This window comes from Furfurilactobacillus sp. WILCCON 0119 (assembly GCF_053471565.1).
Genome location: NZ_JBPCCV010000001.1, coordinates 83,176 through 139,928 on the forward strand (window position 1 = coordinate 83,176; position 56,753 = coordinate 139,928).

Here is a 56,753-nt window from a genome sequence, read left to right on the forward strand (position 1 = left end):
AGCTTTTGGTGGTCCATCTGTTCAGCCCAACGTTGAGCTTCGATCTTACTAGGGAACGTTTTCGCCTTGGCTTTACGTTCACCGTTGCGGGCATAGTAGAATGCTCGTGCTTGGTATTTACCATTACTGCGTTTTGTAATTGATGCCATTGTTAATCTCCTTGTTTGCCTGGGCAGGTCAAATGTCGGAGAAAGTTAATTTGTGGCTTCACTTCCTTTCAGGTAAACTAGTATATGAAAAGCGCACGTGGATAACGTGTTGTTTAGCTAGCGCACATCATTCTTCTTGGCGGGAGGGGATGTGCGCTTTTTTAGTTTAAGTACGTTACCGCAGCAACATATCCTGCCGCAGCGGATGGTGAATTCGAAATAGATACGTTGCTAATTTCATGCTTTGAACCAAACGCATTGATCTCTCTTTCAAGTCCTTTAAGCGTGAGGGTAGAAAGTAACTTAACCTGAACTCTTTGCCCTGAAGTGTGATTAAACATAGTTTTCTCCTGCTTTCTGTAGAATATAGGTACCGACATCGTCAGAGACGTGCGGTTTTGTGTGGAAACTTCCGCCAAGTGAGTTGCACACCTGATGACGGTCTGTCACGGAAACCTGCTAGTAGCTGTTTCTTAGTGGGGTTGGAGAAAACGAGCGAGATAAAAAAACATAGGGGTGCTACTAGCAATGGACCTAGTTGGACTCGAACCAACGACCGGACGGTTATGAGCCGTCTGCTCTAACCAACTGAGCTATAGGTCCGAAAAGCCCATCGTGGGCTTTTTTATTTCCAAGCGCCGCCAAGGAACGGTGGTAAAAGGAACACGACTACACCAATCAGTAGAAGAAGCCAGCCAAGTAGAGCTAAGGGGCGGTTGGTGGTCACATAATTGACAAACCAACCATTTACCCATTTAGTTGTAATTATTAAAAGAAATAGGCCAACCACGGCAATGCCGAGACCTAAGTACATAATTATTTGCATGTTAATCGCTTCCCTTTATTTGATTTAGCACTTTGAAAACTTCCGCCAAGTGAGTTGCACACCTGATGATGATCTGTCACGGAAACCTGCTAGTAGCTGTTTCTTGGTTTTGTGCAAAACAAACAAGAAAGCATAGGGGTGCTACTAGCAATAACCCCGGTTGGAATCGAACCAACATATCTCAATAGTGGAGTGTTCTACCAGTTAGACTACGGGTTTGCCGACGTAGTTAAAAAGTTATGTTTTTTTATTCGACTTTATCATACGTAATGACATATGATCCTAGCGTACTGGTAGTCTTTTTTACTTTGACAATAATCTTTTGGCCTTTCTTAACGTGGGGATTGTCGTTTGAAACAAAATTCAAATGTTTGCCGGATTCGATGTTATATCCAAAAGCACTATTTGGATCAAGCTTATCAACTTTGATACTGATAGTTTTGCCTTTAATATCTGCACCTTTGTTTAATTTTGTTTCAGCTTGATCAGTGGTGTAATCGGCTTTTACAGTTTTGTTTGAACACCCGGTAACGGTGAAAAAGAGACCGAGAATAGCAATAACGAATAGTACATTTTTGAACGTTTTTTTCATGGTATTAACCTTTCTTGTGTTGTTATTTATTTACCATACAAATTCCATACCGTTGTTTTATCTTGCTGAATTGTTTTTCCAGTATACAGAGGGGGTTGCTGTAAACTACCATCGGAATTTTCTACATAGACAGTAGTAAAGCCCTCTTGATCATCATCACGAACTAACATGGTTCCATCTGTTTTCCAACCATATTGCATGTCGTCCCCGTTTCTTGCAGATGAATAAGCAGAGCCAACGTACTTTTGAACGTGCGCTACGGAAAGTTGACCAAATACCTTAGCCTTTGACTGAAGCGTATCGTGATCCTGTTTTGACTTCTCTGCTGTCTTGCTTTGATCCTTATAGGCCTTAGCAGCCTTATCTTGGAGTGATTTTGGAGAGCCGCCGATCAACTGATCATTACTAAAATCCAGATCATCGTTGCCATAGTATAAGGTACTGTCGTTCCTGTCGGTTGGTTGGCCCATAATTTTGATGACCTGTTCAGAGGACATACCAATTTTGAGATTAGCATATTTGTCGATAGTGGAGGTAGCGTTTTGAGATCTTGATGCATTACTACGAGAACTTGAAGAGGATGAAGTACTTGATTTCAAAGAATAGGTAGAACTTTTACTAAACGATTTCTGCTGAGACTGTTGGTAATTATTTTGTGATTGAAATTTGTTAGCCCATGGAGCGAGATTGATTAATTTAGAGGCCGGTACGGAAAGCAACATCAAACCAATGAGTGCTATCCAATTTAACCTTTTATTTCCAGACCTTTTAACTAGTCTGTACACGATAAAACAAATTCCAATGGTTACCGTTAACCCTAACAGAAAGCCGAATACCCCAATAAGGTTTAAAATAAACTTCATTTTGTTCTTCCTTTCGAATTATCATGGAAAGCTGCGAGCAAATGAATCGGTTAAAACAGAGCTGAGTTTTTCTTGATATGCGCTCTTTATTAATTAAACGCAGAGCCATGAAAAAGGATTACACTTTTTTTAATCCGTCCGCTAGTATTGTAATTGCTAAGTCGGGTCCAGAAGATTGAGGGGTAACACCAAATGTAGAAATTCTGATGTTAGAAATCCCATCGAGTTTGTTTTCTAATGCGCGCTTTTTTAGCTTATGAATTGTTTGATTCAATAATTTATCCAAATCCTTTTCTTTGAAACCAACTAAATGATTAGAATCAACGGAAGTGGCAATCAGCAGTTCCACGCTAGTATATCCCTCAGGTGTGGGACCAGCTGTAGTGACTTCTAATAATGATTTGTTGAACATTACTATTCTCCTTATTTATAAACGAGTTTAATTGCTATTTTTGACATTAATAATGCAATGGTAAATTTTTTTATTGAATTGAATCCATGTGGGACGGAAGCGTTGCAGAAAAATCGCGAACTTCATCCACATCAACTAAATGATCATCGTTTTTGTCGAGAGCCTTATCAGATAAATTAATTTCCTTTAATTTTATTGTACTGATTGTCCAAGTCTTGTTTTTATCGTAGGTCCCATCACTTTCATCGTAATATCCATGTATATTCATTTGAATGGCGTTAAAGTTAGTCCAGCCATGAGAACGTTTAACAACATATAGCGCATAGTAAGCATAACTTTCAGGGTCTGAAGAAGGGTGAAAACCCTTCGCTACCGTTAAAACTAAAATAGAATTTTTTTGACTTTTTATGCTAATTTGCGGATCAGAATAATTATCTGTTTGCTTTTGAAAATTCTTCTTGAAAGAAGATGCTTCAACGGATAATGAAACTGACAATCCTAAAGTCAAAGTTATGAAAAATAACAACAAGCTTTTAATTAAAATTTTCAAAGTGTCTGTCAACCATTTCTTAGTTTTCAGTAATTGTGCCATCTGGATAAACAGCCACAGATTGTGCCGTTCCGGTCATGGAGCCGTTTTTGATTTGATCATGTGAAATAGCTTTAACAAAGTAGAAACCACCCATTTCAGCGGGATTGCCTAAGCATTCCCACTGCCAGTCACCGTTAGCAGTACCATATTTTTCTTCTGCTAGGGCAATGGCCTGTTCGGCAGAGTTTATTACTGTACTATCAGATGCTGATGTTTGCTGAGTTTGGATATTATCGTTTGAAGGTGAGGTAGAAGAAGAAGCTTGTAAACTAGTTGTGGATGTATTTTGCGAATCACCACTTGTTTGTGAACCAGATAAAGCCGTTGCACTTGAGTAGTTTGAAGACGATGTCGAACGCTTGGCTTGCAATTTTTGGTGAGTTTTTTTTGTTGTATGCGTACTCGAACTGTTATTTTTTGACGAGTTATAATTGTTGGTGTTATTGGGATGACCATTGTTGCCGCATGCTGCTAGTAGTAAGGTACTTAATAAAATCGTTCCTAATGTAATTGATTTTTTCATCATAGCTCCCAATGATTGTCTTAGTTTCGTTGCTTAGTTGATGATTCGCAAACATAATTAATTTATTGAATCATATCTAAATACTACGGGTACAGTTCCTTTTAGTCAACGCGATAATAATTTAGTCAGAATGAATGGTAAAGCATGGGAGGTGGAAAGGTGCTCTTCGAACGAATTATGCACGGAGTAAACGCTGATATTTAAAACAGCAAATAGAGGCTTGCAATCAACGTTGATTGCAAGCCTCCATTATTTCATTGAATTAAATTGCTCATCAATGACGATAACACCGAAGTAGGCCCTTATCCCTGTCAGGAGGCCAATGCTGATGAACGAAACAGCACTACCTGTTTTGGCTGAGGTACTTGTAAACGGCAGGCGGCCATGTGGGTGACCATTAGTCGTTGGCATCACTAGCCGTCAAGCCGGTGACTGTAAGCGAAGCTGCATTTACTGGCGGTGTCAATATAAGTGGTGTAATAAAACCAATTAAGACGACCAATAATTGGAATATAACGACTGATTTAGCTTTTTGATTTTAAAAACTTTCCCTCTGTTTCCCAATGACTTGTGCACAGGATAATTTCATCATAACGATTCTGGAAAATCGGGATAACCTCCTCGCTTTTGAACGGATTTAAGGAAGGCACAGTGGCATTATTTTTAGCCGGAGGTTCCTAGACGATTGGTTGTGGACATGTTAAAATTAGTTTGCTCAATAAAAATGTAAACGATTTAACGTTAATTAGACTTAAGAAATATAATCTTAAAACTAAGAAGGCTTTATAATGATATACGAATCGAGACGGAAGCTATTAGCGAAGCAAACGAATAAGAACCGGTTGTTGGTGCCCGTTATGTTTGTGACGATGGGGACGGTTAGCTTGTTTTCATTTGGGGGACCGACAACGGTTGCTCATGCGGATAGTGTGCCGACTGCGCCATCGACTGATAACGGGACATCTCAAGCAACTTTAGCAACGGCATCCAGTTATTCGTTAAGCGCGGCTGATTCGACGGCAAGTGTTGCGGCTAGCGTGGCAACCTCAAGCAGTGCTAGTGCCATTAAAAGTGCTACGAGCGAGACGGTCAGGCAAGCGTTCGCTATACCTGTGAGCGCCCACTCGGCTGCAACTGAACCCATGAACGCGGCCTCAGCGGCAACTTCAACCGCAACGAGTTCTGTTTCAGCGACAACAAGTACGGCTAGCGCAAGCACTAGTGTGGCAACATCGCAAGCCCAATCAGTGGCGCCAAAAGCCATGATGAGTTTAGCAAGCACACCAGCTTCCACTGTAACAGCGCCAACGTTAACGCAAGCGCCGACGTTATCAAACTTTTTTGTAAGTCCTAACGGGAACTATGTATTATACAATGCTCAAGCAACGCTTGATTTATACCCATACAACGTTTCAAATCATAATAAACAGTTGTATGGCTTTTATGTTGTTCTACCACAATCGATTACAGGACAGTCGTTAGATAAAATGCAAAGTGCCGCGGATGCACTTGTGACCCAGATGAAGGCTCTGGGATTTACCATTGACACACTGACTGTGGTGCAACTCAACGATACAACTGACGGTCGTGAAGTGTATTACTTTAGACCAAACGATGGTGCCAATGATACCGGAGCGACCATTCCAGACTCATCAAAATGGGCAACGCTTCATTTACCGATCAATACCGGAGCGGATGTTAGTTCAACCCCTAAGACGATTCAAATGAATGCAAATACAATGTCTGAATTAGCAACAAACGGGGTCCTCTTTGCTGGTTCAAGTTCATACACCGTTCCAGGAGCGCCGTACCCAACGGTTTCATCCGCAAGTTTAGGGATTAACGCACCAGACGCAAATTTAATGGGAATTGTCTATACGGGGATTGGCAGAACGCTGACATACATGCACGTTAACGTTACTGACACGTATAACGTTGTTGATGCCCAGACGGGAAAGGTCATTAAGACCTTAACGAAGAGTGGGCAGGATGGCACACAATATTCGCGGCAGGGGTTTGTTGATACACTTGTTGCATTAGGCCTTGATCCAACCGTTTATAATGGTCAGAGCATGAGCATTAATGATGGGACGCTTACTGATGAAGTGACGTTTTCACCGTCCGTTTGGAATTCTTCAGGCCAAGTAAATGTGCCCGGGCAAACATACACAATTACGGTTGGTCGCGTTAAAACGAGCATTAACGGCCATGATAGTAACTTGATTGCCGGTTCAAGCACCAAGTGGCAAGCAAGTGATAACTTTGATGGTGCAACCGATATTAATGGGAATCCGGTGTCGTTGAGTGATGTCAAAGTTTCCGGTTCGGTCAACCCACAAGCCGCTGGTGATTATCCGGTAACCTACAGTTATACGGACGCCCAAGGGAATGTCGTTAGTAAGAAAGTCACCGTTCACGTGACGGCAAGTAAGGCCAGTATCGCTGGTCATGACAGCACCTTGATTGCTGGTCCAAACACGAAATGGCAAGCAAGTGATAACTTTGACGGCGTAACGGACGCTAATGGAAACCCAGTAACGTTAAACAACGTTTCAGTTTCCGGTACCGTGAATCCACAAGTTCCAGGCGACTATGCGGTAACCTATAGTTATACGGACGCTCAAGGAAATGTCGTTAGTAAGAAAGTCACCGTTCACGTGACGGCAAGTGAGGCCAGTATCGCTGGTCATGACAGCACCGTGATTGCCGGTCCAAACACGAAATGGCAAGCAAGTGATAACTTTGATGGCGCGACTGATGAAAATGGCAATCCGTTGCAGTTGAGTGATGTCACAGTTTCCGGCAGTGTGAATCCACAAGTCGCTGGTGATTATCCAGTAATCTATAGTTATACAGACGTTCAAGGAAATGTCGTTAGTAAGACGGTCACCATTCACGTGACAGCTACTAAGGCCAGTGTTACCGGTCATGACAGCACCGTGATTGCTGGTCCAAACACAAAATGGCAAGCAGGTGATAACTTTGACGGCGCAACGGACGCCAATGGCAATCCGTTGACGCTTACCGATGTCACAGTTTCCGGTACCGTGAATCCACAAGTTCCTGTTGACTATGCGGTGACGTATAGTTACACGGACGCCGAAGGGAACCAAGTTAGAAAAAACATTACTGTTCATGTGATTAAAAATAACGATGCAGGTAATGGTGGTAATCAGCAAGGCAACGGTGGGAACGGAACTTCGGAAACGCCAACGACGCCTGGAACAACGGGGACCGGAACAACCGGAACTGGCTCCGCCACAACAACGGGGTCGACAGCACAACAAAGTTCACTAACTCAAGCAGGCGCAACCACAGCGCGTCCGTCACGGCCTGCAAATAATGCGAATCAACAAGAGCAGGCGGAACTTCCTGAAACGGGAGAACAGCACAGTAATCCGTTTGCAGTGATTATGTTGGCCGTTTTGGGACTGCTCGGATTGGTGGGTTACCGGCCCAAACATCGGAAACGGAATTAATGACTGATAAATGGTGATTTACCGAGATTAAAATAACGTGAACGCTTAATGGCAGTTTTTCGCCGTGAGCGTTCACGTTATTTGTTTGGACTGAAAAAGGGTGACTGGGTCGTGCTTCTGCTGCAAAAGCGAGTTTTTTTAGAAAGTGACGCCATCAACCGGGCTAACTTGCCAAGTGATCGTGTGGCCTGTTTGATCTGTCGACGTCCACGTCCCAAAGGAAACCGAATCACCATCATTAGTGTACGGAATATCAAAATTAGCAATGTGAATGGTGTCTTTCGTGATCGTGTAGTCGATGCTACTAGACGGATTGTAACTTCCGATCCCCTTGATCATGGCAGAAGAGTCACTGTCGAAACGAATGAGCATCGCCGAATCATGAACCAGGTTTTGCGGGGCTTTGTTCGCGGTCATGGCCTTGTCAGTAGCCTCACCGTCATACTGAATGGGGGTGACACGATAACTCTTACCGAGTAGTCCACGACTGACCCCCGTGATGGATGATGTTGATGCGGAATCAACGGGGGTCGATTCTTGTGATGTTACTGATTGTGCATTTGATTGTTTTGATCGATCGTTACTGACATGAACCTGACTCGTCGAAATTGATTGTGAATTATAACTGCCGTTAGGATGATTGGCAGCACCACAGGCTGTGAGAATTAGCAGGCACAGCATTACGATGGCTAGGCCAAGTGTTTTTTCATTGGAACTCCCCGAAGATAAGTTAATGGTAAAAGTTTTTTCATCAGAAACGGGTTTAATCACAGACCTGACTGACGCACCCCAAAATTAGACGTGACGCGTTTCTGATGTCACTATAATACACTAAACGATGGCGCAATGGGTGTTGATTTACTGAATGACGCCATGCGTTGATGTTTCAAACCTCGAACATCATTGGTACTATTAACTTGACTGTGGATAACTAATTTTAAGAAAAATGAGGAACCTTGACCATGGATAAGGACCGTTTGGCCGCGTTCACTGACGCGGTGCTGGCAATTATCATGACCATTCTTGTGTTGGAATTAAAAAAGCCGACCAACCTTACAATTGCTGGATTGTGGGCGCTAAGGCTAAATTTTTTTGCTTATACGCTCTCATTTTTTTGGTTAGGTCTTATGTGGATTACGCATCATAATAGCTGGGTCAAAATTAAGAAGGTCAGTACGCAAACAATTATTTATAGTTTATTAATGCTCTTTTTCGCATCATTTTTCCCATATACGACAGCGTTAGTTGCTGACAACTTTCAAAATGCTGTGGCACAGAGTGTTTACGGCATCATTGTGCTGGCAGTGACGTTTTCGAACCTGGGGATTTCACATTCGATTAACGTGGCCAATGAGGATGTGCATTTAGGATTGTTATACACAATTTCGGATGCCGCAGTGGTGCTTGACATTACAATCAAGATAATCGGGTTGGTCCTAACGATGACCATTTTTCCACCAGCAACACTGATTGCAGTGTTTTTATCAATGATGTCATTTGGATTTAATCGCCATACGTGGGCGAGTGGTGTGTAACCATTTAATAAACGGGAATCAAATAAAGCATGAACAACATCATGGTCGAGGTTGTTCATGCTTTATTTGGTTGATTTTGCGTTTAAGGATTCGGTTAATGTTTGAACGCTGTTAGTGAGAACCGTTAACTGCTTTTGTTGTTGCTGGTTTTGTTCTTGTAATTGCTTCAGCTCAGTCAGGAGTGCTTCGGTCGTTGCTTTTTCCTGCTGGGTTGATCCTTGAGCAAAGTAAGCTGTGAGGGTACTGGTCAACATTCCCACAAACCCGACACCAACCAGCATAAGGACAATGGCGACTGCCTTACCAGTCGCGGTGTGGGGCGAAATGTCACCATAACCCACCGTTGTTGCCGTGGTGATGGACCACCAGAGGGCGTTTCCAAAGGACGTTTTCTCAACCGTTGAGTAGATGGAAGCCGCTAGGAGAATAACGGTGATGCTGGCGTACAGAAGGTAAATGAACCCGTTTGTTTTAAGAAAATCGGCCAGTTTGTTTTTAAGTTTACCAATCACCCCCGCCATGCGAAAAATCCGAAAGAGACGAACGATTCGGAAAATGCGTGAGAAACGAAAGAGGGCAAACATATAATTGACCGGGATAATGGCTAGCAAATCTAGCATGTGCGTTCGAACATAGCTGCGTTTTGAATCAGCGGTCATTAGACCATTCAGGTAGTCAATCACGAAGAGGGCCCAGATGGTGTTATCAATGAATGAAAATGGGGGTTGGGTAAGATTGATTTCACCGGTTAAGTCGAAAAGAGTGAGCCCAATCGATGTGACCGCGAGCAGGACGATCAGCAGGTCATACCCCCGGCGCAATGAAGTTTTCGTCATGGTTGATGTTGTTCCCTTTGCTAAGATTTTAATTATTATTTTGAATGCGGTCGTCTTCAAAGTGGTGGTCTTTCATTTGGTTAGCCAGTCGTTTAGAGGTATAGAAGTGCTGATTCGTCCAAACATCCACGCCACCCGCGGCAAAGAGAACGGGCGTCTTTTTGCCGTTGATTGTTTCTTGACCAACCCGGTAAAAGTCACCATCCCCGGCAGACTGGTACCAACCTTTGAGGTTGATCCACCGTTGTCCTTTATAAGTAACTGAGCTGTAAATCGCCCAGTGATCGCGCTTATTTTTTTCGCTTGTTGTGCTTACCTGCCGTTTGCCGCTTAAAATCGCCTTATCAGCAGCTGTCCGGTTTGTAACGGTGTGGATGAGGACCGTGGTGTCACCACTCATTAATTTATTACCAGCAAAGGTGAGCTGGTCGAGCTTCTTTGTGTCGGCATTAACCCCATACCAGGTCTGGTTAAATGATGCAGGAAAGTGAGCCGTGCGTGCCGTCGTCGGTTTTGATTGGTGGCTTGTTGCACGCGGACGGTCCGCAGCTTTGGAGCAACCAGCTGCCAACGTGACGACACTAAGAACTGTGATCAACCATATCACCAATCTTTTCATGTTAACCTCACCTTTGTTTGTTGAGTTAGTTTGCTGCCGAAAAAATCACGGCTGCAATTATCGTGATAATTAGTAGGACACCGGTCAAACTTCCGACAATAATCATTCCCAACTTACCGGTAGTTTTAGCAGCCTTGGTAGTGGTCAATCGCCCAATAAAATAGGTCGTTAAAAACCCGCCAAAAAAAAGGCTATTTATTACAAAAAGGGCGAAAAAGATGAAGAAGCAGTAAAGTGTTGCAGTCATGAGTGATTCCTCCAGAAGAATGAATTGAGTTCAATAAAGGTGCCGGCAATTTAGCTTTCCAAACGCTAATTATAATGAAATAAATTATATCATAGCCGGAACAACTTCAGTAGAAGGAGGACACCGGCTATTTAATTAAGAATATTAGATTGACTTTTATATTATATGACATATAATATAGTCATAAACAAAGGAAACGCAGTCAAGGAGGCCAGTGCGATGAGTATTCAAATCAGTACTGAACTGCTGGATGGCATGGTTCTTGCGTTACTTAGCCGTGAAGATTATTACGGTTACGCCTTAACACAACGAATTCAGGAATCAATTACGGTTTCTGAATCAACCATGTATCCAGTTTTGCGGCGGTTAAGAAAAGAGGATTGGCTGACAACGTATGATCAACCATTTCAAGGTCGAAACCGCCGGTATTATAAAATTACAGCCGCTGGTCGTGAGCGGTTAGCAGAAATATTGCATGAGTGGGGCGCCTATAAAGATAGTTTAGATAAAATCTTGTTACCACCGGCACACATGCAAGCAAAGGGGGAAAAAGGCGATGACAAGTGAAGCCTATTTAAGTGAACTAGAACGGCGGTTGCATAATTTAACGGCGGCTGAACGTGCTGATGTGATGGATTTTTACACGGAGTACGTGAACGATGCGGGATTGACATCGGGGGATGCAATCATTGAAAAACTGGGGACGCCAAAGCAACTGGCACGGAAAGTTCTAGCCGATTATTCCATTCGTGAAAATGAAACAGCTGAGCAAAAGGGTGAACGGCGGAGTCCACGATCAAACGCCAACATGGTGTGGCTCATCATTTTGGCCGTCTTATCGACACCGGTGACCATTCCGGTGGCCATTGCGATTGTGGCATTATTATTACTGTGCGTGTTTATTTGCGCCCTCATAATTGGAACCGGCATTTTCGTGGCCTTAGTCTTGTTAGCGGTCGGGATCTTTGTCGCCGGAATGGCGTTTTATACCGGGTTTAGTTTGTTGTTTACCCATTTGTTTGTTGGGTTAGCTTACCTGGGAATTGGGTTTACTGGCCTGGGGATTGCGCTGATGCTGATTCCAGCATGCTACTACCTGATTCGGGTTCTCATCCAAATGACCGCAAACTTCATTCGGTTCATTTACCGGAAATTGAGCAGCCGGCGGCAACAGCCTAAGCAACCAAAGGGGGACCAATAAAATGAAACGAACGTTTAAGATTGGGATTTGGGTCCTAGTGGTCGGGGTGATTTTGATCATGATTGGCGCCATCACGCACAGTTTTCGGGACGTGACGTACAATAAAAACTTCCGACCAGAGTTAGCACAAACGAAAACCGTTACGAAGCACGTTAAGGCATTCGACACATTGACCGTTAACCTGAAGTCAAGTCAGTTGCGGGTCAAAGAGGGCGATGAATTTCGCGTTCAAATGCGTGGAGAAAGTAAGGCATTGCCAACCGTTGAACAAACAGGTAAAACTTTAAAAATCACCCAACATCGCAGTGAAAACCAACACGTCCAGTGGGGGTTTGAAAACAACGAGGGTGGTTTGATCAACTTTAGCGCTAATGACGGAAAGATGGCCGACCGGACGGTGGTTGTGACCGTTCCTCGAGGAACCAAACTAAACGTGATCAACGCACACAATGATGACGGCAGCATTCGGATGACGGATGTTTCAACGAAAAAGTTGACGGTTAATTCAAATTCAGATGTTAGTTTGGAAACCATGACGATCGAAAAGCCAACCACCATCAAAGCCGATGGTGTTTACGTTGAAAACGTAACGTTAACTAATCCACAAATCACATCAAGCGATGATGTTGCACTGAAAAACGTGACCTTGAACCAGGGGACGATCAAGCTAAATAATGGTGATTTCCGGATGCATGACGGGAGCTTTACCGGGGTTGTGAGCGTCTTTAATGACGATGGTGACAACACGGTGGTTGGCGCGGATCATAGCAAGGGTTACATCATCTCGCATACGAGTGGTGGTAACGCACTGTTTGATCAGGCCAACAGTGATGGTGGACAATTGCAACAAAACGAAACCAATGCAGATCGGTTGCAATTGAACACCAATGATGGTGATAATTCAGTTAAGTAAACAATCAACGAAGGAGGACTGAACCATGAAAAAGCAATTAACAAAATCAAATGACAGGGTGCTAGCCGGTGTTTTTGGTGGGGTTGCTGAATACTTCAACTGGGACAAGGCGTTGACCCGTGTAATTGGGAGTATCCTCATCTTGTCATCCATCGGGACAGGACTTGTGGTTTACGCCATTGCAGCCTTAGTTATGCCAGACGCGGATGATTCGCAGTCAAATGGGCCGCGGCAAGGCCATCATCAAGATGAAACCAACACGTTTGACGGGGAGTTTACCGACCCCGACCAAAAGCGGTAATAACCGCTACTAAAAACTGCCGTAAGCATTTAATGCTTACGGCAGTTTTTTACGTTATTTGAGTATCAGTAACAATTGGCTCATGGCCATTGCATTGATTAGGAAGTGAACCATAACGGACGTAAATTGTTTATGTGTTCGCTGGTAGACAAAGGCCAGGACACTGCCCATGAAGAAATAAATCAAGAAACTAATGACGTTGCTAGAGGCATGGCCGGCAGAAAAGAGAATGCTTGAAAGAATGATCTTCGGCCATAGTTTTGTTTGATCAAAAAAGAGGTTTGTGAACACACCACGAAAAACGAGTTCCTCTAAAAACGGGGTGAGGAAAACCGTTGAGACCACGATGGCGACGAGGGCGACTGGACTGGTTTTGAGCATGCTTGCAATTGCATCATTATTTTCAGTTGACCGCTGATGGTAAAGCAGTTGTTGGAGAGCCATCAGACCATTTTCACCAACTAAAATAACAACGTAGGCAAGTAGTGCAATTCCAACATCGCGAAGGTGAAAGTCATGGAATAACCGCTCATTAGACCAGTGCCGAAACCGACGGAATGCAATCCAAATACAGAGGCCAAAGAGAGCCCAATAGGCGATGAGAAGCCCGTAACCACTCGGATTATGGAAGCTTGTTTTGGGTGCAAATAACAGAAGCATCGGGGGAAGCTGGACCATCAAACAGAGCAGGATGGTCTCAATAATCCGGTCAAACCGGGAAGTTTGGGTCGCGTCAAGTGGTTTATTCATGGGTGGTTGACTCCTGTTGTTTTTGCTGGTGGCGTCGTAGTTGCCAGATCTTAATCCAGGCAATGAGCCCGGTCGTTATCAAAAAGGCCCCGATCCAGAGGACAGCTAACGGTAGACCGGTAAGGTGCTGAATTTCCGTGATCCAGACAACCCCGCCAAAAATGGCGGCAGCAAGTAGGAAAATAATGGCAGTGATAATGTGGCGCATGGTGAACCTCCTTTAATCGTGGCTTTATTGTAGCATAGTCGTTAAGTGACGCTCTGAATAGTTGGCATTAAAAAAGGACCAACATTGCTGTTGATCCAACCAAGAGGCGGCACGTGGTGATCACCACTGTTTGCATTGGCCTGCGCCCAACCAGATGTTGGGTATGAACCGTTGCGCTCAGAAGCAAGGGGGCCACGTGCGGTCGGGGATGAGGATTGCGCTTTTGCACGACGGCTCACACAACATTCGACACCTTGGCGTGCTTCTTGGTACTCTGATTATCCGAGAATGAGCTAACCGGTGCAAATTATCTGTCTTTTAAATATCTATAAAAGGGTTGCTTTTTTTCGTTCCTTACGTACAATTGAATTGTGTTAGTTGGTAAATAAAAAAGGATCTTAATTACAAAGGGGGCTGAAAAATGGCAGATGCAGTAAAGCCACGCCTGTTAGATGAACAGCTTTGTGTAGCGGTTTATAACGCCAATAAATTGTTTAATCATTTCTATACAGAAGCTTTAAAACCATTCCATTTGACGTACGCACAGTACATTACACTTTGTGCGTTATGGGAAGAAGATGGGCAAAATGTGCGCGAACTGGGGGAACACCTTAGTTTGGACAGTGGCACGTTGACGCCCATGCTCCGGCGGTTAGAAAATAACGGCTGGGTACAACGGCAACGGTCAAAGGAAGATGAACGGCAGGTTAACGTGACCCTAACAGAAATGGGTCGTGGAAAACGTGACGAAATCTATGCTCAAGTTAATTCGTGCATGGATCTGTTGGGCTATGACAAGTCAGCGTACGCTGATGCTCGGAGCAGTGCACGGGGATTATCCACGCGGTTAACGGCGATTAGTGACGAAGAATTGAAGGACTAACGGCGGATTTCAACGGCTGATTAGTGTCGTTCAAAGCGTTCAGAAGGGTTGTTTGATAACAACTTTTGAACGCTTTTTTTGTGGTTTCAATGAAAGACTGGTAAGAGAGCACGTTCCCCGGTATTTCACGGGGGGCTGTGCTAAGATTGAACAAGATCTTTTAGTGAAGGACGTGAAGAAAAATGGGCAAGATTAGAATTAATAACATGAGTTTTCACACTTATAACGGCGTGTATGCCGAAGAAAAAAAGCTTGGGCAACGGTTAGAAATGGACGTTGAACTTGCTTACCCCATTGAAACAAAGGTTCATGACGACGATTTAACAACGACCATTCATTATGGTCACGTTTATAATGACATTGAAGATTTTGTGTTAACGCACCCCTATAACTTAATTGAATCATTGGCAAACAACACGCTTGCAATGCTTCAAGCAAAGTACCCACAGGCAACGGGGATTAAATTACGGGTCCGCAAATACGCGGTGCCGATTGCCGGCATTTTTGACAACATTGAAATTGAAGTGACGGGAGGCGACCTCCAATGACCACGGCTTATTTAAGTTTGGGCGCTAATATTGGTAATCGCCGCAAACATTTGTTATACGCAATTGCGCGTTTACGTGCAGATCAAGCAACATCAGCGATGGCTGTTGCCCATTTTTATGAAACGGCACCAGTGGGTGGTGTCAGTCAACCTGACTTTTTGAACACAGCCATTGCAGTTGAAACGAGTCGGTCGGCCGAATCGTTACTCACGTTTATCCATGAATTAGAGCAGGCAGAACACCGGCACCGCTTCGTTCACTGGGGCCCCCGGTCGTTAGATATTGACATTGTTTTTTATGGCACGGCGCACATTCATACTGAAACACTAACGGTACCGCATCCAGAAGCTGCCAATCGACGGTTTGTATTGGAACCGCTGTTAGAAATAAGCGGGGCAGATCGACAATTGCAACGGCAGTTAACGGATTGGTTAGCGGAGACATCAGATCATCAACCGATTCAGCGATTAGGGTAAAGAACGGCATAAGGGAGACAATAATTAATGACAGATGAACAACAGGCAAACATTACGGCGGCGGTTCGGACGATTTTGACTAACGTCGGCGAAGATCCAGATCGGGCTGGCTTAGTTGAAACACCCATGCGTGTCGCAAAGGCATACGCAGAGATGTTTTCTTCTTTGGATAAGGAAGAATTTGTTGATTACAAGTTATTTAAAGAAGACACAAATGCGGATATGGTCCTCGTGGGCCAGATTCCGTTTTACTCAATGTGTGAACATCACTTACTCCCATTCTTTGGGCAGGTCAATGTGGCCTACGTGCCAAAAGATGGAACGATCATTGGTCTTAGCAAGATCCCGCGGTTAGTGGATTTTGTAACACGGCGGCCAACCGTTCAGGAAAATGTAACGAACGAAATTGCTGCGGAATTAGTCCGGATTTTGGCGCCTGCTGGGGTGGCTGTTAGTGTTTCGGCTCGTCACATGTGCATGGAAATGCGCGGGGTCAATAAGACGGGCTCCGTGACCCAAACGGTTAAATATACCGGAACGTTTAAAACTGACGCAGCGCTTCGACAAGAGTTTCTTACGAGGACAAGTCATGGCAACCTTAACCTATGAGGTCTTACTAGCGACGTTAAATCGGGCGATGCTGGCCGGCTTTGACGACCGGGTGCCACTGTTACGGAAAATATTGGCGGCCGCCGGTGCACCTGATCACGCCGCTCCAAAAATCCATGTGGTTGGTACAAACGGAAAGGGATCCACTGTGGCTCTAACAGCGGCGATTTTGCAAGCCGCCGGGTTCACCGTGGGAACTTTTTCTAGTCCGGCCGTTAGTGATGATCGCGAACAGATCCAAATTAACGGTCAGTTGATCAGCCGGGACGCGTTTGTGGCAAGTTATCAGGCGCTGTTACCAACGGTTATTGCTGTGGCCGGTGCTAGTGATCAGCTCAGTATTTTTGAATGGGAGTTTTTGATTGCGGTGTGGTGGTTTGCCAACCAACACGTGGACATGATGTTATTTGAAGCCGGGTTAGGTGGGCTGATGGATGCAACCAATGCGATTAGTGCGCCGTTGTTAAGTGTTGTGACGCACATTGCGTTGGACCACACGCGAATCCTGGGACCAACAATTACTGACATTGCCCAAAATAAGGCCGGAATCATTAAATCAGGAACGACTGTTGTGTTGGCAGATGGTGAGCCCATGGCGGCCATTACCGTTGTGGAGGCCGCTGCAAAAGCAAAGAACGCCCCGCTAAAGCGAGCACAAGTAAGCGTCCAGTTAACCCACGTTCGGCCGGAAACCACGGGCACCCGGATGGATATTCATTTGGCCGAGGAAACCATAACTAACGTGCGGCTGAACTTGGTTGGTGAGCACCAGGTGACCAACGCGGCGACGGTTGTGACCATTATTAATCAGTTGCGGCTTGCCGGTTGGCAGATTTCAGTAGCGGCAATTCGCACGGGGTTCGAGCGGGTTCAATTGCCGGGCCGAATGACCTACCTACCTGAAACAACGGGGCACCCAGCGCTGTGGATCGACGGGGCCCATAATCCAGACGGGATGCAAGCACTAGTGAAGACACTGCGGCAACTGTATCCAAACAAGCGGCTAACGTTTGTCCTTGGTTTCCTGGCGGATAAAAATGTCGACGAAATGTTGGCGCAGGTGTTGCCGCTGGCAGACCGGGTGATTTTGACGGTTCCAGACCAACACGAGCGGGCATTGGCAAGTTCTACTCTGGCAGAAAAGGTCACGGCGGTATTAACGCGCCAGCAGTTAGCGGATGTTGCCGTGCAATTAGCCCCAACTGCGCAGATGGCACTAACTTTATTACGTGAAACGCCAGGATCAACACCAATCGTTATTACGGGCAGTTTTTATTTGATTCGGGCATTGCGGGAGGCAGGACTAAATGAGTAAACCACTGTTAGTGGCAGCGACCAATAATCGGCAAAAATTTGCCGAACTTGCGCGCGTGTTTGCGGCTAATGGGCAAACGCTTCAGCCGTATTGGCTGTACGTAGGCCGCCAGCAGTTCCCAAAAGAGGGCACGGCGGATTTTACGAATAACGCGGAGGGCAAAGCACGGTTTGTCCAAACGCTTCTGCCAGAGGCTGTCGTCATTGCCGATGACAGTGGTTTGTTGGTGGATGCATTGCCAGACCATTTTGGCATCACGACCATGCGCGAACTGATGGCGCATGCACAAACCGATGCGGCGATGAATGACTATATTCTTGAATTGTTAAATCAACATGCAGGTGAACCACGGACCGCGACGTTGACAACCACGCTAACAGTTGCGGGACCAAATGAAACGTGGTTAACAGCAACGGGGCAAACCAACTTTACGGTGCCAAGTGCTCCGCGCGGTAACCATAGCGTCGGGTTTGACAAAATTATGTGGCTTCCAGAAGTGGGCCTGACGCTGGCAGAATTGCCGGACGCAGCTCGAATTCCGTTTACACCACGGGGAAAGGCAGTGCCCGTTTTATTAGAGAAGATGCGCGCAGTGGGGGTAATTTAATGAAACTCAGTGAATTAACAACTAAACCAGCGACAACGTTTGCAGAAGCAGCACTCGCGGATGCCATGGCGCATCATCAACAGATTGGGCTCCAATTTAGTGAGTTCAGTGGTGAAGAACAGAACCGTTTGGTTGCATTACTTGGAAATCTTGATGCCGTTACTTTTTCCAGCAGTGCGGATCAAGCAAGCATTCAAACGCTGGTGAACAGTGCTGCTTTGCCAGTCCTAGCGAACCAACTTGAGCGACAATTTGCTGATTCGGCGCTGGTTGAAACATTGCAAACCATTCAACGGGCTCGCGAAGTCCACTGGCTGGCCGGACGATTTGACTTTAACGTGTCAACCACGCCGCTCATTTACGGAATTGTTAACGTTAGCCCAGAATCATTTTATGATGGTGGTCGTTACGTTGAGATGACGAGTATTTTGAACCGGGTTCAAGAACTGGTGGACGCGGGCGTTCCCGTCATTGAACTTGGTGGGCAAACGACCCGTCCCGGGTTTAAAGAACTACCCGTGGATGTCGAAATTGACCGGGTGGTTCCTGCCATTCGGGCGGTGAAGGCGCGTTTTCCGGAGGTGGCCATTGCAGTTGATACATACAAGTTGCCGGTGATGAAGGCCGTTTTGGCGGAGGGTGTCGACATCATTAATGATGTTAATGCGTTTACAGATGACCTTCGAAAGTTGACCCTGCTGGCACCATCATCCGTTGGGGTGTTAACGATGCACGCCAGTCGGGGGCATGAATATGAAAATTTGACCACATCCATGCGAGACTTTTTCACCGATAATCTTGCTGCGCTGGAAGCAGCGGGCATTGACCGTGAACGGATCGCACTGGATGAAGGAATTGGTTACGCCAAGGTTGCTGATGGGTACCAAGACTTTACCATGATGCGCAATATTGACCAGTTTTTACCGCTGCAACGCCCGTTAATGATTGCGATTTCGCGGAAGGGCTTTGGTCATAAGCTCTTTGGCTTGGCCAAAGATGACCGCCTGCCTGTGACCCTGATTGCGGAAGCGTACATGTATTTACATGGGGGCCGAATTTTACGGGTTCACGACGCAACGGAGACGGTCCAATTGGTCAAGTTGCTTCAGACGATTGAAAGTAGTTACTGGTTTCCAGATCGTGACGAACCAACACGTCACTAATCGTGAACCAGGACGACGGCCATGATTTGGTCATTGAAGTGGGATCGCCAAAAGCTAATCAAAAAATGGTGTATAATGAAGTTTCAAAAAAACGTTAGGGGAAGTTTGTGAACCTATGGCAAAATTGCATTTAACAAGCGCACAGATCCAGCTGATTTTGCGCGAACATCATTTATTGGTTGATGTCGTTCAACCGACGCCAGGTGCTGGTGAACTGGACGTGACGTCTGTGACCTATGATTCACGAACGGCCGCAGCTAACGGGTTATTTTTCTGCAAAGGAAATTTTAACGTTGCTTACCTTGAAACGGCCGTTGCGGCCGGGATTACCGGGTACGTGTCAGAAATCGCCTACCCAGAGCAACCCGTTACGGGCTTCATTGTTTCAAACGTTCAGCAAGCAATGGCACTGCTGGGGGCGGCGTTTTATGGCTATCCCCAAGATGACCTGTTCATCGTTGCCTTTACGGGGACGAAAGGGAAGACGACCTCGGCCTACTTTACACGGGGCATCCTTCAGCAATCGACTGAAAATAAAACGGCGCTGTTTTCGACGATTGATCGAATCCTCGGCCCACGTCCAGAGCAAGAATTTAAGTCTGATTTAACCACACCGGAATCACTGGATCTATTCCATGACATGCGGGAAGCGGTGGATTCAGGGATGACCCACCTAGTGATGGAGGTCTCCTCACAGGCGTATAAACGGGACCGTGTCTTCGGCTTGACGTATGATGTTGGTGTGTTCTTGAACATTACACCAGATCACATCGGCCGTAATGAGCACCCCACGTTTGCTGACTATTTATTCTGTAAATCACAACTGTTGGTCAACTCGCGGCGGTGTATTATCAATGCTGAAACAGACCACTTGAAAGACGTGTACATGGCGGCCAAAATGACAACGGCACCAGAAAACATCTATGTGTATGCCCGCGAAGGGGTTACGCCAACGATTGATGTCCCGGTAAACTTTCGGTTCCGCAGCAATGAAGATAACCTGAAGGACGCTAAGTTCACAGTGTCAGCGACGGCAAATGAATCAGCCATTGACGTTAGTGGTGATTATGAGTTGGCGTTACCAGGTGACTATAACGAAAGTAATGCGGTGGCTTCGATCATTGCGGCAACACTTGCCGGGGCCACAGTCGCGCAGGCCCAAACGAGTCTGCCAACGACCCGTGTTCCAGGACGGTTCGAATCAGTGCAAACAAAGCAACATGGCACGATATTTGTGGATTATGCCCATAATTACGCTTCTGTTAAAGCATTGTTGTCGTTTTTACACAAACAGTATGACGATAGCCGGGTGATCGTTGTGGTGGGGAGCCCTGGTGACAAGGGGATCTCACGGCGCGAAGGGTTTGGTAAGGCACTGAATGAAGAAGCGGATGTGGTTTACCTCACGGCGGATGATCCTGGTTATGAAGATCCTGCTGACATTGCGGCCCAAATTGATGCGCACATTGATCACGAGCGCGTGGATGTCCACGTGCAGATTGATCGCCCAACAGCCATTCATGATGCCATTTCAGATAGTCATGGCAACGATATTGTGGTTTTGGCGGCGAAGGGTGAAGATCCGTATCAAAAGGTGCGGGGCGTTGACACACCATACCCAACGGACATGGCGGTGGCTAAACGAGTCGTGGCTGATTTAGAGGGCTAAGGCCGGGCGCCGATGACCCTGTTTGATAAGGAAGCAAATTAAAATGGCCGATTTCCCACGGCGGGAAATCGGCCATTATCATTGGTAAAAGGCGTTTTGGAACGGTTTAACTGAAGATGTGAAGTGACACCCCTAAAATAATGGTCAGCAGAAAGCCAGCACCGAGCAGCCAGTAAAGGGTGGTCGTCACGTGGGTCTCCTGTTTTCTTGCAAAAACAATTTCAATGAGACCAATTAAAATGATGCCGAAGAGACCCTTAATGATGGTCAGTAGTGGGGCATGACTGAACGTTCCGGCGGCCTCGATGACGCCGCTAATGATCATAATCATGTACAAAACACGACTCCACATGAGCCAGACCTTAATGCGTTTTTCCGTTTTGCTAGCAAGTCCAGCAATTACGGTAATGAGTAAAAAAATGGCGCCCCAGAGGTGACTGGCGATAAGTAGGTTCATAATGAGGTCCTTTCCGTGCACACAACTTGACATGTAATTATAGTTATTCTAGCATGGTTAAACCACGGCGTTAAGCAGTGTTTAATGCGCTAAATAAATTCGCCAACGGTCGAAGTGATAAAGGAGGTCGCAGTGTGGGTGATTTAACCGAGGGAAAGCCCTTAAAATTAATTTTCTTGTTTACAATGCCGCTGCTCATTGGGAATTTATTCCAGCAGTTGTACAACATTTCAGATACGGTTGTTGTGGGGCAGACGCTTGGTGTCGACGCACTTGCGGCCGTTGGATCAACCGGGTCAATCAGCTTTTTGATCATTGGTTTTGCGCAGGGACTGACGGCGGGGCTATCAATTGTGACTGCCCAGCGATTTGGGGCCCGGGATGCAAAGGGCGTTCGCGAAAGCTTTGCCGCGAGCATTTGGATTAGCATTGCGGTCACGGTGACACTAACCGTGCTGTCGTTAGCATTTGTGCACCCAATTCTTTACTTAATGCAAACACCGACTGCAATTTATCATGATGCCCAAACGTTTATTTCCATCATTTTTGCAGGAATCTTTGCCTCCGTGGCGTTTAACCTGTTATCAAACATGATCCGCGGGCTGGGTGATTCACGGACGCCGTTATATTTTTTGATTATTGGGACTGTTATTAACGTTATTTTAGAACTGGTTTTCATTCTTGTGTTTCATATGGGTGTTGCCGGGGCCGGTTATGCGACGGTGATTTCACAAATGATTGCCAGCATCTTATGTATGGTTTACATTTGGCGGCACGTCCCGTTACTACGAATCACTGCGCAGGACATGCGGGCCGGACTGGGGCAACTGTGGGAACACTTTGCAACCGGATTGCCAATGGGTTTTCAAATGTCGATCATTGCCATCGGAACGATTGTCATGCAGGCTGCACTGAACAGCTTGGGAACCGATTCGGTGGCTTCGTCAACAGCGGCCAGTAAAATTGACCAAATTGCGACAATGCCGATGTCCTCATTTGGGGTAACGATGGCAACATTCGCGGCGCAAAATATGGGCGCCGGAAAGTACCGCCGAATTATCACGGGGGTTCGACAAACCCTCGTTTTGTCAGGTGGTTTTGCCATTGCGGTCGGAATTTTGGAAGTGGTTTTTGGCCGCTCATTGGTGAAGCTTTTCATCAGCAATGGGAATGAACACGTCCTCCAATTGTCACAAACGTACTTCAATGTGATTGCGACGAGTTATATTTTTCTAGCAGTCTTATTTATTATCCGAAATACCCTTCAAGGGGTTGGTCAGCAAGCAATGCCGACGTTTGCGGGAATTGCGGAACTGGTCATGCGGACCCTGACAGCCTTCTTTTTGGTTGGTCCACTTGGCTATGCCGGGGCAGTTTCGGCCGAACCACTGGCCTGGGTCGGCTCGTGTATTGTGTTGATTCCATCATACATGCGGGCAATTCGGCAGTTACGAAATCTACAAAACATGCATGATCAAAATGAACAGGACAAAGCGATTTCAGAGGCCACAAGCCCAGCAGAGAGCAAAAGTTGAATTTTGTTGTGAATTTTGTTAAGATACATTCTCGTATGCAAGTTTGCATGGGACCAGAATAACCGATGATCACCCAGTGTGATCCGGAACTTGAGGTGAAATAAATGGCTGAATTACACGTTGGAGATGTTGTTACCGCTAAGAAGTTTGGTCCGTTTGAACATGATTTCGGTGGTGAACTGGAAAAGGTTTATGAAAACTCGGCCCTTATTTTAATCGATGATTATAACGATGGTGATAGTATGACGGTTAGCGAAATGAACCGTCGGGCCGTGGTTAAAAACGATGACATCAAAGTGATCAAGGCAGCACCAGTACCTGAGCCAGATCCAGATGCTGAAGATGACGACGATCAGGATAAAAAATAACAATGATGAGCATGGCCATTAACGCCGTGCTCTTTTTTGTATGTCAAAATTAAAAAAAGGTTGACGACATTCTCATGGTAATGTAATATATCGTTAATTTAACAAAACCGTTGATTGAATGTTGCGGAGTAGGCAAGTCGTTATGCAAAGCGAGTACCGTTGGTGAAAGGGTATGATAACCACTTGGTTGAAAGGCAAATTCAGGCACACACCACTCGAGGTGTGTCGGGGGACGCCCCGTTATCCACCAGTTTTGTAGAGGAAACTTTGCAAAGAAGAGATGACACTGTCATTGAAAAAAAGGTGGTACCACGTGAAAACGTCCTTTAGATCTTAACTGATCTAAGGGACGTTTTTTTTGGACCAACGGGAATGAAAGGATGAGTTTATGCCAACACAAGAACAAGCACCACAGCTAGAACGATCATTAACAAGTCGCCATATAACCATGCTGGCGCTCGGTGGCGCCATTGGTGCCGGGTTATTCAAGGGAAGCGCGAACGCGGTCCACACAGCGGGACCAGCCGTCATCTTAGCCTATTTGCTTGGTGGACTCATTTTGTTGTTCATCATGCAGGGAATGGCGGAGATGACCGCCAATAATTCATCCGCGACCGGATTTTCTGGGCTCTTGGCGCCTATCTTGGGTCCGTTTGCGGCGTACATGGTTGACTGGGCGTACTTCACGATGTGGTTTGTCGACATCACCGCCGAAGCCATTGCCGCAGCTAGTTTCATTCAGGTTTGGTTTCCACAGGTGCCGACGTGGGCGATCGTTTTGGTCATTGCCGTCACCATTTCTGGAATCAACCTCATGTCGGTTCGTTGGTTTGCTGAAACAGAGTACTGGCTGGCAATAATGAAGATTTCTGTCATCATCTTTTTTATCTTTGCGGGTGTCTTTTTGATTGGCCGCAACATGGTGACAGCACCGCATGCGTTTACAAATCTAACGGCTCACGGTGGCTTCTTCCCTCATGGGGGCTTTGGTGTGTTAAGTGCCATGCTGATCGTCATTTACTCATTTGCGGGTTCTGAGTTAATTGGGATTACGTTAGGCGAAGTGAAGAATCCGCAAAAGGTGATTCCTAAGGCAGTTCACGGCATCATGGTGCGGATCATCACATTTTATCTGATTCCATTTTTTATTATCGTCACGTTGTTTCCGTGGAACCAACTTACAGATAAGGTGAGTCCGTTTGTTGCCGTTTTTCAACTGTTAAACATTCCGTATGCCTCGGACATTGTTAACTTCGTCATCATTTTGGCGTTAATTTCATCCATTAATTCCGGCATTTATTCGGCCTCACGACTGTTATTTGTTCAAAATCAACGAAACCGGCGGCAAACAAAGGTGACTGCTGCGCTAACCCGGTTGAATCGCAATCACGTCCCGTTTGTTGCAGTCCTTACTTGTTCCCTGTCGTTGTTTGCGGGCGTTCTGGTCACGTTTTTCATTGGGAATACCTTGTTTACCTATTTGGTAGGTTCCATCAGTTACACCATTTTAGTGATTTGGATGTTACTTTGTGTGGGGCATATTCGAAGCCGGAAGGTGGCCTTTGACGTGAACACGTATCACACAAGTTTATATCCGTGGACGTCGTGGTTTTCATTAATCGCGTTGGTGTTGGTCTTCTTTGGGATTTTATTATCAACAACGTGGATCATAACGGTCTTAACGGTTGGCATCTACGTTGGCCTGTGTGCGTATTATTACCTGACGCAACGCACAACGTTAGATCATAAGAATTCTGGTGAAAAGCCTGCTGCATAAGTGAATGACAGGCGAACCCGAAATTTGGTGCATAAAATTAATAAAAAGTGCTGACAGAAATGGATTGCTATGCTAAACTATAAAAGTTGAAGTTTTGCGGGTGTAGTTTAGTGGTAAAATCCAAGCTTCCCAAGCTTGTGTCGCGAGTCCGATTCTCGTCACCCGCTTAAATTAATTCTTTTATCGAAAACGTCATGACTCAGATGAGCCGTGACGTTTTTTTGTTCATTAAAAATGACTGCACCGCCTGAATGAGTGATTGCCAATGAAAATCAGGCGGTCGTTTTCAAACACGTGATGAAAATTTTCAAAATAATCAACAAAGTAAACATTTTTCCTTGCAACTCAGTAACCGAAGAACTATTATAAGTGCGTAAAGAAAACTTAATTGGCGATGACGTTCGCCATAAAGGCCTGCGGGTTCTGATGACGTCTACTACATCTTTTTTGGTGTGGTAGGCGTCATTTTTTTTGAACCAGCACATTGAGGGGGAGTTGGTAAAGATGGAACAAACGGAAAGTGAACGGCACCATGTTGAAACAGTGGATCGGTTTGAGCAACAGTACCGCGGACAGGGGTTAACCGGTAGTGAGCAAGCGGCCAGTCGGCAGGCACACGGTGATAACCATGTTGCCTATCAACAGACAACGTTCTGGCAAAGTACGGTAAAACGGCTGTGGGGGCCCATTCCATGGCTCCTTGAGGCGGCAATTGTGTTTGAATTGGCGCTTGGAAAGCTCTTGCAGGCGGTTGTGGTCGTTGGCATGCTACTCTTTTCAGCCATTGATGGCGCAATTCAAGAACGCCGGGCTAACCGGGCACTAAAGTTCGTTCAGCAAGGATTAGTGCCAACGGCGCGCACCTTAAGCGATGGCCAGTGGGCGTTTCAACCAGCCGATGACTTGGTGGTTGGGGACATCATCCATCTTCGTGCAGGCGACATGGTTCCGGCCGATGCCCGCATTGTTGTTGGGCAAGCGAGTGCTGATGAATCGGCAGTGACGGGTGAAACGGTTGCCGTCGCGCGAGAAACTGGTGATCTACTAACGGCTGCGAGCATGGTCGTTGGTGGCGAAGTGATTGCCGAAGTAAGTGCGGTCGGGGCAACCAGCAGTTATGGGAAGACCGTCACATTAGCACAAACTGCGGATGTTCCAGGGCGACTGGAACGGTTATTGTTCACGGTTGTTCGCTACTTAGCCTACTTAGATGCAGCACTAACCGTGGTGTTAGTGATTGCCGCAATTTTCCATCACACCAGTTGGCAAGAGTTATTACCATTTATTGCAATTTTAATCATCGCGACGATTCCAGTGTCGATGCCAGCAAGTTTTACGGTCGCCAATGCGGTTGAAGCACAGGTGCTTGCGCGGGAGAACATTCTTGCAACGGGGCTTAGTGGGATTCAGGAAGCCGGGACGATGGACGTTCTGTTGGTTGATAAGACTGGGACACTGACAGAAAACAAACAGGCATTAGTGAGTGTTGAACCAGTTGTAACCTTTACCAAACAACAATTGTTATCGTGGGCGCGGGTTGCAACCAGCGCAACAGCTCAGGACGCAATCAGTAAGGCTGTGCAGGCGGGAACCGGTCAACAAGCCGCCATCATTCCCGCCGTGACAGAATTTATTCCGTTTGATGCTCGGAAAAAGGTTGCCGAAGCCAAAATTATTGAGGACAGTGTTGCAAAGACGATCACGTTTGGGGCGCCAGAGGCCGTGGCCACTCGGTTAAATCTAACGGTGTCGCAGTCAGCGGTTAGCAACTTGGCCGATCAAGGTCAGCGGGTTCTAGCGGTTGGGGTCACAGATGATCAGCAACAATCACAGTTAGTTGGGCTCCTCGGGTTTTCTGATACACTTCAGCCGAATATTGCTGATCAAATTGCACAGTTAAAAGCTGCGGGGATCAGAATCGTGATGTTAACAGGTGATGGCGTGAGCACGGCCCAAGCAATTGCCAGTCAAATCGGCTTAACGGGCGCAATCGTTAATGGCATCGATCACCCCGTTGATTTAACGACTATTGGTGGGTTTGCTAACGTCTATCCACAGGATAAACAAACAATTGTTCAGCGTTTCCAAGAAGCAGGTAACGTGGTTGGGATGATTGGTGACGGGGTCAATGATGCGGCCGCTCTTCATCAGGCAGACGTCGGCATGGCCGTTTCTAATGCCCGTGACATCGCTAAACAAGCGGCTCGGTTAGTGTTGGCTCATGCTGGGCTGATTGATGTTGGTGTGGTCGTTGCAAGTGGTCGGCGCGTATATCAGCGGATGATGACCTGGACCATCACGAAGTTATCACGGACAGCGGTCCTCACAGCCCTGTTAACGTTTGGGTTTATGCTAACGGGTCGTTTCCCAATTTCACTGAATTTAATTGTTTTGATCGTGGTGCTTAACGATTTAGTGACATTAGTACTGGGAACCGACCGGACGGGTGATCTCCAAACGACACCGCGGTGGGATCTCCCGACCATTAGCCGATTAGCCGCCTGGTTGGCCACCGGCTGGTTGATTGTAGGCTTAGCGATGATCATTTTAAACCAACAAATTTGGCACTTTTCCGCCGGCTGGGTCAGTTCGACGTTATTGATGTACCTGATGTTTTCCTCAATGATGACAATTTTGATGACCAGAACGGATAAGTCATGGTGGCGGAGTTATCCAAGCCGGGCAGTTTCCGGAATGGTTGGCTTAAACATTGTGGTGACAATTGTTATTGTGACCGCTGGTTGGTTGACCGGTGCGGTTAGCGTGGTCACCACGGTGTTGGTCTTAGGCACAGTGTTAATTGTCGGAACACTGATGGATGCGTTTAAACAACGTTTCTACCGGCGCCATGTGATGGGAAGTGATGGTGAATGAGGCGGCTAACGAATCAGCTCATGTCAAACTGAACTTGTCACATTAAAAAATCACGTAAATAAAGGGAGTCGAAATTATGCAAACAATTGAACAGGTTAAGGCACGCGAAATCTTTGATTCACGGGGCAATCCAACCGTTGAGGCAGACGTCATTCTAAGTGATGGGACCCGCGGGCGGGCAGAAGTTCCGTCCGGAAAATCAACGGGAGAAAATGAAGCCGTCGAGTTACGTGATGGTGGTGACCGTCTCGGTGGGCGTGGCGTTAGCAAAGCCGTGAACAACGTTAATACGGAAATCAATGCGGCATTAAAGGGGAAGTCGCCGTTTGACCAAGCCCAAATCGATCAGGTGATGATTGATCTGGATGGCACACCGAATAAGGCCCGGTTGGGGGCAAACGCGATTCTTGCGGTTTCAATGGCAACGACCCGGGCAGCCGCAAATGCGAAGGGCGAACCGCTGTATCGTTATCTGGGTGGTGTCGACTTAGAGTTACCACAAACGTTCCATAACGTCATTAACGGCGGGGAACATGCGGATAACGGGATCGATATGCAAGAATTCATGATTACACCCATTAAACGGACCAGTTTCCGTGACGGGTTTGAGAAAATTGTGAACACGTACCACACGTTAGCGGGCTTACTGGAGAAGGCGGGCTACGCCACTGGTTTAGGTGACGAAGGTGGTTTTGCGCCAGACTTGCCTTCGAGTGAAGAAGCATTAAAAATGCTCCATGAAGCAATTATCGCAGCTGGTTACGAACCCGGGACCGACATTGGTATTGCTTTTGATGCGGCAGCCACGAGTTTTGCACAACCAGACGGGACGTATAAGTTTGAAGGATCAGTCAAAACAGCCGACGAAATGGCAGCTTACTACACAGGCCTTCTCGATGCGTTTCCGGAAATTGTGTCGATCGAAGATCCGTTTGGAGAAGACGATTGGGATAACTTTGAGAAGTTCACGACGGCAAATAGTGACCGGGTTCAGATTGTGACGGACGACAATATTTGTACAAATCCAATCCTTATTCGGAAAGCCATCAAGCAAGGGATGGCTAACAGTTTATTGATCAAGCCAAACCAAATCGGGACGATCACGGAAACACTGGAAGCAATTCGGTTAGCCCGTAAAAATGGCTACACAACGATGATGTCACACCGTTCTGGCGAAACGGGTGATCCATACATCGCTGATTTAGCAGTTGCAACAAATGTTGGCGAAATTAAGAGTGGTGCGCCGGCGCGCAGTGAACGGGTGGAAAAGTACAACCAGTTCTTGCGCATTGAGGAAGAGCTTGGAGAGAAAGCACGGCTTGCTCACTTTCCGAATGTAATTGATTTAGACTAAGCGATAAACATGCGTAAGCGGAGTGCCTAATTTCCATTTTTGGAAGTTAGGCACTTTTTTTGACAGCGATTTGGTTCGGAAACGTGAGGGTGGATGACAAGCCCAAGTCAGGATGAACGTCATCAAACACTTAGGGGCTGCTAATGTTTAACCACTGAATCTTTACATAGACAAGACAGTTGATCGTTGGCTTTTTTAATATTTTTTTCAAATGGGTTGCTCTGGGAAAGTTCCTTTAAGACTGGGCATTGAGCAACTAAATGTGTGGATAAGACTGCCGCGTGGTGATCCCAACACTTGCGGGATTGTATAGACAAGCTTTATCGTCATATATGAAAGCGGTTACAAAAAGAGAGGAGGTTTCTCAATGCTTAAAAAATACACCAGTGTGTACGATACGTTAATGACAGAAATTAGTCGTGGTGAAATTTCTGTTGGGACATTCCTACCGGGTGAAAACCAATTAGCTGAACGGTTTGAAACATCGCGGGAAACGATTCGCCGAGCGTTGACCCTGATGCAGGAAAGTGGCGTCATTCAAAAGATTCGGGGCAAGGGCTCACTGGTGTTAGCACGAAGTGATTTTGTTCTTCCAGTTTCTGGTTTGACCAGTTATAAAGAGGTTTCTGAACGGTTGAGCATTCGGGTCGATACGCGCGTGCAGCGAATTGAAGGGCGGCCATTGCCAGTCCGCGATTTTCGGGCATTAAATCCAGATGTTACGGCGCAAACAATGCTCTATGTGGAACGGCTTCGGGTGATCGATGGCCTGGCCGTGATTATTGACAAAGATTATATTTCTCCAGACGTTGTGTTAACGATTCCAGAGGTCAAAGCGGCAAATTCATTGTTTGAATATTTCGAACATGACCTGGATCTAAGCATCGGTGTCGCCCAAAAGCTCATTACCATCGAAGCAGCAACCCAAATGGATCGACGGCTTCTTGATCTTGACGGCCAGACGGACATTGTGGTGGTTCGGAGCAAAACGAGTTTAACGGATGGCCGCACGATTTCTTATACAGAGTCACGGCACAGAGCCGATAAATTTCGGTTTGAAAGCTTTGCGCGCCGGATTCATGCGGAATGAGTGGGAAAAATCAAGGCTGGAGAGAGGAAACAGAACAATGGATTTTCGACAAAAGGTGATCTATCAAATTTACCCAAAGTCTTTTTATGATAGCGACGGTGATGGGCTGGGGGATCTTCGGGGCATTATCGAAAAAGTCCCGTATTTACAGTTGTTAGGCATCGACATGGTTTGGCTTAACCCGTTTTTTGTTTCGCCGCAACGGGATAATGGGTATGATGTCGCGGATTACCGCGCGGTTGATCCACGATTTGGGACCATGGCGGACTTTGAAGAATTAGTCGCCGTACTCAAAAACGTGGGTATTGGGGTCATGCTCGACATGGTGTTTAACCACACGTCAACGACTCATCCCTGGTTTCAAGCTGCGCTGGCTGGCGATGAAAAATACCAAGCATATTATCTGATCCAGGCGCCGAAACCGGATGGCTCATTACCGACCAATTGGCAATCAAAGTTTGGTGGCCCCGCCTGGGCGCCGTTTGGAACGACTGGAAAATATTATCTACACCTTTACGACCAGTCACAGGCTGATTTGAACTGGCGTAATCCGGCGGTCCGCAACGAATGCGCCCAGATCATTAATTTTTGGCGTCAAAAGGGGGTCCAGGGATTTCGCTTTGATGTTATCAACGTTATTGGCAAGCCAGAGCCGCTGACGGATGCCGTTGCCGGAACGGATGGTCGCACGCGTTACACAGATCAACCGGTCGTCGAAACGTACCTTAAGCAGTTAAATCAAATGAGTTTTGGTCGTGATCCAGAAATCGTGACGGTCGGTGAATTATCTTCGACCACAATGGCCGCGAGCGTTGCCTACACCAAACCGCAAAAACACGAACTGAACATGGCGTTTAATTTTCATCACTTAAAGGTGGATTATGACCACGGTCAAAAGTGGACCGATCAGCCTGTTAATTACCGGTTGCTCAAGGAAACATTGACCAAATGGGAAACAAATTTAGCAGCTGACGGCGGCTGGCCAGCACTTTTTTGGAATAACCATGATCAGCCGCGGGCGTTAGACCGGTTTGGCGATGTGGGCCGCTACCGGGTTCAGGCCGCTGAAATGTTGGCAAATGTCGTTCACCTGTCGCGAGGAACCCCGTTCGTTTATCAAGGGGAGGAACTGGGGATGAGTGATCCTGAGTACACCAGCATGAATGATTATGTCGATGTGGAGGCGCACAACGCGTACCAGGCATTGCTTACGGCAGGCAAAAGCCCCGCAACGGCGTTTCGAATCGTTCAACGGAAAGCGCGGGATAATAGTCGAACACCAATGCAGTGGCAAAATGACGCACAGGCCGGTTTTACCACAGGGACCCCGTGGCTTCGCGCCACTAATCAAGCCATCATTCACCAGGGCGCACCAATGAGTCAACAAATTTTTAGCTACTATCAACGACTGATTGCGTTACGCCACACGTTTAAATTGATCAGTGACGGTGACTTTCTCGCTGTTCCGACGGTTGATGATGATGTGTATGGTTTCGAGCGTCGCTGGGGCACAGAACGGTTACTGGTGGTTGCAAACTTTTCGGGGCACACCAAGCCATTTCAAGTGCCGAGAGACTATTTAGACGCTCGCGTGTTAATCAGTAATTATGTGGACGCAAAGCCAAATGATCAGACATTACAGCCTTACCAAAGCACTGCATTTTACGTTGGTAATCACTTGTTGAGAGGGGATTGAGCACAATGGCAAACAATAAAGCATCAATTATGGCACCAGTTACAGGGCAGATGATGCCCATCACTGATGTAAAGGATCCGGTTTTTTCACAAAAAATGATGGGTGATGGGTTTGGGATTGAACCAACAGACGGGCATATTGTCGCTCCCGTTAGTGGCACGGTGATGTTGGTTGCGCACACTGGCCATGCGCTGGGGTTTAAAACGGCAAGTGGGATGGAAGTGCTCGTTCATCTAGGAATTGACACGGTGGAGCTAAACGGCGGTCCGTTTGACATAACGATCCAGGAGGGCGCTACCGTAACTGCTGGCGATGTCGTTGGCACCATGAACCTGGCTGAAATTGACCACGCAGGCAAGCAAAAGACCGTGATTACAGCAATTACTAACACTGATGCTGTTTTGGATCATTTAACGGTTAAACCAGGAACGGTTACGGCTGGTGATGTTGCGGCGGATGTAACCCTCAAGACGGCTCAGCAAGATTCAGCGGCAGCGTCCACGACTAAGGGTGAATCCAAGTATGAAACACTGGCTAAACAGATCGTGCAACTCGTTGGTGGCAAGGCCAACGTGAATAGCGTGATTCACTGTATTACACGGGTGCGTTTTTACCTCAAGGACGATCACAAAGCGGATGACGAAGCCATTCGGAACCTGGATGGTGTTATTGATATTGCCAAGTCAGGTGGTCAGTATCAAGTTGTCATCGGACCAGCCGTGACGGAGGTTTATAACGGGGTCATTAAGGTTCTTGGACCCGAATTTTCTGAAGACGGTGACGCCAGTGTTGCAGCGCCAAAACAGGTCGCTCCTAAAGGGATGTGGCCAGCCACAAAGTTTTATTTTTCTCAGTTGATCGGTGTGATTACTGGGTCCATGATTCCCATCATTGGTTTACTGGCCGCAGCTGGGATCTTAAAGGGCACGCTCGCGTTAGCGACCACGTTTCATTGGGTATCTGCCACCAGTTCAACGTACGTGATCGTCAGCGCCATGGGGGATTCAGTCTTCTTCTTCCTCCCAATTTTTGTTGGTTACACGGCGGCGCGCCGACTTGGTGCCGACCCGATCATTGTGGCCATTATTGGTGGGGTTATGACTTACCCGACGATTGTTAAAGCGGCCGCCCAGACGTCAAAAAGTTACTTTCTCGGCGTCAACATGAATGTCAATCTCTTTGGACTGCCCATCCATTTAGTGAATTATTCGTACTCCATCTTCCCAATTATTGCGGCTGCGTACATGGCTGCCAAACTAGAACCATGGTTGAAAAAACATATGCCAATGGCATTGCAAATGATCTTTAACCCATTGATTGAAGTGTTTGCGGTCAGTGCTGTTATCCTCATTGTTGTGGGGCCCATCATTAGTATTTTGAGTTCTGGAATTGCCGCTGGCTTGATGTGGCTTTATAATGCCAGTCCGACAGTTGCCGGGGTAATTATTGGCGGGTTCTACCAGTGTCTCGTTATCTTTGGGTTGCACTGGGCGGTGATCCCAATTGTGGCTAATCAAATTGCTGCGGACGGAAGTTCTCAAATTAACGCATTAGTTTCTGCTTCCATGGTGGCGCAAGGTGGGGCGGTCCTGGCAATTCTCTTAAAGACAAAAACGGCCAGTCTTCGTGAACTGGCTGCCGGGGCCACAATTTCTGCGTTTAGCGGAATTACGGAACCCGCAATGTACGGGATTAACCTGAAGTATGGGCGGGCCTTTATCACAGCTTGTATTGGTGGTGCTGCGGGTGGTCTCATAACTGGTCTATTACGAGTGAATATGTGGGGATTCACGGGTTCCTTGATCGGTTTTACGTCGTTTGTTAATCCAAAGGGACTAGATGCCAGCTTCTGGGGGTACTTGTTGGCCAGCGCAACGTCATTGGTCGTTTCGTTTGCCTGCACGTGGGCCTTTGGGTTTAAAGAAAGCGACGTCGCTAATAAAAAGATGGGCGTCAAGAAAGTCCGTCTGGGGAATCGTGAACCGGTTGCGCACTAGGTGAAGCGACGTGCTGCGTGTTTGATTCAATATGGTAGCTAAACTTAAATCCTGGCTTATTCTGAATGGATGTGTTACTCTGTTACCAATGAGTTGAAAGCAATACTCATCCTCTCGGTGACTTGGAACATCATTGAAAGTCACTATTTAATGTTTAACGAGATTAAACCAATAGTTAATTGAAGCCTCGATCTTCGTCGTTATGACAAGGTCGGGGCTTTTTGTGTTTCGTTGGTTGGCAAGGATTAAACGGTCAGAAATAATAAAGGCACACAATCGGGTGACTGTGTGCCTTTATTATTAGCGAGAAATGGTAACGACTTCCGGTTAAATTAAGCGGAGAACCTTACCGAAGTGACTTTCGATAGCCAGCAGCCTGCGCTTCTGATTCTGAACTGAATGTAACAGCGTTAGCGGGGCTGATATGATAGGATACCTGATCTGGCATGTGGTAGATGTGTGACTTTGAATCACCGATGATACCGCCCTCTGTGGTCGCCACCGTTGAGGATTGTTCAGCAACGGCCTTTTGCGAGCTTGCTGCGGCTGCGTTTGCGGCGGATTGGGCACTTGATGACTGCTTGGCAGCGTCAACTGATTGGCGCGAGGCGCTTTCTTCAAGTGATTGGCTCGCCGACGTACTCTCAGCAATAGACTGGCTCATTGAGTTTCGAGTTGAAGATGATGAATCGTCAACGTGTGAACTTGTGATTGTTTTAGTGGCTTTTTTATGCTGACGAGGTGACAAACTGCCCGTTGAAGTAGTGGATCGTGGTGCCGTGGTTTGCTCAGAAGAACTAAACGGTCCGATGAGTGATGCAATGGCGAAAATGCTGGTGAGAATTAGTAAGCTAATTCGTAGCCACTTTGTCATTGTTTTTCGTTGATAAAGGCGGTAGGCGGCGTAAGCAAAAAGGGCGGCAAATAAAAGACCAAAAAATTTATCCATAAACGAGACTCCGTTTTCGTTTTAAAATCGTAAAGAAGTGATGGCCGTGAGAAAAGGCATGCGATGGCACATGATTCACGCAGTGCAAATGGTAATAATGGTTTTTGAAAATAAATGAAATTGTGCTTGAAAATTATTTTTAATAAATATTCATAAAATTAGAATTTTTTATAAAATCATTTTTAACTGGATTTTGACGCCAAAAAGGTGGTTTTATAAATAGGAATTAAAATTCTTTTCTATAAAAAATATTTTATAATAAAATATATAAGCGGTCAACGAACTTATTGAAAAGTAAATTAAATTAATTTACACGTGGCATTTAACTAAACTGCCGCAAGTGTCTGTTTAATCGGGCTTGCAGTTCAGCAGGAATGTGGTACGATATTCATAGATATTTAGAATCATTCTAAATGTAAATGAATGAAACAAAGAATGGGGCAATTAGGATGGAAACAACAGTAGAGAAGAAGAAGCGGCCGACCGCCTCACTAGCACAACGCATCAACATCATGCGAGCTAGCGTGATGGGTGCTAACGATGGTATTTTATCTGTTGCTGGGATCGTTATCGGGGTGGCGGGAGCGACGAACAGTCCGAACGCGATCTTCCTAGCCGGGATTGCCGGCATGCTTGCCGGAACAATTTCTATGGCGATGGGGGAATGGGTCTCCGTTAGCACGCAGCGTGACTCGGAGCAACGGGCCATTCAGCGTGAAACGGTTGCAGTTGCTGAACACATGCCGGAAGAAATTACCTTTATTAAGGATAAGTATATGCAACAGGGGATTTCAGCAGAACTTTCTGAACAAGCGGCCCATGAAATGATGGCCGGTGACCCGTTATACATTGGGGTCCGGGAACGTTACGGCTTTGATCCTAAAGTGAAGACCAGTGCCATTGGAGCGGCAGTTGCTTCCATGATTTCGTTTCCGCTGGGATCGATTTTGCCCCTCGTCGCAATTACCTTCTTCCCGGCCCGAATCCGGATTATTGCCACGATTATTTCAGTAATAATTGCGTTATCAGTTACCGGATTTACAGCCGCAGCCCTTGGAAATGCGAATCGTTATAAAGCAACACTGCGAAATGTTGTTGCTGGGATTTTGACGATGGCCGTTACCTATGCCATTGGTTTGTTATTTGCACGGTAGGCTTATCGAGAATGAGGAAATGAGGGAAAGTAAATGCAACAAGATGGGGTTAAAACTAAAACACGGCCAAAAATGACCATGGCGGAACGATTGAACACGTTACGGGCTGGTGTGCTCGGCTCAAATGACGGGATCTTAACGGTTGTCGGGGTACTGTTTTCAGTTGCCGTGGCAACAACCAATCAGTTCACAATTTTTATTGCTGGTTTGTCAGATTTACTCGCATGTGCGTTTTCGATGGCTTCTGGTGAATATGCGTCGGTCAGCTCACAAAAAGATACAGAAAAGGCCGTCGTGGCCGAAGAAAAGGCGCTGTTGGACAGCCAACCAGACGTCGAGGCTGGCATTGTCAAAGCGTACTACGTTGAACGAGGGGTTAGCGAGGAGACCGCCCAGGCAATCACAAACGAACTTATGCACGAAAATCCACTGGGCACGTTGGTTCGAATTAAAGATGATCTTGAACTAGGTGAATACATGAATCCGTGGAACGCTGCGTTTTCATCGCTCTTTGCGGCAGCGGCCGGAGGACTGTTTCCACTTTTTGCGATGACCTTTTCACCAGTTAACATTCAGTGGCCCATGACAATTTTTGCCGTGACCCTGTCCGTGGCCTTAACGGGTTATCTAAGTGCCAAACTGGGGGACGGCTTAGCAAAACGTGCCATCATTAGAAATGTGATTGTTGGCCTTGTAACGATGTTCATTCACTACCGCGTGGGGTTACTTTTATAATTAATGATGAAAAGACTGACCTCTGTGTCAGTCTTTTTTGACAGTTAAAATGCGAAGGCCTTAGCGTTGATAGCACGTGGCCTGTGTTATACTGACAAGCAAATCATTCTAGGAGGTGGTTTCAACGCTTAATAAATCATTTTCGGCGTTATCAACGCCTGAGTTGTACCAGATCTACCGTGCACGAACGGATGTCTTTGTTGTTGAACAAAACTGTGCCTATCCCGAGGTCGATGACATTGATCTTACGGCTCAGCATTTGTTCGAGCAGGCGGCTGATGGCCATCTTGAAACGTACTGTCGCATTTATGCCGGTGCGCAAGGTGCTGTGTGGCACATCGGCCGGGTGTTAGTGGCACAGCAGGATCGTGGCCGCGGCTTGGCGCGACAAGTATTGACGACCGCATTAACGTGGCTTTCTGAACAGACGACCGCAACAACGGTTGAAGTTGAGGCACAGGTGTATTTAACCGCTTTTTATGCCTCGCTTGGTTTTAAAGCAGAAGGTGATGCATTTGATGATTTTGGGATTATGCATCAGAAAATGACGTTGCAATTGGTCGCCAACGGGCAATGATTGTGTTTCACGATAAAGGCTGTTATAATATCAAGAGTTTCCGGTTAGAGAAGTAGTTTCACCACTGAATCCTAAGCGAGTCGCGGTCGATGGAAGGCGATGGTTCAGCGAAACGAAGCGTGTTAACCGTTTGATAAATTAATCAATGAGTGGGATGACTGGTAACAGCCGTCCAATAAGAGTGGTACCGCGGGCAACCGCCTCTTACATGAACATGTAGGGGGCGGCTGTCCTTTTTTATGCAGAAAGGATGACATTATGGATAATAAAACTTTAATTGCAACAGCCATTAGTACAGCTTTAGATGGTGAACTGAGTGTTGAGACCATCGTTGATAAGTTGGAACAACCAAAAACTTCTGACCTGGGAGACTGGGCCTTTCCCGCCTTCATGTTGGCAAAAACGATGCACAAGGCACCAAACATGATTGCCGCTGACCTGGCTGAAAAAGTCGCAACGGATGACTTTGAAACGGTTCAAGCAGTGGGACCATACCTTAATTTCTTCTTAAAAAAGGGAAATTTTGCGGTTGATACGTTAACCGCCGTGCTAACGGAAAAGGAAAATTACGGTCAACAAGACATTGGCCATGGTGGTAACGTGCCGATCGACATGTCATCCCCAAACATTGCCAAACCAATTTCAATGGGGCACTTGCGTTCAACTGTGATCGGAAACGCATTGGCAAACATCCTAGCTAAGACGGGTTACAATCCCGTCAAAGTAAACCATTTAGGTGACTGGGGAACCCAGTTTGGAAAGTTGATCCAAGCGTATAAGATGTGGGGAAGCGAGGAAGAAGTTAAAGCTGACCCCATCAACAAGTTACTGGAATACTACGTGCGTTTTCATGAAGAAGATAAAGCGCATCCTGAAATGGACGATGCTGCCCGTGAATGGTTCCTGAAGCTTGAAAACGGGGATGAGGAAGCCATGCGCTTGTGGAAGTGGTTCCGGTCAGAATCACTGAAATCCTTCATGAAGATCTACGATGAGTTAGGAATTACGTTTGATTCCTATAACGGTGAGGCCTTTTATAACGATAAAATGGCTGAAGTGGTTCAAATTCTGGAAGACAAGCACCTGCTGCATGAAAGTAAAGGGGCCGAAGTTGTCGACCTGGATAAGTATGACCTGAACCCGGCCCTGATCAAAAAGTCTGATGGGGCAACACTGTACATTACCCGTGACTTAGCTGCCGCTATCTACCGGAAACGTGAATACAACTTTGTGCAATCCCTGTACGTTGTTGGGGCGGAACAAATCAACCACTTCAAACAATTGAAGGCTGTGTTGACGGAAATGGGCTTCGACTGGGCCGACCAAATTCACCACGTTCCGTTTGGATTGATCACGTTAAACGGGCAGAAGTTGTCAACTCGGTCCGGCCGCGTTGTTTTATTGGAAGATGTTTTGAGTGACTCCAAGAAATTGGCAATGAAACAAATCGAGGAAAAGAATCCTGATTTAGCAAACAAGGAAACGGTTGCGCACGAAGTTGGTGTCGGGGCGGTTATTTTCCATGATCTGAAGAACGAACGCATGAACAGCTTCGACTTTAACTTAGAAGAAGTGGTTCGTTTCGAAGGGGATACTGGTCCTTACGTGCAGTATGCGCGTGCTCGGGCTGAGAGTATCCTCCGGAAGGCCCACAAAACGGACTTCGCGATGGATGACCTGAGCATTGACGATCCAGCTGCATGGAACACGATCAAGTCATTAAGTGAATTTGACCATGTTATCAAACGCGCCGTGACGGATTACGAACCATCGATCATTGCCAAGTACGCGATCAACTTGGCCCGTGATTTCAATAAATACTATGCAAATTCTAAGATCTTGGTGGAAGACGCTGGGTTAAACGCCCGTTTAGCACTGGTTAAGAGTGTCAGCATCGTTCTGAAAGAAAGCTTGCGGTTATTGGGCGTTGATTCACCAGACGAAATGTAGGGTGGTGGCTGAATGCGAAAGCAAGATCGGCAGGCAGCAATTTTAGAGTTGGTGCGCAGCGAACAGGTGGTAAACCAGGATGACCTACAAAAGCGTTTGGCTGAAAACGGCGTTTCAACAACACTTGCCACATTATCTCGCGACTTAAAGGAGCTCCACATTGTGAAGGAGCCAACGGTCACGGGACCGGCAGTGTACCGTGTCCTAAAGCAACCGGTTCCGGTGCCAATGGATCACTTTGCACAGCAATTTGGTGAAGTGGTTGTGGATTTCACTCAGGTTGAATTTATGAACGTTGTGAAAACCACGCCAAGTGACGGAAACGCACTGGCTGCGTTAATTGATGAATTAATGGAGTCACGGATTACGGGCACGTTGGCCGGTCATGACACCATTTTGATCATTAGCCCGAGTAAAATGGCGGCAACGTCATTACACGAGATGTGGGCTGCCTACTTAAATTAGTAACCTGAGACGGACCGCTTTCCTAACGTTGGAAAGCAGCCCGTTTTTTGGTTGCCCCAGGCACTGGTGACGGAAAGAAACAGGGTAACGGGCAGCGATTAATGATGTGGCGTTGTAAAAAATGGTTAAGCTCGGTTAAATCGTGATTTCCGTTTGGGGTTGTGTGGTAAGATACACGGGACGATTTTGACGAGAGAAAGGTACGAAAAATATGAAGCGCAATCAACATCCAGACGGTGGCCCATCATGGCGCGATAATGCTGTGGTGCAGTGGTTTAGCCGGTTATTGAGGACACTATGGCGGCACTTACGTCATTTTTGGCACCGATTCCAACTAACCCGGTGGCTTATCGTGATTATTTTGAGCGTTGTGTTGGTCATGAGTGCGTACCTAACGTTTGAGGCAAAGACGGACCACGTTGGTGACCTAAAGGCGGCGTTATCACAACCAACCACCATTTATGACCGTGATAATAAAAAGGCCGGTGAACTATACTCACAAAAAGGGACCTATGTGTCACTGGATAAGATCTCCCCAAACATCCAAAATGCGGTGTTATCAACGGAAGATCGTAATTTCTACCATGAACACGGGTATTCCGTGAAGGGACTTGGTCGGGCGGCCTTCTTATTGCTACGAAACAAGCTTCTCCACCGTGACTACATTAGTGGTGGGGGCTCAACGTTAACGCAACAGTTAGTCAAAAATGCGTACCTATCGCAGGAACAAACGGTTACGCGGAAGGCCAGAGAAATCTTTATTTCGATTGAAGTTGAAAACGTGTATTCCAAAGAGGATATCCTCGCCATGTACCTCAACAACGCCTACTTTGGCCACGGGGTCTGGGGTGTTGAAGATGCCTCAGAGCGGTATTTTGGCAAACATGCGTCAGCACTAACTGCACCCGAGGCGGCAGTGCTAGCCGGAATGTTGACGTCACCAAGCGGGTACAACCCTGTCGATCATCCGGAGGCTGCCAAGAAGCGGCGTAACGTGGTTCTTGATCTGATGGTGGAAAACAAGAAGTTAACCACAGCGCAGGCGGCCAGCTATAAACAAACTGCCTTAACAACAACGGATAATTACGCGGCGAATAGTTCATATAAATACCCGTATTTCTTTGATGCAGTGGTTGACGAGGCCATCTCCAAGTATGGTCTAACGGAATCCGACATTATGAACCGGGGGTACAAGATCTACACCACGTTGGATCAGTCACAACAGACCACCATGCAAACGTTGTTTAAAAATCCGGCCAACTTCCCGGCGAATGCGGCGGATGGCACCATGGTCCAGGCGGCAAGTATTGCGATGGATCCATCTGATGGTGGTGTGACAGCTGTTGTTGGGGGCCGGGGGGAGCACGTTTTCCGTGGCTTTAACCGTGCCACCCAGTCGCTGCGGTCACCTGGATCAACAATTAAACCATTTGCGGTGTACACACCGGCCATTGAGAATGGTTATTACTATGATTCAGAGCTACAGGATAAAAAGCAGTCGTATGGGGCCAATAACTACAGCCCAAGTAATTACGGTGACATTTATCGTGGTAAAGTGCCAATGTACCAAGCGCTTCAAAATAGTTATAATGCGCCAGCAGTTTGGTTATTAAACAAGATTGGGGTTCAAAAGGGGTATGATTCTGCCCAGAAGTTTGGCCTCGGTCTTGATAAATCTGATGATAACCTGGCGATGGCTCTTGGAGGCATTAAAAAAGGGGTTACACCACAAACCATGGCCCAGGCGTTCACAACGTTTGCCAATGGTGGAAAACTGACCCAGGCCCACTACATTACAAAGATTGTGGATGCTTCAGGAAAGACAATCGTTGATAATGAGTATGATCAACCAAAACAGATCATTAGTAAGAAAGTGGCCAATGAAATGACCAGTATGATGCTGGGCACGTTCTCTCACGGAACCGGGGTTTACGGCAAACCAGCTAACTACCAGGTTGCCGGTAAAACCGGGACGACCGAAGCAGATGGTGTGAGCGATTCAGCCGGGACCACGGATATGTGGGTCGATGGTTACACGCCAGACATCGTTGTGGTCAACTGGGAAGGCTTTGACCAGACCAGCAAGGGAGACCATTTGGATGTTCCGGATGGGTTAACCGTTGGGTCTTTATATAAGGCGGAAATGACGAGCATCATTCCAACAACAAATGAGACACAGTTTACGGTGAAGGACGCCAATACCCTCGCGGCCTCAGAAAATTCTGCTTCCAGTGATGGTGACATGTGGAGTAGCATTCAGGATGGCGCCGGTAAAGTCACTGATTCAATCGGTAAGGGCGCGGATTCCTTGGCGCAAAAAGCAAAAGGATTTTGGGATAAAGTGACCGGCAGTTTTGGCCACTAATCGGTTTAAGAATAAGGTAGCTGACGATGAAACGATAAAAGTCAGCTACCTCATTTTTTAACCCTCATTGAATGCTAAATTCCTGTTAAATTAGGCGAACAGCTGTTTTGATCCCTAGAGAAATGGTAAAATAGTGAAGTACTTTAATTGAGGAGGCTACCCATAATGGCAGCAGATATTTTAGCAGATGCAAAAACAATGGCAGGAACGTTAACTACTAGTGACGAATTTAAAGCATTAAGCGATGCTTATACAGCAATGAAGGCAAACCAAGATGCGTTTGACACCTTCAAAAAGTTCCAAGACATGCAAGTGACTTTGCAACAGAAGCAAATGCAAGGTCAGGACATGACTGAAGAAGAAATGAATGACGCACGTGAATTGGCCACTAAAGTTGGTGAATTCGAAGAAGTGAAGACGTTGATGCAAAAGGAAGAAGCAGTGAACAACTTGCTGAACGAATTGAACAACGTCATTACGAAACCAATCCAAGATTTATACCGCGACTCAGTGAACTAGGACCGGTACATGTGAACGGTGAGAACAAGTCTGGTCGTCGCGGGAGTTTCCGTGGCGGCTGGGCTTTTTTCGTCCAGTACGCACGTTAAATGAAAAAGGGGGGCTCACCATGAAGTTTATTCATGCAGCGGATCTACATTTAGACAGTCCGTTTTTAGGACTCAAACAGTTACCCCAATCGTTATGGGAACAAATTTATCAATCACCATTTACGGCGTTGACGCGCATGGTTGATGATGCGATTAATGAAAAAATCGATTTTATGCTGATCAGTGGTGATGTGTATGATCGACAAGATCGGGCCATTGGCGCGCAGGCGGCATTTTTGACGCAAATGAATCGTCTTGATCAGGCCAAAATTCCGGTTTATTTGAGTTATGGGAATCATGATTATTTAACCGGCACGACGGATACGTTGCAGTTGCCACCAAACGTTCATGCGTTTGATGAAACGGTTAGCACACAAACACTGACGACAACAGATCAAACAACGGTGGCCATTACCGGCTTTTCGTACGCGAACCGGGCGGTAACGACTGATATGATTCCTGATTACCCAGTTCGGCAACCTGGCGTGGATGTTGCCATTGGGATGCTTCATGGGTCCGTGGCCAGCGTCGATGCGCCCCACGCAACGTACGCGCCGTTTAGTCTTCCTGAATTGACCAGTAAACACTATGATTACTGGGCGTTAGGGCACATTCACAAACGGCAAGTTTTGCAGGAAACACCGTGGGTTATTTACGCCGGCAACCTTCAGGGGCGTCACGCAAACGAAACTGGTGCAAAGGGGTACTACCTTGTGACGGATGATCACGGCACACTAACACCGCAATTTCGGGCAGTGGCACCAGTTATTTGGCAAACGGTCACCGTTGATTGTTCACAAACGACCGATTCGGACGGGGTGTTAGCGGCCATTCAGGCGCAGTTAGTTGATGAGCAACAGACTGATGATTTAATGCTCGTTGCTGTGACGTTAACGAAGACCGCTGGGCTACCAGAGACGGTGCGCACCCGGTTGACTAACGATAGTCTGCTGACGGTTCTCCAGACACAACAGGTTCACCGGTTACAAAATGGTCATGGCCGAATGGTCGTTAGTTTACGGGTGGAAGAAATCGCGGCAACACCAGCGTTTAGTACATTGGACCAAACGTATTGGACGCAGGCCGCCGAATCCGTTTTTACGCCGGAAAACATTACGGCGCTTGCAGATCAGTTATTAGCAGAGACCGCGATTGACGATGCGGTCAAGATGGCCTCCGTGGCCGCCCTTAAAACGGCAGCAGAAACACTCATTAACCAAGAAAGCGTGGGGGATGAGCAATGAGAATCACACAAGTACACATTGACGGATTCGGGAAGTGGCAAAACGTGGACTTTACGTTTGATGACCACTTTCAAATGATTTATGGGGCAAACGAGGCTGGGAAAACAACCCTTCAACGGTTCATTCACGGCGTTTTGTTTGGCTTTGCAACGGGAAAGCATCCCGCCGAACAATACATCCCGAAGAGTGGTGCGGGGTACGGTGGGACGGTGACGTTTGTGGCAAATGACAAAAATCAGACGGTCTACCGTGTTCAACGAACAGCAGGGAAGAGCGGTGGTGATGTGACGTTACTAAACGTCACCACCAACACAACAGTGCCCGACACCCTGTTACCAGAATTGTTGGGTGGTGTTGATCAACAGTTTGCTGAATCAACGTTTAGTTTTGACCTTGCAGGGCTTCAAGCATTGACAGCGACCTCACAAGAAGCACTGATTGCAAATGTGCAACGGGTCGGGGCTGTCGGTAGTCAGGCATGGATCGAGCTCGCAGAACGGCTAACCAAGGCGGCGGATGACGTGTACAAACCACGTGGTCGGAAGCCGCGGCTTAACCAAGAGTTGGCAACGTATCATGATTTACAGGATCGGGTTCGTCAAGCAGCCGACCGGTACCCGGCGTTTGTTCAATTACAGCGTGAGATTCAGCAGGGCAACGCTAATGTGGCCGGCTTAACCAAGCAGGTCAGTGATCTTCGTCAGCAGCGCGACCAACTGGCGACGGTTCAGCGGTTGTGGCCAACGTACGAACATTATCAGGAGCTTCAAGCGGCGGCGCCAGCGTTAACGGCGCAAATCGATGATGACGTTTACAACGACTTTCTAGCAATTCGGGCTGAACACGAGTCGTTAAAAAAATCGTTGGAAGACCAGGCCCGTCAGTTAGCCGCAACTGATGATGCGCAATCACCAGAAACGGCATTTTACATTGACCACCGCACATCGTTTACAGATCAGGCGAAGCAGTTTGATCAGGTCCATGATTGGCTTCGGGAACGGCAGGCCGGGCGTGATCGGCGGACAACCATGACGACTAATCGCGACGAATTAGCGATGGTGCATCACTGGCAACCGCCATACCCGACACCACTAACATCAAACGAACGAACGGCTCTACAACAGCAATTGACGCATCAAAACACGGCGGATGGTTCGTCAGTTTCAAGTGCTCGCCAGTGGTGGGGCGTTGGTGCTGGCGGCGTCCTTGTGGTTTTGGGCTTACTAATGAGTAGTAGCATCAAATGGGGCTTTATCCTTGTCGGATTAGCGCTGGGGGTTGCCGGTTGGCAAGGTTGGTTGGCCGGCGTTACGGCGCGTGTGATGGGACAACCTGGTAGCAAACAACAGGTTGTTCCGCCCGTAGACATTCAAGAATTAGCCCAGAAGCACTATTTGACCGGAATCCCGGTTGCTGACTGGCTTAGTTTACAGGCTGATAGTGAGACGGTGACAACGCTAACCGAGCAAATTGATCAGTTAACAAAGCGCGACCATGAGTTAAACGATGAAGTGGGGCAGTACTTTAGCCGTTACGGTTTCGCTGATCAATGGTTACCACTAACACAGTTGTCAGCCGCTGACGCGTTAAGCCACGCGGAGGCGTACGAACGCCGAATGAGTGCGTTAGTGGCAACGGATTCCGCCCGTGCGGAACAACGCGTTAAGTTGATTCAAACAACTGAGCAAATGCAGGCGCGGCAAACTGAATTAACGACGCAACTTGGAACGCTCCTAGCAAAAGCAAACGTGGCGAACGCCGAGCAATTGGTGGCTGCTTATCAGGCACAACAGCAAGATCAGCAACGACAGGCCCAGCAAGCGGCACTCGGTGAACAGTTGACGCCGGCCATTCAAGCCCAGTTAGCCCAGTTTAGTGATCAGGCAGCGGTAACAGAAGCCGTTCAGGCGGCGACCACGGCGTATGCAACTGCTGTAGCCCAGCGGGAGCAAGCGCAACGACAAGTCGCTCAGCAACAAGCGCAGTTTACCCAGCAGGCCGAGCATGATGTTTATCCACAGTTACAACAGGAACTTGCGAACCAGACGACAACCATTGTTGATTTAAGTCGGCAGTGGTTGGTGAACCAACTGGCAGCGCAGTGGATTGATCAGTCATTAACGGCTGCTTCAAGTGACCGGTTACCGCTCATCATTGAACGAGCGGAGCAATACTTTGCGACGTTGACGCTCGGGCATTATCCTGAAATTAAATTAACGGGCACTGACCTCCAAGTGGTGACAACCACTGGGACCCGCTTTACGGTCGCCGAGCTATCACGCGGAACGGCAGAACAATTATACGTTGCCCTACGGTTGGGCTTTGCGAGTGTCATGGGTGACCGTGTGCCGTTGCCGTTAATTGTGGACGACGCGTTCGTTAACTTTGATGAGGAACGGCGAGCAGCCATGATAAGCTTGTTAAAGCAGTTTGCAGAGCAGATTCAGGTGCTGTACTTTACGGCAGATGAACGGTTGCTAGCAACGGTCACCACCGCCCAACAATTACGATTATCACGATAAAATTGATGTAAACGAGGAGAAGCAAAATGCCAGAAAAACAGTTAATGGCGTTCCAAGTGGATGAAGAATTTGATCTGTTTGTTTTGCTGAAGGGGGCTGATGTCCGGACAGCAAAGAACGGCAAACAGTTTATCCACCTAACGTTTGAAGATCAATCAGGCGAGTTAGCGGGAAACTTTTGGGATGCAAATGAACAAGACATTCAAACCTATGTTGCGGGACAAGTGGTGCTTGTCCACGGAAAAAAGGAATTGTATCAAGGACGCCCACAGCTCAAAATTTTAAACTTACGGTTGGCCAACGACAGCGAACCACATGACCCGTCAGTATTCGTCGCTCACGGACCAATGTCGCGCGCGGCGATGGAAGAAGAGATTTCAAACATTATTTTTGAGATCACAACGCCATCATGGAACCGGGTGGTGCGGACGCTGTTACAACGGCACGCAGATGACTTCTACAGCTTCCCAGCAGCCAAAAAGAACCACCATGCGTTTGCCGGCGGATTGGCGTACCACACAATTTCCATCGCCCGGCTTGCTAAAACGGTGGCCGATCTCCACCCGAATATTGATCGCTCCTTGCTGTACGCCGGGGCCTTGTTACATGACCTTGGAAAGACGACGGAACTATCAGGACCAGTGTCAACCACATACACTTTGGCAGGCAATTTGATCGGGCACATTGTCCTCATTGATGAAGAAATTGTTGATGTGTGTCACGAACTGCACTTTGATCCTGAAGATGAGGAATTGATCTTGCTCCGGCACATGATCCTGGCACACCATGGCCTAATGGAATACGGTTCGCCAGTTCGCCCCCACCTGTTGGAGGCGGAAGTGCTTCACGATTTGGATGAGTTAGATGCCAGCATTCAAATGATGACAACGGCCGTCGAACACACTGAACCGGGGGCCTTTTCCGAACGAATCTTTGGCCTGGACGGGCGCAACTTCTTTCGGCCAACGGCGGAAGAAACAAATGAACAACCAAAATAACAATTTATAAGACTACTTAAAAACGATCAGGGAATGATTCCCTGATCGTTTTTGCGTTGACCAGCTGGTTATTAATAATTCCTGTTATAATCAAGAAAACGCGGCCTAAGTAAGGGATAGTTAGTCATGAAAAGTGAACGTCAGCGTCAACAAACTGAAGCCAAAATTGAAACGGCAGTGGTTCAGCTTATTTCAAATAAAGGATTTAGAAAGATGAGCGTTAGGGACATTGTCGAAACGGCCCATATTAGTCGAGGCACCTTTTACTTACACTATTTAGATAAGTTTGATTTGTTGGAAAAGTTTGAAGACCGATTGATCAACGGTGTGGAAAGTGTCTTTGAAACATACGCGAAACGAGAAATGCCTAAAACTATTTTGCAAGCTGAGGATAACGCTTTTTATTGGCTCTTTAATTATTTAGATGCACACCGGCAACTAGTGAAGGCATTATTGAAGACACCAGAATCACAATTGGCCGATAAAATGAAGCAAGCAACGAAAGCTGAAATCACGAAGGGGGTCAGTGACGCGCCACAAGCGGCACCGGCGGCTGATTACAACATCCCGTCGGCATATGCTTGTGAAATTTTGGCCCAAAATGTGCTCGCAACAATTACTTATTGGTTACAAGATGAGCGGTCAGAAACAGTTGCTGACGTTTTCCAGATTTTTATCGCGAGCCACCAACTATCAGCCGTTGAATTAGCCCGGTTCGTTTAGAATCTTCCCAAAAATGAACACTTGGCGTCGTTTTGCACATTGAATCCCGATAAGTCCCCGACTAGGATAAGCCTTGAACCAAGCGTCAAATGGTTTACGAGGGGAAGGGATTTAAATGATTAAAAACGAGTGGAACCAATTATGGAAAAAGCCGGGATTGGTAGCAGCGTTACTTGCGATTGCGTTGATTCCCGCCATTTACTGCTTTCTCTATTTATCATCCATGTGGAATACGTACGGAAGGGTGGACCACATTCCGGTAGCGGTTGTTAATCATGATCAGGCGACAACCGTTCATGGACGGTCGATTGATATTGGCCGCCAGTTGACGAATAAACTTAACGATTCAAAGTCGATGGATTATCATGTTACAACAGCAAAGGCCGCACGTAAGGGGATTCGGACTGGTGACTATGACATGGTGGTGACGATCCCACATGATTTTTCTAAACGTGCAACGACGTTACTTACTAAAACACCGCAACCGGCCCTGCTCAAATTTACGATCAACTCAGGCCGCAATTTTATCGTTTCAAAGATGACAACTGGGGCGACAACAGCGATTCGAGCAAACGTTTCAAAGCAGGTAAGTCAAATGAACGTCGCCGCTTTGCTGAGCGCATTTAAGGGTGCCCAGGTAGGAATGGCAACGGCTGGGCAAAAAAGTGGCACCGTCACAGCGGGACTAACAAAAATTAGTCAGGGCTTGCAAACCGTGGATGGCGAAAATCAGAAACTAGACCAGCAGTTAGGGGCTAACCAAGCGGCACATGCAATTGCTGCTCAAACGGCGGGATTAACCGCGGGGACGCAGCAGGCGACCGCGGGCGAACAGTTGTTGACGAGTCATTTAACGAAGGGGGCCATTCAGTTGGCCCAAATTAAACAGACAAATAAGACGGCAAAAGTGTTGGCTTCACCCGTGGAATCATCTACAACGGATGTTGCAAAGGTTCCGAATAACGGAACCGGGATGGCACCATTCTCAATTGCCATTGGGGTCTTTGTGGGCGGCATTGGTCTTGGGACTATGTTTGATGCAAGCTATTCAAAGAAGCACACTGATTCAGCATGGTGGTAATGGTGCGGCAAATTTTCAATCATTGGTGCAGTTGGGCTTTTACAGGCAGGCGCTTTAATTCCGACATTGGCTTTCGGGAACGGGCTTCATGCTGTCAATGAAGGAAAACTCAGCGCCATGATTGTGTTGGGCGCGCTGACCTTCTTATCATTGATTTTCTGTTTGCGGGTGGTCTTGGGTGACTTTGGTACGTGGCTCATTACAATCTTACTGGTGGTCCAGCTCTCTGCGGCAGCCGGATTGTACCCGGTGGAATTAACGAGTAACTACGCCCGGATCATCAATCCGTACTTACCAATGACGTACCTCATTGATGGGCTTCGGCAGGGAATCTCATTGAACGGTGGGATTGGCGTTGATGTGTTGATGCTTTTGGGCGCACTGGTGCTTGCAAACGGGTTGATCATTGTAAAATACGCCATGGATCGGCGGAAAAGTAAGGTTCAAAAGACAACTGGTAAAGTCCTTAAAGCAGGTGTGGTTTAGTTAGACAGGACGGCTAGTGCTCAGTGAATGTTAATCCATAGGAAAACCCCAAAAGTTATCACTAACTTTTGGGGTTTTATACTGCCACTAAGACGGGATTTCACTGACGGCAAAATAATGACCTTCAGGATCCGCAAAGTTAAAGCTGCGTTGTTGATTGTGCACACTGATGGCACCAGTTGATGGGCTAACCGTGCGGATCTGGTGGTAGAGGGCATCAAAATGTGACGTTTGGAATAAGAGCGATGGCGAATTTAACGCCACTTCTGGGGAAGTCGTCTGAATAAAGTGTTGATCAAACAGACACAAATCAACCTCGTTCAAAATTGTGAGCGTTACACTTTCAGACCCGTCAGGCATATTCTGACGGTGGGTCACTTCTGCGCTCACCGCGTGTTGCCAAAAAGTGGCCATGGCCGGCACGTCGTTAACGTACAACATAATTTGAATGTGCGTAATGGATGGCATGTGACAAACCTTTCTGGCTAACGTTATTTAGCCGCGCTTGGATCAATAATTAAGGCAACGTCATCGTCGATCTGTTCACTTTCATCAGAAAGGCGAATGGTGTGCATCAACGTGTTAAAGTCGGCTTGCAAGTGGTGACCGAGAAATTCGCCGGAATAGTCTTTGTAATGGACGGGGCCCAGATTAGATGGCAGCGTGGCTTGATAATCGGTGATGTCTGCGTCTTCACCCACAACAATCAATTGAAAGGAAATTTGAAGCGCCATTAACCCATGATGTGAATAGGGGCCAACGCCGTCATCGTAGCTCAATAATAAGCGGTTGCCCTTAATCAGTAGGGGGTTGATTTTAGCTAAAACAGCGTCACTAAAGGTTAATTCATGTGTTGTTGCCATAATAACGCACCTCCGATAAATGAATGGTTTAAAACAGCCATATTGTCGGCTAACTTTGAAAAGAATGCAAGCATATCAACACTGCGATCTTAACCGGCGGTGATTTTGGGCCTTCGCCATGCAAAAAAGCGCCGAAACCTAAGGAGGTTTCGGCGCTCTTATTTAGAAAACGAATTATTTTGAAGTGGATGAAGATGAAGTTGATGTGTATTGTGATAAGACATCCTTCAAGTCATTGTCCTTGATGGAAACATTGGCTTTCTTCAATTCCTTAGAGATAACGGATTGAAGAACCGTCCCACCATTGCTGGTATCCATGTCTTGGTCCCAGATTTGGTTCTTTAAGTCCTGCTTGTGATCTTTCCAAGTTCCCTTAGAAGGCTTGTCAAGCATCTTGATGACGTAGTAGCTCTTTGTCCCAGTGGTTGAGCTTGTGTCAGCAACAGGACTAGTGGTGTATTCACCATTCTTCAGCTTGAAGGCTGCTGTTTTAATGGAGTCATCAACAGAAGAAGTGGCGTTATCGAACTTGCCGACTTTTCCGCCCTTGTTCTTTGTGCTGGAGTCTTCAGAGTACTTCTTAGCAACGGTACTAAAGCTGTCTCCGTTGTTTAAAGCGTCAATGGCTTTTTGAGCCTTGTCCTTAGAAGAAGTAACGATGATGGCTGTTTGGACTTTAGGTTCCCAGTCTTTGAACTGTTTCTTCAGGTCAGAGTCAGAAATCTTCACGTCGTTCTTAACAGCTTCACGTAACAACAGGTTTAAACGCAACGTGTCTTTTAAGCCAGAAGCGGTCATTCCTTGTTGTTCTAACATGCTACTAAAGCTTGAGCCGTATTGTTTCTTCAGGGCATCGTATTGCTTAGTAACCTTCTTGTCAGAAACCTTGTCGCCGTATTTCTTTTCAAGAACCTTCTTGATGATCATCTGTTGCAGAACTTGCTTACCCTGACTTGTCGTCTTCATGCTTGAGTAATATTCGTCCTGAGTAACTTTACCACCATCAGTTGTTGCCACTGTTTTGTTACCACAAGCGGCTAAGGAAAGGGCCATCAAGAGGCCAGCAGGAATAAGTAACCATTTTTTCATAAAAAGTTCACATCCAATTCGTTTTTTAGTTGAGTCTAATGAATCACACAAAGCATATCTTAACATAGATTAAGCTGAAAGTAGAATGCCTGCGCGCCCTTAACAGAAACTTTGCTTTGGGTTAAGTTTCGCTTAAGGAATCTTCCGTTTAGTGGGGGAGACGGTTGGTAAGATCATTAAGATCCTGGTTGAGTTGGTCCACACCTTCCTGAAGAACTTTTTGGTGTGCGTCAACCTTGAACTGGAACCGGTCCACGGACTTTTGAATGTCGGTGATGGTTTCTTGAGCCTGAGTTGCGGTTGCCGATAGTTGGTTCACGTTGTTGTTGAGCCGTTTTATTGCCTTTGTGAAATCCGTTGTGGATTGGATGAGGTCACGAATCGGATCAGTGAGTTTGTTAAACATGGGCTACGCCTCCATGTGATCAATGATGTGTTGTTGCAGCGCTTTGTAGGCATCGTCATCATATTGAGCGCTATTATCCTTGAAAATCATTTTGAAATCATCGTGGTCACTGTAACGGGGAACTAAGTGAAAGTGTGAGTGAAAGACTGATTGGTACGCCACGGCACCGTTGTTATTAACGATGTTCATGGCCACGATGTCAGGGTTAGAATCGCGGACGGCCCGGGCAATCTTCGGGATTTTTGCAAAGACGCGCTGCGCAAGTGCCTCATCATAAGCAAAAATGTCAGGGATGTGTGTCTTAGGAATAACGAGTGTGTGACCAGGGGTGCCCTGTGAGATATCCAAAAAGGCCTTGACGTCATCATCCTCGTAAACCGTATAGCTCGGGATATCACCCTTAATAATTTTACAGAATAGACAGTTATCATCTAACATTGTGGAGCCTCCTCAGTTAATCGTGATTACCCCAATTATACACATCAATGGAGAGAACGAAAAGTTTTGCGTCGGGGGTGGGAAGCGGCGTTTGATGGCCGTCATCACGGGGTGAGGTATGCTATAATCGGAGCAACGATTTTTCTTTGTGAAAGGACATCATTATGGGTATTGAAGTCAACCACCTTGTGGGAGGTTATTCACAAGTACCAGTGTTAAAAGACGTGACATTTCGCGTGAATGACGGGGAGATTGTCGGCTTGATCGGGTTAAACGGTGCCGGGAAATCAACCACCATTAATCACATTATTGGGTTATTAACGCCGCAACGTGGACAAATCAAACTGGGCGGTGTGACGTTAACCGATGACCCGGTGGCGTATAAACAACAAATTGCGTACATTCCGGAGTTGCCGGTATTGTACGATGAATTGACGTTGGAAGAGACGCTGACATTAACAATGCATGCGTACGGACTCGATCCAGAACAGACCTGGCCACGGGCTCACGAATTATTAAAATTGTTTCGGTTAGACAATAAGCTAACCTGGTTCCCCGTGAACTTTTCAAAGGGGATGAAACAAAAGGTGATGATCGTGAATGCGTTCATGACGCAGGCCAGTGTCTTCATTATTGATGAACCATTTTTGGGGCTGGACCCGGTTGCAGTTCACGATCTCTTAGATTTGATTCAGGCAGCAAAAGACCGTGGGGCAGCCATTTTAATGTCGACCCACGTTCTTGCAAACGCTGAATTATATTGTGACCGGTTCGTCTTACTGCACCAAGGTGAGGTTCGGGTCGCTGGGACATTACCAGAACTGCGGGCGGCCTTCCCAGACGCCGGGGAATCCCTAGATGAAATTTACCTTGCGCTGGCCAATGGTGAGCGCGATGAATGAGTTAAGCCGGTTGTTTTCACAGCGGTTGTCTCGTCACGGAAACATGCTGCTGAAGTATCTGCGCCTCGTTTTCACAGATCACTTTGTTATCGCACTGTTCTTCTTTTTCGGTGCGTTGGGCTTTGCCTATCAAAACGGATTGAAGTCCTTAACAGCAGGCGTTTGGTGGGGACCCATTCTAACCGTTATTGTCCTGACGGCCGGCAGTCAGTTGGGGCGATTAGCAACGCTGATTGAACCAGCCGACGCGGTTTTATTGTTACCAGCAGAGGCACCACTCCACACGTATCTGCGTCACGCACGTAATTACAGTTTGTTAATGGCGAGCGTGATTCAAGTGGTGATCGGTGTTATCCTCGTGCCATTTATGGGGCAAGCAGACCAACTGAGCTTGCTTTCAGCCGGGCTCATGATCGTCACCCAGATCTTGGTTAAAGCGGCATGGATGAACTTAGCATTGCGCCAAACCGTTCAGCAAACACGCTTAACGGTTGGATGGGCGCGGTGCTTGAACTGGATCGTTCCATTAGTGATTTTTGCAAGCGGTGTATGGCTTTCAGCCTGGTTAGCAGTCGGGTTGGGAATCCTTGCTGTCGCCTTGACCAGTTTTGGACTACGCCAACCGTGGGTGCGTGGCCAACTGGCCTGGCATGTGCTTGTGGATGAAGAATCCAGCCGGATGATGTTGTTATACCGGTTCTTCAATCTGTTTACAGACGTTCCTCAGGTTAAAGCAACGGTTAAACGGCGCCGGTATTTGGACCCACTGTGGCGGATGATCGTTGGTCGATCAACCAATCCATACCTCTATCTATTTACCCGTGGGTTGGGCCGCGACAGTGATACATTCGGTTTGGTGGTGCGGCTTACCGTTATTGGCATGGTCATTTTGATCTTTGTTCATAGTCAGGTGATCAGCCTGATCGTGATGCTTTTGGCGGTCTATCTAATTGGCTTTCAGTTATTGCCATTTTACGGGCAGTACGCAGGCAAGGTGTTCACGCACCTTTATCCGGTGACCACTGCCATGCAGTTAGCGGCCTTTCGCCGGGTGTTAACGGTGCTGTTAACATTGACGGCGGTTGCACTGGTGGCCGTTGACGCCAGCGTGAATTGGTCCTGGGTGCGGCTTGGCACCGATATTTTCGCCTTAGGCTTAGAATTAATCATCTTCGTTGGTTGGTACAGTCGCTTACGATTGAAGAAGATGGCAATGTAATGACATTATTTAGCGACCTTAATTAAGGAGAATAAGTATGCGCGTTAGAAACAAACCATGGGCGGACGAGCTGATCGCCGCTAATCCACAAGCAATCGTTTTGGAACCCGTGAATCATCGGGGCCACTGGCAGGACCGCTTCGAACGGGAACAGCCGCTGCAAGTTGAAATTGGGACTGGTAAGGGGCAATTTTTAATTGGCATGGCAAAGGCCCATCCAGAACGAAACTTTGTCGGGATCGAGTTACAAAAATCTGTGCTGGGAGCCGCATTAAAACGGTCGCTGCCAGAAGCATTGCCAAATCTTCAGTGGGTGCTAGCAGACGGACAGGGGATTGAAAACTTTTTTGAACCCTTGGAAGTAGATCATCTGTATTTGAATTTCTCTGATCCATGGCCAAAGACGCGTCATGAAAAACGGCGGTTAACATCACCGACCTTTTTAGCCAGTTACGTTGCTGTTTTAGGGATCGGTGGCGCAATTCAGTTTAAGACGGATAATCGGCATTTGTTCGAATATTCGTTGATGAGCATGGCCAACTTCGGGATGAAACTGACGGAAGTTTCCTTAGATCTGCACACAGACGTTGCGGCAAGTGATGGCCAGTTTGAAAACGTAGAAACGGAATACGAACAAAAATTTGCTGCCAAGGGCCAACCAATTTACCGGCTGGTGGCACAGTTTGTTCCAACAGAAAAATAACGGTGAATGAGCCGTTCTTAAATGACGCTTTTCTTAATGATAAGGAAGGGCGTCTTTTTTGTGGTCATCTTCTCATCAACATGGGCGCCCGGACTTTTAACGAAAATGACGTGATATGGCTTGCAATCAACAAACCCGGGGGGTATAAAGAACTTAATTAAAGGGACGAGGAGGAACCATAATGAAACGCTTAATGAGCGCTTTTCATGCACGAAATGGCGCCATCGCGCTTTTTTTTCGTGATCGGCCATTAATGGCTGTTATTCGCCACGCACTAACCATCCTCTTTCCGTTTGTCATGATGGATGTTTTGCTTAACTGGATCAACGAAGCCTGGCTTCGGCCAGACGGCTTTTATTTTCAAATTTTCCACTTTCAGGCCCTTGGTGAGAAGTTGCTGATTGCAAGTGATTTGTTAACCGACCTGGTGATCATGCTAAACGTTGTGGTCAGTATTTGTGCTGCTTATCTTGTGGGGTACTACTACGCTGAAATGTGTCGCCGGGATAAGATGACCACTGGGTTAGCAAGTGCCGCCGCATATATGATTTTGAATTATGATTATCGGAGCGCAGATAACCTGTTTTTGTTTAATAACTTCGGGTTGCGCGGCTTATTTTTAGCGTTTGTGACCGGAATTATTGTCGGAATGATTTTTCGCTTGCCGTTGACGCGGCACCTTCCAAAAATCGAACAATTAACGGACGATGACCGGGTCTTCGCGCGGTCTCAACGCATGTTTATCCCATTGGCGTTGGTGCTGATGCTATTTATGCTCTTGGGCTGGTTGATCAGCCTGGTTACAACACAGG

The 56,753-nt window shown here is 46.8% G+C and carries 59 protein-coding genes, 3 tRNA genes, 1 pseudogene and 1 riboswitch (2 of these 64 only partly in view); of the genes and pseudogenes, 40 read left to right on the forward strand and 23 right to left on the reverse strand.

Annotation, left to right across the window (positions count from 1 at the left end):
* From ACRYI5_RS00465 to ACRYI5_RS00510, 10 genes are all read right to left on the reverse strand, one after another.
* Nucleotides 1-149, reverse strand: the start of a protein-coding gene (locus ACRYI5_RS00465) for a site-specific integrase (RefSeq protein ID WP_448223860.1). Its footprint begins 997 nt before the window's first position; only the first 149 of its 1,146 coding nucleotides appear in the window; its start codon is at nt 147-149; the stop codon falls past the left edge of the window.
* A gap of 529 nt (nt 150-678) precedes the next feature.
* Nucleotides 679-752, reverse strand: a tRNA-Ile gene (locus ACRYI5_RS00470).
* 22 nt (nt 753-774) lie between these two features.
* The gene (locus tag ACRYI5_RS00475; protein ID WP_448223861.1) at nt 775-975 is read right to left on the reverse strand and encodes a hypothetical protein; all 201 of its coding nucleotides are present in this window, start codon (nt 973-975) and stop codon (nt 775-777) included.
* 151 nt (nt 976-1,126) lie between these two features.
* Nucleotides 1,127-1,194: transfer RNA gene (locus tag ACRYI5_RS00480), tRNA-OTHER, on the reverse strand.
* A gap of 28 nt (nt 1,195-1,222) precedes the next feature.
* On the reverse strand, nt 1,223-1,567 hold the full coding sequence (locus ACRYI5_RS00485) for a hypothetical protein (RefSeq protein ID WP_448223862.1): 345 nt from the start codon (nt 1,565-1,567) through the stop codon (nt 1,223-1,225).
* Nucleotides 1,568-1,593: 26 nt separating this feature from the next.
* Nucleotides 1,594-2,430 (reverse strand): hypothetical protein, encoded by an 837-nt coding sequence (locus ACRYI5_RS00490; protein ID WP_448223863.1) that lies wholly within the window; start codon nt 2,428-2,430, stop codon nt 1,594-1,596.
* 118 nt (nt 2,431-2,548) lie between these two features.
* Nucleotides 2,549-2,842 carry a hypothetical protein gene (locus tag ACRYI5_RS00495; protein WP_448223864.1) on the reverse strand — a complete coding sequence of 98 codons (294 nt, stop codon included), beginning with the start codon at nt 2,840-2,842 and terminating at the stop codon, nt 2,549-2,551.
* A gap of 70 nt (nt 2,843-2,912) precedes the next feature.
* Nucleotides 2,913-3,434: a hypothetical protein gene (locus ACRYI5_RS00500; RefSeq protein ID WP_448223865.1), complete on the reverse strand. Its 522-nt coding sequence runs from the start codon at nt 3,432-3,434 to the stop codon at nt 2,913-2,915.
* Nucleotides 3,412-3,957: a hypothetical protein gene (locus tag ACRYI5_RS00505; protein WP_448223866.1), complete on the reverse strand. Its 546-nt coding sequence runs from the start codon at nt 3,955-3,957 to the stop codon at nt 3,412-3,414. Before ACRYI5_RS00505 ends, ACRYI5_RS00500 begins: the two co-directional genes overlap by 23 nt.
* A gap of 249 nt (nt 3,958-4,206) precedes the next feature.
* Nucleotides 4,207-4,368 carry a hypothetical protein gene (locus ACRYI5_RS00510; protein WP_448223867.1) on the reverse strand — a complete coding sequence of 54 codons (162 nt, stop codon included), beginning with the start codon at nt 4,366-4,368 and terminating at the stop codon, nt 4,207-4,209.
* A gap of 377 nt (nt 4,369-4,745) precedes the next feature.
* Here ACRYI5_RS00510 and ACRYI5_RS00515 point away from each other — a divergent pair, with 377 nt between their 5' ends.
* Entirely contained in the window at nt 4,746-7,436 is a 2,691-nt protein-coding gene (locus tag ACRYI5_RS00515; protein ID WP_448223868.1) for a bacterial Ig-like domain-containing protein, read from the forward strand.
* 138 nt (nt 7,437-7,574) lie between these two features.
* Here the strand turns inward: ACRYI5_RS00515 and ACRYI5_RS00520 are convergent, their stop codons facing one another.
* Nucleotides 7,575-8,207: a hypothetical protein gene (locus ACRYI5_RS00520; protein ID WP_448223869.1), complete on the reverse strand. Its 633-nt coding sequence runs from the start codon at nt 8,205-8,207 to the stop codon at nt 7,575-7,577.
* 191 nt (nt 8,208-8,398) lie between these two features.
* Between ACRYI5_RS00520 and ACRYI5_RS00525 the strand changes: the two genes are divergently transcribed.
* Complete coding sequence (locus tag ACRYI5_RS00525; RefSeq protein WP_448223870.1) at nt 8,399-8,971, forward strand: TMEM175 family protein; 573 nt, start codon at nt 8,399-8,401, stop codon at nt 8,969-8,971.
* A gap of 62 nt (nt 8,972-9,033) precedes the next feature.
* Here the strand turns inward: ACRYI5_RS00525 and ACRYI5_RS00530 are convergent, their stop codons facing one another.
* Genes ACRYI5_RS00530 through ACRYI5_RS00540 form a run of 3 tightly spaced genes read right to left on the reverse strand, consistent with a single transcriptional unit; the run spans nt 9,034 to nt 10,673 of the window.
* Nucleotides 9,034-9,807 (reverse strand): potassium channel family protein, encoded by a 774-nt coding sequence (locus tag ACRYI5_RS00530; protein WP_448223871.1) that lies wholly within the window; start codon nt 9,805-9,807, stop codon nt 9,034-9,036.
* A 28-nt stretch (nt 9,808-9,835) separates the two neighbouring features.
* On the reverse strand, nt 9,836-10,426 hold the full coding sequence (locus ACRYI5_RS00535) for a hypothetical protein (RefSeq protein ID WP_448223872.1): 591 nt from the start codon (nt 10,424-10,426) through the stop codon (nt 9,836-9,838).
* 25 nt (nt 10,427-10,451) lie between these two features.
* Nucleotides 10,452-10,673 (reverse strand): hypothetical protein, encoded by a 222-nt coding sequence (locus ACRYI5_RS00540; protein WP_448223873.1) that lies wholly within the window; start codon nt 10,671-10,673, stop codon nt 10,452-10,454.
* Between the two features lie 219 nt (nt 10,674-10,892).
* Here ACRYI5_RS00540 and ACRYI5_RS00545 point away from each other — a divergent pair, with 219 nt between their 5' ends.
* Genes ACRYI5_RS00545 through ACRYI5_RS00560 form a run of 4 tightly spaced genes read left to right on the forward strand, consistent with a single transcriptional unit; the run spans nt 10,893 to nt 13,088 of the window.
* The gene (locus ACRYI5_RS00545; RefSeq protein ID WP_407880199.1) at nt 10,893-11,240 is read left to right on the forward strand and encodes a PadR family transcriptional regulator; all 348 of its coding nucleotides are present in this window, start codon (nt 10,893-10,895) and stop codon (nt 11,238-11,240) included.
* Complete coding sequence (locus tag ACRYI5_RS00550) at nt 11,230-11,874, forward strand: DUF1700 domain-containing protein (RefSeq protein WP_448223874.1); 645 nt, start codon at nt 11,230-11,232, stop codon at nt 11,872-11,874. Before ACRYI5_RS00545 ends, ACRYI5_RS00550 begins: the two co-directional genes overlap by 11 nt.
* A gap of 1 nt (nt 11,875) precedes the next feature.
* On the forward strand, nt 11,876-12,787 hold the full coding sequence (locus ACRYI5_RS00555; protein WP_448223875.1) for a DUF4097 family beta strand repeat-containing protein: 912 nt from the start codon (nt 11,876-11,878) through the stop codon (nt 12,785-12,787).
* Nucleotides 12,788-12,812: 25 nt separating this feature from the next.
* On the forward strand, nt 12,813-13,088 hold the full coding sequence (locus ACRYI5_RS00560; protein ID WP_448223876.1) for a PspC domain-containing protein: 276 nt from the start codon (nt 12,813-12,815) through the stop codon (nt 13,086-13,088).
* Nucleotides 13,089-13,142: 54 nt separating this feature from the next.
* Here the strand turns inward: ACRYI5_RS00560 and ACRYI5_RS00565 are convergent, their stop codons facing one another.
* Both ACRYI5_RS00565 and ACRYI5_RS00570 read right to left on the reverse strand, forming a co-directional pair.
* A complete protein-coding gene (locus tag ACRYI5_RS00565; RefSeq protein ID WP_448223877.1) occupies nt 13,143-13,838 on the reverse strand; it encodes a CPBP family intramembrane glutamic endopeptidase in 696 nt (231 codons plus the stop codon).
* On the reverse strand, nt 13,831-14,046 hold the full coding sequence (locus ACRYI5_RS00570) for a hypothetical protein (RefSeq protein ID WP_407880190.1): 216 nt from the start codon (nt 14,044-14,046) through the stop codon (nt 13,831-13,833). Before ACRYI5_RS00570 ends, ACRYI5_RS00565 begins: the two co-directional genes overlap by 8 nt.
* Before the next feature lie 421 nt (nt 14,047-14,467).
* Between ACRYI5_RS00570 and ACRYI5_RS00575 the strand changes: the two genes are divergently transcribed.
* From ACRYI5_RS00575 to ACRYI5_RS00610, 8 genes are all read left to right on the forward strand, one after another.
* On the forward strand, nt 14,468-14,929 hold the full coding sequence (locus tag ACRYI5_RS00575) for a MarR family winged helix-turn-helix transcriptional regulator (protein ID WP_448223878.1): 462 nt from the start codon (nt 14,468-14,470) through the stop codon (nt 14,927-14,929).
* A 182-nt stretch (nt 14,930-15,111) separates the two neighbouring features.
* Nucleotides 15,112-15,477, forward strand: coding sequence for a dihydroneopterin aldolase (gene folB / locus ACRYI5_RS00580; protein ID WP_407880187.1), 366 nt, complete (start codon nt 15,112-15,114; stop codon nt 15,475-15,477).
* On the forward strand, nt 15,474-15,953 hold the full coding sequence (gene folK, locus ACRYI5_RS00585) for a 2-amino-4-hydroxy-6-hydroxymethyldihydropteridine diphosphokinase (protein WP_448223879.1): 480 nt from the start codon (nt 15,474-15,476) through the stop codon (nt 15,951-15,953). Before folB ends, folK begins: the two co-directional genes overlap by 4 nt.
* A 27-nt stretch (nt 15,954-15,980) precedes the next feature.
* Nucleotides 15,981-16,562: a GTP cyclohydrolase I FolE gene (gene folE / locus ACRYI5_RS00590; RefSeq protein ID WP_407880183.1), complete on the forward strand. Its 582-nt coding sequence runs from the start codon at nt 15,981-15,983 to the stop codon at nt 16,560-16,562.
* Nucleotides 16,543-17,877 carry a bifunctional folylpolyglutamate synthase/dihydrofolate synthase gene (locus ACRYI5_RS00595; protein ID WP_448223880.1) on the forward strand — a complete coding sequence of 445 codons (1,335 nt, stop codon included), beginning with the start codon at nt 16,543-16,545 and terminating at the stop codon, nt 17,875-17,877. Before folE ends, ACRYI5_RS00595 begins: the two co-directional genes overlap by 20 nt.
* Nucleotides 17,870-18,484, forward strand: a complete 615-nt coding sequence (locus ACRYI5_RS00600) for a non-canonical purine NTP pyrophosphatase (RefSeq protein WP_407880180.1) — start codon at nt 17,870-17,872, stop codon at nt 18,482-18,484. Before ACRYI5_RS00595 ends, ACRYI5_RS00600 begins: the two co-directional genes overlap by 8 nt.
* The gene (folP, locus tag ACRYI5_RS00605) at nt 18,484-19,647 is read left to right on the forward strand and encodes a dihydropteroate synthase (RefSeq protein ID WP_448223881.1); all 1,164 of its coding nucleotides are present in this window, start codon (nt 18,484-18,486) and stop codon (nt 19,645-19,647) included. The genes ACRYI5_RS00600 and folP overlap by 1 nt, the downstream gene beginning before the upstream one ends.
* Nucleotides 19,648-19,762: 115 nt before the next feature.
* Nucleotides 19,763-21,316, forward strand: coding sequence for a UDP-N-acetylmuramoyl-L-alanyl-D-glutamate--2,6-diaminopimelate ligase (locus ACRYI5_RS00610; protein WP_448223882.1), 1,554 nt, complete (start codon nt 19,763-19,765; stop codon nt 21,314-21,316).
* Nucleotides 21,317-21,422: 106 nt separating this feature from the next.
* Here ACRYI5_RS00610 and ACRYI5_RS00615 read toward each other — a convergent pair whose 3' ends face one another.
* Complete coding sequence (locus ACRYI5_RS00615; protein ID WP_448223883.1) at nt 21,423-21,773, reverse strand: DUF1516 family protein; 351 nt, start codon at nt 21,771-21,773, stop codon at nt 21,423-21,425.
* Nucleotides 21,774-21,907: 134 nt separating this feature from the next.
* Here ACRYI5_RS00615 and ACRYI5_RS00620 point away from each other — a divergent pair, with 134 nt between their 5' ends.
* From ACRYI5_RS00620 to ACRYI5_RS00660, 9 genes are all read left to right on the forward strand, one after another.
* Complete coding sequence (locus tag ACRYI5_RS00620; protein WP_448223884.1) at nt 21,908-23,308, forward strand: MATE family efflux transporter; 1,401 nt, start codon at nt 21,908-21,910, stop codon at nt 23,306-23,308.
* Nucleotides 23,309-23,412: 104 nt separating this feature from the next.
* Nucleotides 23,413-23,676: a DUF2187 domain-containing protein gene (locus ACRYI5_RS00625; protein ID WP_407880170.1), complete on the forward strand. Its 264-nt coding sequence runs from the start codon at nt 23,413-23,415 to the stop codon at nt 23,674-23,676.
* Between the two features lie 388 nt (nt 23,677-24,064).
* Complete coding sequence (locus ACRYI5_RS00630; protein ID WP_448223885.1) at nt 24,065-25,453, forward strand: amino acid permease; 1,389 nt, start codon at nt 24,065-24,067, stop codon at nt 25,451-25,453.
* A gap of 96 nt (nt 25,454-25,549) precedes the next feature.
* Nucleotides 25,550-25,620 (forward strand) — tRNA-Gly (locus ACRYI5_RS00635).
* Nucleotides 25,621-25,834: 214 nt separating this feature from the next.
* Nucleotides 25,835-25,896: riboswitch (Fluoride riboswitch) on the forward strand.
* A gap of 61 nt (nt 25,897-25,957) precedes the next feature.
* Complete coding sequence (locus ACRYI5_RS00640; RefSeq protein ID WP_448223886.1) at nt 25,958-28,327, forward strand: HAD-IC family P-type ATPase; 2,370 nt, start codon at nt 25,958-25,960, stop codon at nt 28,325-28,327.
* 76 nt (nt 28,328-28,403) lie between these two features.
* Nucleotides 28,404-29,681: a phosphopyruvate hydratase gene (gene eno, locus ACRYI5_RS00645; RefSeq protein ID WP_448223887.1), complete on the forward strand. Its 1,278-nt coding sequence runs from the start codon at nt 28,404-28,406 to the stop codon at nt 29,679-29,681.
* Between the two features lie 367 nt (nt 29,682-30,048).
* Nucleotides 30,049-30,771 (forward strand): trehalose operon repressor, encoded by a 723-nt coding sequence (treR, locus tag ACRYI5_RS00650; protein WP_448223888.1) that lies wholly within the window; start codon nt 30,049-30,051, stop codon nt 30,769-30,771.
* Between the two features lie 37 nt (nt 30,772-30,808).
* A complete protein-coding gene (locus tag ACRYI5_RS00655; RefSeq protein WP_448223889.1) occupies nt 30,809-32,467 on the forward strand; it encodes an alpha,alpha-phosphotrehalase in 1,659 nt (552 codons plus the stop codon).
* Nucleotides 32,468-32,472: 5 nt separating this feature from the next.
* Nucleotides 32,473-34,464: a glucose PTS transporter subunit IIA gene (locus ACRYI5_RS00660; protein ID WP_448223890.1), complete on the forward strand. Its 1,992-nt coding sequence runs from the start codon at nt 32,473-32,475 to the stop codon at nt 34,462-34,464.
* A gap of 346 nt (nt 34,465-34,810) precedes the next feature.
* On the opposite strand, the gene ACRYI5_RS00665 is transcribed toward ACRYI5_RS00660, so the two are convergent.
* On the reverse strand, nt 34,811-35,413 hold the full coding sequence (locus ACRYI5_RS00665) for a sunset domain-containing protein (RefSeq protein ID WP_448223891.1): 603 nt from the start codon (nt 35,411-35,413) through the stop codon (nt 34,811-34,813).
* Nucleotides 35,414-35,862: 449 nt separating this feature from the next.
* On the opposite strand from ACRYI5_RS00665, the gene ACRYI5_RS00670 reads away from it, so the two are divergent.
* The 13 genes and pseudogenes from ACRYI5_RS00670 to ACRYI5_RS00730 form a co-directional block, all read left to right on the forward strand.
* A complete protein-coding gene (locus ACRYI5_RS00670) occupies nt 35,863-36,567 on the forward strand; it encodes a VIT1/CCC1 transporter family protein (RefSeq protein ID WP_407880160.1) in 705 nt (234 codons plus the stop codon).
* A 33-nt stretch (nt 36,568-36,600) separates the two neighbouring features.
* Nucleotides 36,601-37,302, forward strand: coding sequence for a VIT1/CCC1 transporter family protein (locus tag ACRYI5_RS00675; protein WP_407880158.1), 702 nt, complete (start codon nt 36,601-36,603; stop codon nt 37,300-37,302).
* 115 nt (nt 37,303-37,417) lie between these two features.
* Nucleotides 37,418-37,879, forward strand: a complete 462-nt coding sequence (locus tag ACRYI5_RS00680) for a GNAT family N-acetyltransferase (protein WP_407880156.1) — start codon at nt 37,418-37,420, stop codon at nt 37,877-37,879.
* A 258-nt stretch (nt 37,880-38,137) separates the two neighbouring features.
* Complete coding sequence (gene argS / locus ACRYI5_RS00685) at nt 38,138-39,829, forward strand: arginine--tRNA ligase (protein WP_448223892.1); 1,692 nt, start codon at nt 38,138-38,140, stop codon at nt 39,827-39,829.
* A 12-nt stretch (nt 39,830-39,841) separates the two neighbouring features.
* Entirely contained in the window at nt 39,842-40,294 is a 453-nt protein-coding gene (locus tag ACRYI5_RS00690) for an arginine repressor (protein WP_407880153.1), read from the forward strand.
* Nucleotides 40,295-40,505: 211 nt separating this feature from the next.
* A complete protein-coding gene (locus tag ACRYI5_RS00695; protein ID WP_448223893.1) occupies nt 40,506-42,659 on the forward strand; it encodes a PBP1A family penicillin-binding protein in 2,154 nt (717 codons plus the stop codon).
* 165 nt (nt 42,660-42,824) lie between these two features.
* Nucleotides 42,825-43,178, forward strand: a complete 354-nt coding sequence (locus ACRYI5_RS00700; RefSeq protein WP_448223894.1) for a YlbF family regulator — start codon at nt 42,825-42,827, stop codon at nt 43,176-43,178.
* Between the two features lie 109 nt (nt 43,179-43,287).
* Complete coding sequence (locus tag ACRYI5_RS00705; protein WP_448223895.1) at nt 43,288-44,511, forward strand: metallophosphoesterase family protein; 1,224 nt, start codon at nt 43,288-43,290, stop codon at nt 44,509-44,511.
* Nucleotides 44,508-47,033: an AAA family ATPase gene (locus ACRYI5_RS00710; protein ID WP_448223896.1), complete on the forward strand. Its 2,526-nt coding sequence runs from the start codon at nt 44,508-44,510 to the stop codon at nt 47,031-47,033. Before ACRYI5_RS00705 ends, ACRYI5_RS00710 begins: the two co-directional genes overlap by 4 nt.
* A gap of 26 nt (nt 47,034-47,059) precedes the next feature.
* Nucleotides 47,060-48,031, forward strand: a complete 972-nt coding sequence (locus tag ACRYI5_RS00715) for a 3'-5' exoribonuclease YhaM family protein (protein ID WP_448223897.1) — start codon at nt 47,060-47,062, stop codon at nt 48,029-48,031.
* Between the two features lie 126 nt (nt 48,032-48,157).
* The gene (locus tag ACRYI5_RS00720) at nt 48,158-48,754 is read left to right on the forward strand and encodes a TetR/AcrR family transcriptional regulator (RefSeq protein WP_448223898.1); all 597 of its coding nucleotides are present in this window, start codon (nt 48,158-48,160) and stop codon (nt 48,752-48,754) included.
* Nucleotides 48,755-48,869: 115 nt separating this feature from the next.
* Nucleotides 48,870-49,835: a YhgE/Pip domain-containing protein gene (locus ACRYI5_RS00725; RefSeq protein ID WP_448223899.1), complete on the forward strand. Its 966-nt coding sequence runs from the start codon at nt 48,870-48,872 to the stop codon at nt 49,833-49,835.
* Between the two features lie 12 nt (nt 49,836-49,847).
* Nucleotides 49,848-50,321: pseudogene (locus tag ACRYI5_RS00730) on the forward strand (YhgE/Pip family protein); the annotation flags it as partial.
* Between the two features lie 87 nt (nt 50,322-50,408).
* On the opposite strand, the gene ACRYI5_RS00735 reads toward ACRYI5_RS00730, so the two are convergent.
* From ACRYI5_RS00735 to ACRYI5_RS00755, 5 genes are all read right to left on the reverse strand, one after another.
* Complete coding sequence (locus tag ACRYI5_RS00735; RefSeq protein ID WP_448223900.1) at nt 50,409-50,789, reverse strand: VOC family protein; 381 nt, start codon at nt 50,787-50,789, stop codon at nt 50,409-50,411.
* A 23-nt stretch (nt 50,790-50,812) separates the two neighbouring features.
* Complete coding sequence (locus ACRYI5_RS00740; RefSeq protein WP_448223901.1) at nt 50,813-51,184, reverse strand: iron-sulfur cluster biosynthesis family protein; 372 nt, start codon at nt 51,182-51,184, stop codon at nt 50,813-50,815.
* 174 nt (nt 51,185-51,358) lie between these two features.
* A complete protein-coding gene (locus ACRYI5_RS00745) occupies nt 51,359-52,273 on the reverse strand; it encodes a peptidylprolyl isomerase (protein ID WP_407880134.1) in 915 nt (304 codons plus the stop codon).
* 148 nt (nt 52,274-52,421) lie between these two features.
* Nucleotides 52,422-52,679: a hypothetical protein gene (locus ACRYI5_RS00750; protein WP_448223902.1), complete on the reverse strand. Its 258-nt coding sequence runs from the start codon at nt 52,677-52,679 to the stop codon at nt 52,422-52,424.
* Nucleotides 52,680-52,682: 3 nt separating this feature from the next.
* Nucleotides 52,683-53,117 (reverse strand): HIT family protein, encoded by a 435-nt coding sequence (locus tag ACRYI5_RS00755; RefSeq protein ID WP_448223903.1) that lies wholly within the window; start codon nt 53,115-53,117, stop codon nt 52,683-52,685.
* 164 nt (nt 53,118-53,281) lie between these two features.
* Here ACRYI5_RS00755 and ACRYI5_RS00760 point away from each other — a divergent pair, with 164 nt between their 5' ends.
* The 4 genes from ACRYI5_RS00760 to ACRYI5_RS00775 all read left to right on the forward strand — a co-directional run.
* Entirely contained in the window at nt 53,282-54,019 is a 738-nt protein-coding gene (locus tag ACRYI5_RS00760) for an ABC transporter ATP-binding protein (protein WP_448223904.1), read from the forward strand.
* Nucleotides 53,976-55,238 carry an ABC transporter permease gene (locus ACRYI5_RS00765; protein ID WP_448223905.1) on the forward strand — a complete coding sequence of 421 codons (1,263 nt, stop codon included), beginning with the start codon at nt 53,976-53,978 and terminating at the stop codon, nt 55,236-55,238. The genes ACRYI5_RS00760 and ACRYI5_RS00765 overlap by 44 nt, the downstream gene beginning before the upstream one ends.
* Nucleotides 55,239-55,275: 37 nt before the next feature.
* On the forward strand, nt 55,276-55,941 hold the full coding sequence (gene trmB, locus ACRYI5_RS00770; RefSeq protein WP_407880126.1) for a tRNA (guanosine(46)-N7)-methyltransferase TrmB: 666 nt from the start codon (nt 55,276-55,278) through the stop codon (nt 55,939-55,941).
* A gap of 181 nt (nt 55,942-56,122) precedes the next feature.
* Nucleotides 56,123-56,753: the 5' portion of a hypothetical protein gene (locus ACRYI5_RS00775; protein ID WP_448223906.1), read on the forward strand. It continues 719 nt past the right edge of the window; 631 of the gene's 1,350 nt are visible here — the first part of the coding sequence; its start codon is at nt 56,123-56,125; the stop codon falls past the right edge of the window.

Bases quoted from the DNA above. Each gene is read 5' to 3' on its own strand.
- ACRYI5_RS00540 (WP_448223873.1), bottom strand. From the start codon at position 10,673: ATGACTGCAACACTTTACTGCTTCTTCATCTTTTTCGCCCTTTTTGTA.
- ACRYI5_RS00675 (WP_407880158.1), top strand. From the start codon at position 36,601: ATGCAACAAGATGGGGTTAAAACTAAAACACGGCCAAAAATGACCATG.
- eno (WP_448223887.1), top strand. From the start codon at position 28,404: ATGCAAACAATTGAACAGGTTAAGGCACGCGAAATCTTTGATTCACGG.
- ACRYI5_RS00670 (WP_407880160.1), top strand. From the start codon at position 35,863: ATGGAAACAACAGTAGAGAAGAAGAAGCGGCCGACCGCCTCACTAGCA.
- argS (WP_448223892.1), top strand. From the start codon at position 38,138: ATGGATAATAAAACTTTAATTGCAACAGCCATTAGTACAGCTTTAGAT.
- ACRYI5_RS00665 (WP_448223891.1), bottom strand. From the start codon at position 35,413: ATGGATAAATTTTTTGGTCTTTTATTTGCCGCCCTTTTTGCTTACGCC.
- ACRYI5_RS00765 (WP_448223905.1), top strand. From the start codon at position 53,976: ATGAAATTTACCTTGCGCTGGCCAATGGTGAGCGCGATGAATGAGTTA.
- ACRYI5_RS00660 (WP_448223890.1), top strand. From the start codon at position 32,473: ATGGCAAACAATAAAGCATCAATTATGGCACCAGTTACAGGGCAGATG.
- ACRYI5_RS00595 (WP_448223880.1), top strand. From the start codon at position 16,543: ATGGCAACCTTAACCTATGAGGTCTTACTAGCGACGTTAAATCGGGCG.
- ACRYI5_RS00690 (WP_407880153.1), top strand. From the start codon at position 39,842: ATGCGAAAGCAAGATCGGCAGGCAGCAATTTTAGAGTTGGTGCGCAGC.
- ACRYI5_RS00740 (WP_448223901.1), bottom strand. From the start codon at position 51,184: ATGGCAACAACACATGAATTAACCTTTAGTGACGCTGTTTTAGCTAAA.
- ACRYI5_RS00530 (WP_448223871.1), bottom strand. From the start codon at position 9,807: ATGACGAAAACTTCATTGCGCCGGGGGTATGACCTGCTGATCGTCCTG.
- ACRYI5_RS00745 (WP_407880134.1), bottom strand. From the start codon at position 52,273: ATGAAAAAATGGTTACTTATTCCTGCTGGCCTCTTGATGGCCCTTTCC.
- ACRYI5_RS00715 (WP_448223897.1), top strand. From the start codon at position 47,060: ATGCCAGAAAAACAGTTAATGGCGTTCCAAGTGGATGAAGAATTTGAT.
- folK (WP_448223879.1), top strand. From the start codon at position 15,474: ATGACCACGGCTTATTTAAGTTTGGGCGCTAATATTGGTAATCGCCGC.
- ACRYI5_RS00505 (WP_448223866.1), bottom strand. From the start codon at position 3,957: ATGAAAAAATCAATTACATTAGGAACGATTTTATTAAGTACCTTACTA.
- ACRYI5_RS00700 (WP_448223894.1), top strand. From the start codon at position 42,825: ATGGCAGCAGATATTTTAGCAGATGCAAAAACAATGGCAGGAACGTTA.
- ACRYI5_RS00695 (WP_448223893.1), top strand. From the start codon at position 40,506: ATGAAGCGCAATCAACATCCAGACGGTGGCCCATCATGGCGCGATAAT.
- treR (WP_448223888.1), top strand. From the start codon at position 30,049: ATGCTTAAAAAATACACCAGTGTGTACGATACGTTAATGACAGAAATT.
- ACRYI5_RS00625 (WP_407880170.1), top strand. From the start codon at position 23,413: ATGGCTGAATTACACGTTGGAGATGTTGTTACCGCTAAGAAGTTTGGT.
- ACRYI5_RS00515 (WP_448223868.1), top strand. From the start codon at position 4,746: ATGATATACGAATCGAGACGGAAGCTATTAGCGAAGCAAACGAATAAG.
- ACRYI5_RS00575 (WP_448223878.1), top strand. From the start codon at position 14,468: ATGGCAGATGCAGTAAAGCCACGCCTGTTAGATGAACAGCTTTGTGTA.
- ACRYI5_RS00750 (WP_448223902.1), bottom strand. From the start codon at position 52,679: ATGTTTAACAAACTCACTGATCCGATTCGTGACCTCATCCAATCCACA.
- ACRYI5_RS00630 (WP_448223885.1), top strand. From the start codon at position 24,065: ATGCCAACACAAGAACAAGCACCACAGCTAGAACGATCATTAACAAGT.
- ACRYI5_RS00735 (WP_448223900.1), bottom strand. From the start codon at position 50,789: ATGCCATCCATTACGCACATTCAAATTATGTTGTACGTTAACGACGTG.
- ACRYI5_RS00565 (WP_448223877.1), bottom strand. From the start codon at position 13,838: ATGAATAAACCACTTGACGCGACCCAAACTTCCCGGTTTGACCGGATT.
- ACRYI5_RS00475 (WP_448223861.1), bottom strand. From the start codon at position 975: ATGCAAATAATTATGTACTTAGGTCTCGGCATTGCCGTGGTTGGCCTA.
- ACRYI5_RS00760 (WP_448223904.1), top strand. From the start codon at position 53,282: ATGGGTATTGAAGTCAACCACCTTGTGGGAGGTTATTCACAAGTACCA.
- ACRYI5_RS00560 (WP_448223876.1), top strand. From the start codon at position 12,813: ATGAAAAAGCAATTAACAAAATCAAATGACAGGGTGCTAGCCGGTGTT.
- ACRYI5_RS00705 (WP_448223895.1), top strand. From the start codon at position 43,288: ATGAAGTTTATTCATGCAGCGGATCTACATTTAGACAGTCCGTTTTTA.
- ACRYI5_RS00615 (WP_448223883.1), bottom strand. From the start codon at position 21,773: ATGAACCTACTTATCGCCAGTCACCTCTGGGGCGCCATTTTTTTACTC.
- ACRYI5_RS00755 (WP_448223903.1), bottom strand. From the start codon at position 53,117: ATGTTAGATGATAACTGTCTATTCTGTAAAATTATTAAGGGTGATATC.
- ACRYI5_RS00490 (WP_448223863.1), bottom strand. From the start codon at position 2,430: ATGAAGTTTATTTTAAACCTTATTGGGGTATTCGGCTTTCTGTTAGGG.
- folB (WP_407880187.1), top strand. From the start codon at position 15,112: ATGGGCAAGATTAGAATTAATAACATGAGTTTTCACACTTATAACGGC.
- ACRYI5_RS00500 (WP_448223865.1), bottom strand. From the start codon at position 3,434: ATGGCACAATTACTGAAAACTAAGAAATGGTTGACAGACACTTTGAAA.
- folP (WP_448223881.1), top strand. From the start codon at position 18,484: ATGAAACTCAGTGAATTAACAACTAAACCAGCGACAACGTTTGCAGAA.
- ACRYI5_RS00610 (WP_448223882.1), top strand. From the start codon at position 19,763: ATGGCAAAATTGCATTTAACAAGCGCACAGATCCAGCTGATTTTGCGC.
- ACRYI5_RS00725 (WP_448223899.1), top strand. From the start codon at position 48,870: ATGATTAAAAACGAGTGGAACCAATTATGGAAAAAGCCGGGATTGGTA.
- ACRYI5_RS00550 (WP_448223874.1), top strand. From the start codon at position 11,230: ATGACAAGTGAAGCCTATTTAAGTGAACTAGAACGGCGGTTGCATAAT.
- ACRYI5_RS00510 (WP_448223867.1), bottom strand. From the start codon at position 4,368: ATGCCAACGACTAATGGTCACCCACATGGCCGCCTGCCGTTTACAAGT.
- folE (WP_407880183.1), top strand. From the start codon at position 15,981: ATGACAGATGAACAACAGGCAAACATTACGGCGGCGGTTCGGACGATT.
- ACRYI5_RS00710 (WP_448223896.1), top strand. From the start codon at position 44,508: ATGAGAATCACACAAGTACACATTGACGGATTCGGGAAGTGGCAAAAC.
- ACRYI5_RS00655 (WP_448223889.1), top strand. From the start codon at position 30,809: ATGGATTTTCGACAAAAGGTGATCTATCAAATTTACCCAAAGTCTTTT.
- ACRYI5_RS00535 (WP_448223872.1), bottom strand. From the start codon at position 10,426: ATGAAAAGATTGGTGATATGGTTGATCACAGTTCTTAGTGTCGTCACG.
- ACRYI5_RS00495 (WP_448223864.1), bottom strand. From the start codon at position 2,842: ATGTTCAACAAATCATTATTAGAAGTCACTACAGCTGGTCCCACACCT.
- ACRYI5_RS00545 (WP_407880199.1), top strand. From the start codon at position 10,893: ATGAGTATTCAAATCAGTACTGAACTGCTGGATGGCATGGTTCTTGCG.
- trmB (WP_407880126.1), top strand. From the start codon at position 55,276: ATGCGCGTTAGAAACAAACCATGGGCGGACGAGCTGATCGCCGCTAAT.
- ACRYI5_RS00720 (WP_448223898.1), top strand. From the start codon at position 48,158: ATGAAAAGTGAACGTCAGCGTCAACAAACTGAAGCCAAAATTGAAACG.
- ACRYI5_RS00555 (WP_448223875.1), top strand. From the start codon at position 11,876: ATGAAACGAACGTTTAAGATTGGGATTTGGGTCCTAGTGGTCGGGGTG.
- ACRYI5_RS00485 (WP_448223862.1), bottom strand. From the start codon at position 1,567: ATGAAAAAAACGTTCAAAAATGTACTATTCGTTATTGCTATTCTCGGT.
- ACRYI5_RS00570 (WP_407880190.1), bottom strand. From the start codon at position 14,046: ATGCGCCACATTATCACTGCCATTATTTTCCTACTTGCTGCCGCCATT.
- ACRYI5_RS00600 (WP_407880180.1), top strand. From the start codon at position 17,870: ATGAGTAAACCACTGTTAGTGGCAGCGACCAATAATCGGCAAAAATTT.
- ACRYI5_RS00640 (WP_448223886.1), top strand. From the start codon at position 25,958: ATGGAACAAACGGAAAGTGAACGGCACCATGTTGAAACAGTGGATCGG.
- ACRYI5_RS00525 (WP_448223870.1), top strand. From the start codon at position 8,399: ATGGATAAGGACCGTTTGGCCGCGTTCACTGACGCGGTGCTGGCAATT.